A 56,515-nucleotide genomic window follows, 5' to 3' on the forward strand; every position below is an offset into this window, starting at 1 on the left:
CACCCTTCCGGGTCATCCACAGATCCCACCCGCACCTCCCGGACCCCGCGTCCCTCCGCTGGGCTCGGCGGCGTGCCTGCCCTCCGGTCCCTCCCCGCCCGCCCCCTCCTCGTCAGTGCCGACGAGGACCTCCTCGACGACCTGCTGCGGCTGCTGGCCGCCGCGGGCACCGAACCCGAGGTCGCCACCGGTGGCCCCGCACTGCGGCGGGCCCACCGCGAGGCCCCGCTGGTCGTCCTCGGCGCGGACGTCCTCGCGGCCGGCCCGGTGCGGGCCCTGCCCCGCCGGCCCGGGGTCGTGGTCGTGGCACCGGGCGAGCCGCCGGCCGCCGTCTGGGCCGCGGCGGTGGAGCTCGGCGCCGAGCGGGTGGCGGTGCTGCCGACCGACGAGAGCTGGCTGCTGTCCCGCGTGGCGGCGGCGCTGAGCCGGCCCGTCGACCGCGGGTACCTGGTGGCGGTCGGGGGCAGCTGCGGGGGAGCGGGCGCGAGCACGGTCGCCGCCGCGCTGGCGCTCACGGCGGCGCCGGACGCCGACGGCGCGCTGCTCGTGGACGCCGACGGGTGGGGCGGCGGGCTCGACCTCCTGCTGGGGGCCGAGCGGGGCGAGGGTCTGCGCTGGCCGGAGCTCGCCGGGCTCCGCGGCCGGGTGGCCGGCGACGCCCTCATGGCCGCCCTCCCCGAGGTCGACGGCGTCTCGGTGCTGGCCGCCTCGCGGGAGGCGCCGGGAGAGGTGCCGGCCGAGGCGCTCGGCGCGGTCGTGGAGGCCGCCCGTGCCGGTGGCTGGCCGGTGGTGGTCGACGTCGCGCGCAGCGCCGGTCCCGAGACGGCCGAGCTGCTGCTGGCCGAGGCCGATCTCACCGTGCTCGTCGTGCCCGCCCGGTTGCGGGCCGCCTCGGCAGCGCGGCTGCTGGTCGAGCACGGTCCCGGCGGCCGCCCGCCCGTCTGGTCGGCGGCCCGGCCGGTGGTGCGGCAGGTCGCGGGCGGGCTGTCGGCACGGGAGGTCGCCGACGTCGTGGGCCGGCCCGTCCTGGCCGAGCTGGGCTCCGACCGGAGCGCCGTGCCGCGCGGTGAGCGCGGGGAGCCACCCCTGGTGACGCCGCGCTCACCGCTCGGCGCACTCGCCCGCCGGGTGCTGGCCGAGCTCCCGCGGCCGGTGGGGGTGGCGGCGTGAGCGGGGGTGCACTCGTCGACCGGGTACGGGCACGACTGGCGCTCGAGCCGGAGGCCCCGACGCGGGCCGCGGTCGCCGCGCTCGTCCGGGAGGAGTCCGGCGGCCTGCTCGGCGACGACGACGTGCTGCGGGCGGTCCGCGAGGCGGTGGACGAGCTGTCGGGGGCGGGGCCGCTCGAGCCGCTGCTCCGGGCGCCCGGGGTCACCGACGTGCTGGTCAACGGCCCGGACGAGGTGTGGGTGGACCGCGGCGGCGGGTTGGAGCGTTCCCCGGTGCGGTTCCCCGACGAGGACGCCGTCCGGCGGCTGGCCGTCCGGCTCGCGGCCGCGGCGGGCCGCCGGCTGGACGACGCCGCCCCCTGGGTCGACGTCGGCCTGCCCGACGGCACGCGGCTGCACGCGGTGCTGCCGCCGGTGTCCGGCGGTGGCACCTGCCTGTCCCTGCGGGTGCTGCGGCGGGCCGCGCTCTCCTTCGCCGACCTGGCCGGCCGCGGCACGTTCCCCGGGGCGTCCGGCGGTCTGCTGCGCGCACTCGTCGCCCGGCGGCTGGCGTTCCTGGTCACCGGAGGCACCGGGTCGGGGAAGACCACCCTGCTCTCCGGGCTGCTCGGTCTCGTCCCGCCCGGCGAACGCCTGGTCCTCTGCGAGGACGCGCCCGAGCTGCGGCCGGCCCACCCGCACGTCGTCCGGCTGGCCACGCGGCCGCCGAACGTGGAGGCGGTCGGCGAGGTGACCCTGCGCGACCTCGTCCGGCAGGCGCTGCGGATGCGACCGGACCGGCTCGTCGTCGGAGAGGTGCGCGGCGCCGAGGTGACCGACCTGCTCGCCGCGCTCAACACCGGCCACGAGGGCGGGTGCGGCACCCTGCACGCGAACCGGCCCGCCGAGGTGCCGGCCCGGCTGGAGGCGCTCGGCGTCGCCGCGGGCCTCGACCGGCTCGCGGTGCACAGCCAGGCCGCCGCCGCCCTCGCCGCCGTGGTGCACCTGCGCCGGACGCCGTCCGGACGGCGGGTGGAGGAGGTCGGCGTGGTCCGCCGTGCCGGCGACCTCGTCGTCGTCGAGGCGGGCTGGCGTGCCGACGGCGGGTCGTGTCCCGGCGCCGCACGGCTGGCGGAGCTCCTCGGGGAGTCCGACGGGCGCCCGGCATGACCGCCGCCCTCGTGCTGCTCGGCGCCGCGCTGCTGTCGTGGCCGGGCAGCCCCGCGCTGCGCCGGACGAGGCGCCTGGCCGCGACCGGTGGCCGTGGGCGGATCCCGGTACCGGTGCCGCGGCTGCCCCGGCCGGTGCTGTGGGGCGCCGGGGCCGCGGCCGTCGCGGCGCTGCTGAGCACCCCGCTGGTCGCCGTCCTGGCGGGGGCCGCCGCCGTCCTCGCCGCACGCACCGGGGACCGCCGACGCGCCGGCGTCCGGGAGGAGGCGCGGCTGACCGCACTGGCCGAGGCGCTGGCCGCCCTGGCGGCCGAGCTGCGCAGCGGTCGTTCCCTGACGGAGGCCACGGCGGCGGCCGTGGCGGCCTGCGCGGACGAGGAGAGCGGACGGGCGCTGGCCGGGTCGGTGGTGGGCCCGCGGGCCGGCCCCGACCCGGGCGGCCGCACCGGTACGGAGGTCGAGCAGGCGTTGCAGCGGGTCTCCGCGGCCGCGGCACTGAGCCGGCGGACCGGGTGCTCGCTGGCGTCGGTCCTCGGCGCGGTCGAGGACGACCTGCGGGCCCGCTCCCGCCAGCGGCAGGACCTGCGATCGCTCACGGCGGGCCCCCGGGCCAGCGCGGCCCTGCTCGCCGGCCTGCCCCTGCTCGCCCTCGGCATGGGCAGCGGGATCGGTGCTGACCCGTGGCGCGTCCTCACGACCACCGCGACCGGTCAGGTGCTGCTCGTCCTGGGCGTGGCGCTGGAGGGGGCCGGGCTGGCGTGGTCGGCCCGGCTGGTGCGTCGGGCGGTGCGGTGACCGCGACCGTCGTGGCGCTCCTGGCGACCGCGCTGGTGCTCTGGTCGCCCGAGCGCACGGACGTGGCCGTCCGCGTGCGCGCGCTGGCCGCCCCGGGGGCCACGCCGTCGCCCCGCCCCGGCGGCGGTCCCCGCCGGAGCTGGGCGCTGGCCGGCGCTGCCGGTGTGGCCGCCGGCGTGCTCGTCGGCGGTCTGCTGGGTGTCGCCGCGTCGGTGGTGGTCGCCGTCCTGGCCGAGCGCGTGCTGCGTCGCGGGTCGGACCACGCCGAGAAGGAGGGGGCGGCGCTCACCGGGGACCTCCCCGTGGCCTGCGACCTCCTCGCCGTCTGCCTGGCGGCGGGGCTGCCCGTGGGCGCCGCGCTCGCCGCGGTGGCCGCCACGGTGCCCGCACCGCTGGGTCCCACACTGGCCGAGGTGGCGGCGCTCCACGGGCTCGGCGCGTCGCCGCGCAGGTCCTGGGCGGGCGTCCCCGGCGAGCTGGCCGGGCTCGGCCGGGTGCTGGTCCGGGCGGGGGAGTCGGGCTCGGCGGTGGTCCCCGCTCTGCGGTCCCTGGGGCCGACACCCGCGCCGAGGCGCGCAGCCACGCTGATGCCGCCGTACGCCGGGCGGGGGTGTGGGTCCTCGCGCCGCTGGGTGCCTGCTTCCTGCCGGCGTTCGTCTGTCTGGGCGTGGCGCCTCTCGTTCTCGGCATCGCCGCGGACGTCTTCGGGTGAGCAGCGGCCGTCGTCCACAGGCCGGACCCCGGTCCACAGATCGGCGTCGGCTGTGGGACCGATGCGCCGGCGCTGCGAGCGTCGGGGCAGCGGCCCGGTCGGCGGACCGCACGACGGAGGAGGTCCCGTGACCGACAGTCCTGCAGCACACCTCGACCCGGCGGAGCCGGAGGAGGCCGAACTCCCGGTCGGGGAGGGCGCTGCCGCCCCCACCGGCCGGTTGAGGGCCCGCTGGAGCCGGGTCCGCGCCACCGGCGAGGCCGGGATGAGCACCGCCGAGTACGCCGTCGGCACGGTCGCGGCCTGCGCCTTCGCCGCGGTCCTCTACCGGGTGGTCACCGGTGGCTCGGTGGTCGACGCGCTGGGTGAGCTGGTCTCCTCGGCGCTGGCCACGCTGTCCTGACCGTGTCGGCCGGGGGCGGGATCCGGCGCCGGGGCGCCCGGGTGCGTACGCCCGACCGCCGCGAGGCGGGCATGGTGACCGCCGAGACCGCCGTCGTCCTGCCCGTGTTGCTGCTGGTCCTCGCCGGCGCGGTGGCGGCGGTGACCGTCGTCGGCGCCCAGCTGCGCTGTGTCGACGCCGCCCGCGAGGGGGCGCGTGCGGCGGCCCGGGGCGAGGACGCCGCCGTCGTGGTCGCCCTCGCCGGCCGCGCCGCCCCCGCCGGAGCGCTCACCACGGTGGCCGCCGAGGGGCCGTCGGTCTCGGTGACCGTGGCGGCGGAGGTCGCCCCGCTGGGGCCCGTGCCGTTCCGCGTCCGGGTCTCGGCGACCGCCGTGGCCGAGCGCGAGCCGGACGGCCAGGCGCCGCCGGCGGCCTCGGGCGGCAGCGCGTGAGCGGCGGCAGCGGGTGGCCGGCGGCCCCGGGCGCGAGCGGATGAGCGGCGGACCGCCGTTGACCGGCGAGCGCGGATCGGCGACGGTCTGGGTGGTCGCGCTGGCGGGGGCGCTCGCGGCGATCGGCGTGGCGGCCGTGCTCGTCGGGTCGGCGGTGGTCGGCCGTCACCGGGCGACGGGAGCGGCGGACCTGGCCGCGCTGGCGGCGGCCGAGCACGCTGTCCGGGGTCGGGCGGACCCCTGCGCGGCGGCCGCCCGGGTGGCGGACGCCAACGGAGCCCGCCTCACCGGCTGCGGTGTGGACGGCGCGGCGGTGGTCGAGGTCGCCGTCGTGGTGCCGGTGCGCCTCGGGCCGCTCGGCGTCCGGGAGGCGGCCGCCCGGGCCCGGGCCGGGCCGGTGGCGCAGGTCCCGGTGGCGCCGCCGTGACGGTCACTACCCGTCCTCGGCCCGGAGGTTCAGAAGACCAGGTCGTTCCCGCCGGCGGCCCTGCTGGCGGGCGGTGTGTCCGCGTCGGTGGTCGCCGCCGGCGCCGGCTCCTCCGCGTCGACGGTCGGCTCCTGGTCCTGTGCTCTGCCGGCGGCCCGTGCCTGTGCCGCCTCGGCCGGCCCCGCCGGGGGTGCGCCGTCCGCGCGCCGCTCCTCCGGAGCGGACGACGACGGCACCCCGCTCGTCGGCGTCACCGCCTCGGCACCGCCGGGCGCGGGGTCGGCGGCGGGCTGCTGGCCCCGCTCCTCGGCGGCGGCCAGCTCGTCGAGGACGACGTCGAGCACGCGCACCGCGCCGCCCTTGTCCAGCGGGTCGTTGCCGTTGCCGCACTTGGGTGACTGGACGCAGGACGGGCAGCCGCTCTCGCACTCACAACTGGCGACCGTCGCCCGCGTGGCCTGCAGCCAGCGGCGCAGCACGGCGAAGCCGCGCTCGGCGAAACCCGCGCCACCGGGGTGGCCGTCGTAGACGACGATCGTGGCCGCCCCGGTGTCGGGGTGCAGCGCGGTGGAGACGCCGCCGAGGTCCCACCGGTCACAGGTGGCCAGCAGCGGCAGGATCCCGATCGCGGCGTGCTCGGCGGCGTGCAGGGACCCGGGCAGGGCGATCTCGTCGACCTCCGCGCGGGCCACCGCCTGCTCGTCGAGGGTCAGCCAGACCGCGCGGGTGCGCAGCTGACGGGGGGGCAGGTCGAGCGGGAACTCCGCGAGCACCTCGCCGGTCCCCAGCCGGCGACGCTGGTAGGCGACCACCTGGTTGGTCACGTCCACGACGCCGGTGTGCGCGGTCACCGTCCCCAGGCGCCACGAGCGGTCGGTGGAGACCACCGCGAGGTCGGTGACGTCGCGGGCCACCGTCGTCCACTCCGGGCTCTCGGGGTGCACCACCGCGGTGGCGTCCTCGACGCAGAACTCGTCCACGACGTAGGTCTCGCCCCGGTGCACGTACAGGGCGCCGGTGTGCACCGTGGCGTGCGCGGCGTCGCCGTCGACGGTGCCCAGGAGCCGGCCGGTCGCACCTTCGATGATCGTCACGGGCTCGAGGCCGCTGCCCCGGATGTCGACGTCGGGCCGCCCGCGGCCGGCCCAGTACCAGCCGGTGGGACGCCGCCGGAGCAGCCCCGTGGCGACCAGTTCCGCGACCTGCGCCTCGGCGGGCGGCCCGCCGAAGTCCGGGAGGTCGGCGGGCACCAGGGGGAGTTCCGCGGCGGCGCAGCACAGCTGGGGCCCGAGCACGTAGGGGTTGGTCGGGTCGGTGACGGTGGCCTCGACAGGACGTCCGAACACCGCCCGCGGGTGGTGGGCGAGGTAGTGGTCCAGCGGGTCGTCGCGGGCGACGAAGACCACGAGCGACTCCCGCTGGGCGCGTCCGGCCCGGCCGGCCTGTTGCCACAGCGAGGCCAGCGTCCCCGGGTACCCCGCCAGGACGACGGCGTCGAGCCCGGCGATGTCGATGCCCAGCTCGAGGGCGTTGGTCGTGGCGACGCCGAGCAGCTCTCCGCTGGACAGGGCCCGCTCCAGTTCGCGCCGCTCCTCGGGCAGGTAGCCGCCGCGGTACGAGTCCACGCGGCGGGCCAGTTCGGCGCGGCCGCGGTCGCGCAGGATGTGGCGGGCCTGGTCGGCCACGGACTCGGCGCTGCGGCGCGACCGCACGAACGCCAGCGTGCGTGCGTTGCGCTCGACCAGGTCGGCGAGGAGGGTCGCGGCGTCGGCGGCGGCCGACCGGCGCAGCGGGGCGCCGTGCTCACCGGTGCGCTCGGTGAGGGGTGGCTCCCAGAGGGCGAAGGTGGCGCCCGGCCGTGGCGAGCCGTCCTCGGTCACCGCGACGACAGGGGCGCCGACCAGCCGGGTGGCCGCCTCGGCGGGCTCGGCGACGGTGGCCGACGCGAGCAGGAACACCGGCTCGGCGCCGTAGCGCCGGCAGATCCGCCGGAGCCGCCGCAGGACGTGCCCGACGTGCGACCCGAAGACGCCGCGGTAGGCGTGGCACTCGTCCACGACGACGTAGGCCAGCCGACGCAGGGTGCTCGACCACTTCTGGTGGGCCGGCAGGACACCGCGGTGCAGCATGTCCGGGTTGGTGACGATCCAGCGCGAGTGCCGCCGGACCCACTCCCGCTCCTCCATGGGGGTGTCGCCGTCGTAGGCCGCGGGCCGCACCGACGGGTCGGCGAGGTCGGCGAGGGCGGCGAGCTGGTCGCGGGCCAGCGCCTTGGTGGGGGCCAGGTACAGGACGCAGGCGCGCGGGTCCTCCGCCAGCCGGGTCAGCGCCGGGACCTGGTAGGCCAGCGACTTCCCCGACGCGGTGCCGGTCGCGACGACGACGTGCCGGCCGTCGTGCGCCAGCTCCGCGGCCTCGACCTGGTGCCGGTAGGGCGCCTGGACGCCCTGCGTCTCCAGCCGCTCGCGCAGCTGCGCCCCCACCCATTCGGGCCACGGCTGCGTGCGGCTCTCGCGCACCGGCATCCGGTGGACGTGGGTGACCGGCTGCTCCTCCTCCGGCGTCCCGGCGAGGAGCGCCGCCAGCAGGTCCGCACCGGGCAGGACCGCACCCCCTGGACCGGGATCCGTGCCGGGAGGGGGAGCCGACCGGACCTGGTGGAGCGTGGCCACCTCCCCACTGTCACACCTGCGGGCAACCTGCGCCCCGCTCCGGACAGCGGATCGTCGAGCCCCCGACACGGCGTGTGATCTCCCTTACACTCGCGCGACGTCCAGGGCGTGCGGATCCCCGTACACCCCGGACCGCCCTCCGCCGACCGGAGCGCAGGTGAGCCCCGGGGGCAGCCGACCGCTTGGAGGAAACACATGCCGGACAGTGCACTCTCCGGCGGGGACGTCGTTCTCGTGACGATCGTCCTCGCCATCTCGATCGCCGCCCTCGCCTTCGCCGCCTACCTGGTGCGGGCCGTCATGGCCGCCGATCAGGGCACGACGACGATGCGCGAGATCGCGAAGGCGGTGCAGGAGGGTGCGGCCGCGTACCTGCGCAGACAGTTCCGCACCCTCGCCGTATTCGCCGTCATCGTCTTCTTGGTCCTGCTCGTACTCCCCGTCCACGAGGGTGGCTGGGGCACCCGCGTGGGCCGCGCGTTGTTCTTCCTCGTCGGCGCCCTGTTCTCCGCGATGGTCGGGTTCATCGGGATGACCCTGGCCACCCGCGGCAACGTCCGGGTGGCCGCCGCCGCCCGCACCGGCGGCTACCGGCCGGCCTTCCGCATCGCGTACCGCACCGGTGGCGTCTGCGGGATGATCACCGTCGGCCTCGGCCTCTTCGGGGCGGCACTGGCTCTGCTGCTGTTCGACGAGACCGCCCCCGTCGTCCTGGAGGGCTTCGGCTTCGGCGGCGCCCTGCTGGCGATGTTCATGCGCGTCGGCGGCGGGATCTTCACCAAGGCCGCCGACGTCGGCGCCGACCTGGTCGGCAAGGTGGAGGCCGGCATCCCCGAGGACGACCCCCGCAACGCGGCCACCATCGCCGACAACGTGGGCGACAACGTCGGTGACTGCGCGGGCATGGCCGCCGACCTCTTCGAGTCCTACGCGGTCACCCTGGTCGCCGCGCTCATCCTGGGTCAGGTCTTCTTCGGCTCCGTCGGCATGGTCTTCCCCCTGGTCGTCGCCGCCATCGGGGTCATCGCCTCGGTCGTCGGCATCCTCGCCAGCAACCCCGGCAAGGGCGACGCCAACGGCCTGGCGCCGATCAACCGGGGCTTCTTCACCTCCGCCGTCGTCTCGCTCGTGCTCGTCGCTGCGGCGTCGTTCACCGTGCTGCCCAGCGTGGCCGACGTGCCGGACAGCGCCATCAGCCCCCAGGTCATGGGCTTCGTGGCCGTGCTCATCGGCATCGTGCTCGCCGCAGCCATCCAGCTGCTGACCGGCTACTTCACCGAGACCAGCCGCAAGCCCGTGCAGGACGTCGGCCGCAGCTCGCTGACCGGCCCGGCCACGGTCATCCTCTCCGGCATCTCCCTGGGCCTGGAGTCGGCCGTCTACGCCGCGCTGCTCATCGGCGGCGCGGTCTACGGCGCCTTCCTCATCGGTGGCGGCGCCGCCCTCTACGCCGTCGCGCTGGCCGGCTGCGGCCTGCTGACCACCGCCGGCGTGATCGTCTCGATGGACACCTTCGGGCCGGTCAGTGACAACGCGCAGGGCATCGCCGAGATGTCCGGGGACATCGACGAGGAGGGCGGCCGCGTGCTCACCGACCTCGACGCGGTCGGCAACACCACCAAGGCCATCACCAAGGGCATCGCGATCGCCACAGCCGTCCTCGCCGCGACCGCGCTGTTCGGCTCCTACAACGCCCAGATCGGCGTCGCGCTGGAGGAGGCCGGCGACACCCTCGGGAACGCCTTCAGCCTGGTGAACCCGAACAACATCGTGGGCGCGCTGCTCGGTGCCGCCGTCGTGTTCTTCTTCTCCGGCCTGGCGATCAGCGCCGTGTCGCGGGCGGCGGGGCGCGTCGTGTTCGAGGTGCGGGAACAGTTCCGCACCAAGCCCGGGATCATGGACTTCACCGAGCGGCCGGACTACAGCCGCGTCGTCGACATCTGCACCAAGGACTCCCTGCGCGAGCTGGCCACCCCCGGGCTGCTCGCGGTCCTGGCGCCGGTGGCGGTCGGCTTCGGGCTCGGCTTCGGGCCGTTGGCGGCCTACCTGGTGGGCGCCATCGCGGCGGGCACGCTGATGGCGGTCTTCCTCGCCAACTCCGGCGGCGCCTGGGACAACGCCAAGAAGATGGTGGAGGACGGCGCCTACGGCGGGAAGGGCAGCGAGGCCCACGCGGCGACGGTCATCGGCGACACCGTCGGCGACCCGTTCAAGGACACCGCCGGGCCGGCGATCAACCCGCTGATCAAGGTCATGAACCTGGTGGCGCTGCTCATCGCGCCGGCCGTCGTCGGCATGTCGGTGGGGGTCGACCAGAACACGACGCTCCGGCTGACCATCGCCCTCGTCGCGACCGCGATCATCGTCGGTGCCGTCATCGTGTCCAAGCGTCGCTCGGTGGTCGTCGGCGGGGCGGCCAACGCCCCCGCCGACTCGCTCACCACCACCGCACCCTGATCGCACGCCGGGATCCTCCGGCCGGCGGATGCCGGTCGGAGGATCCCGGCGGCGTCCTGTGGACGACGGGACCGGCTGTGGACGGGACGCCCGGGTCCGCGGGAGGTCCGGCCTAGCGTCCGGCCGCGCCGATCCCACCGGGGACCGGCCCGACCGCCGGGAGGCCCCGTGTCCCTGACCATCGCCGCCGAGTTCGACGCCATCGAGGCGCTGGCCGCCGAGTTGGACGCGCTCGCCGCCGAGCTGGACGACGACGCCCGGTTGTGCCGGTCCACCGCGGTCTCCCTCGGGACCGCGGCCGGGCCCGACGTCGGCGAGCGCGCCGGCGCCGCCGGAGCGGGCTGGGGCGGGCTGCTCGACCTGGTCGCCCAGCACACCGGCGCCCTCGCCGGGACGCTGCGCTCGGCGGTCGCCTCCTATCGCCTGACCGACGCGGTGCTGGCCGACCGGGTGCTGGCTCGCCGCCAGGGCACGGCACCCCGGTGAGCGCTCCCGCCCTGACCGAGGTCGCCGGCTGGGACGTCCCGCTGCTGCGAGGCGCCGTGTTCACCCTCACCGCGGTGGCCGAACGGCTGCCGTCGTGGCGGGCCCGGACGGAGGCCGTCGGCCGGTCCCTGACCGACGCCGAGTGCTGGTACGGGCCGGCCGCGCAGTCCGCCGGTGCGGCGCTCATCGAGGTGTCCACCGTCGCGACGTCGGTGGCCATGGCCCTCGGCGAGTCGCTCGAGCACGCCGAGCGCCTGCTCGCCGAGGCGGCCACCGCGCAGGAGTGGGCCGAGCAGGCCCTGGCGGCCGCCGTCGCCGTCCCGGTCGTCCTGGACGCGGCCGGCCGGCTGGCGGGTCCGCTGCCGGTCGACCCCGTCACCGGCTCCGACTCCGGCCACGTCGCCGCCGCGCGGCGAGCGGAGGCCCTGGGGATCGACGCGGCGGAGGCCGCGCGACGGGCGGCCCTGGCAGCCGCCGACGCGGCGGATGCCCTCGCGGGGCTCGGGATCGGCGGCGTCCTCTCCCCGGCGACCTTCGAGGACCTGTCCTGGCTGGTGGCCGTCGAGACGTCGGCCGCGCCGGCTCCGCCGCCCCCGATGGACGGCGGTGCGACCGCGGTCGCCGCCTGGTGGGGGAGCCTGTCCACGGCGGCGCGGATCAGCGCGATCTCCGGCCACCCGGACCGGCTGGGCGACCTGGAGGGTCTCCCGGCTTGGGCCCGGGACCGCGCCAACCGGATCGTCCTCGGCCGGGTGCTCGCCGACCCGTCGGCGTCGGGCCACGCGGTGGCGGCCTCGGTCGGAGCGGAGATCGCCGACCGGGAGGAGACGGGAGAGACCGTGCAACTCCTCCGGTTCCGCCCGGCCGAGGAGCTGGTGGCGCTCGGCCTGGGCGACCTGGACACCGCCGACTCCGTCGCCCTCCTGGTGCCCGGCATGCTCAACACGCCGCGGGACGACCTCGACGAGCTGGCCGACGACGCCGACGCGGTCGCCGACGCCGCCCGGGCCGCCGCACCGGCGCTGGCGGTGGCCACGGTCGCCTGGTTCGGCTACCGACCACCGATGGGCCCGGGCGCCCTGGGGACGTCGACCAGCCGAGAGGGCGGCCGGGCGCTCGACGCGACGTTGGACGGTCTCGCCGCGGCCCGTGCCGCTGATCCGGCGCGCGTCGTCGTCAGCGCGCACAGCTACGGGACGCGGGTGGTCGACGCCGCCGCCGGCGCGCCGGGGGAGTTGGCGGCCGACGCGGTGGTCCTCAACGGCAGCCCGGGCATGGACCACGACGTCGAGGGACTGGAGGTCGCCGAGGTGTACGAGGCGTCGCCGGCCTTCGACCCGATCAGCTGGTGGGACTGGCACGGGGAGCACCCGACGTGGACCGATGCGTTCGGGGCCGTGGAACTGCCCGTCGAGGAGGGCATGCTGCACACGGAGTACTACGACGAGCAGTTCCCGACCCTCGCGGCGATCGGCGAGGTCGTCGCGGCCTCCCGGCCGGCGGACTGACGACGTGGGAACACGCGGCCGTCCCCGACCCTTGGAGCGGGTGACGGCACGCCCACGCTGGGTCGCCGCGCACCCGCTCGTCGGGGTCGTGGCCTACCGTGGCGTCGCCGAGGGCGTACGCGCAGCGATCGCGTCGTCCGGCGCCGGATGCACGGCGCCTGCACCGAGCAGCACCGACAGGAGCACCGTGGCCCCCACGAAGACCGCGAACAACGGCACCGAGACCGCCGGCCGGACGGCCGGCGGCACCAGCACCCCTGCCCGCCGCCGCACCACGGCGGCCGGTGGTGGGCGGCCGTTGGTCATCGTGGAGTCCCCGACCAAGGCCGGGAAGATCGCCGGCTACCTGGGCAACGGCTACGTCGTCGAGGCCAGCGTCGGGCACATCCGGGACCTCCCGCGCAACGCCGCCGACGTGCCCGCCGAGCACAAGGGCGCCTCGTGGGCCCGGCTCGGGGTGGACGTCGACAACGGGTTCGAGCCGCTCTACGTGGTCAGCCCCGACCGCAAGCAGCAGGTCGGCCGGCTCAAGCAGCTGGTCAAGGACGCCAGCGAGGTCTACCTCGCGACAGACGAGGACCGCGAGGGCGAGGCCATCGCCTGGCACCTGGTCGACACGCTCAAGCCGCGGGTGCCGGTGCGCCGCATGGTGTTCCACGAGATCACCCCCGAGGCGATCGCCCGCGCCGTGGCCAACCCGCGCGAGCTGGACACCGCGCTGGTCGACGCGCAGGAGACCCGCCGCATCCTCGACCGGCTCTACGGCTACGAGGTCAGCCCCGTGCTGTGGAAGAAGGTGCTGCCGAAGCTCTCGGCCGGCCGCGTGCAGTCGGTGGCCACCCGCATCGTGGTCGAGCGGGAGCGGGAGCGGATGGCGTTCCGGTCGGCCGACTACTGGTCACTGGAGGGCACCTTCGCCGTCGCCGAGCGCGCCGGCACCGACGAGGGGGAGCCGACGACCCTGCGGGCCCGCCTGGTCAGCGTCGACGACAGCCGCGTGGCCACCGGCCGCGACTTCGACCCCGCCACCGGTCGGGTGACCGGCGACGTCGTCCACCTCGACGAGGCCGGCGCCCGCGGGCTGGCGGCCCGGCTCGAGGGTCGGCAGGTCACCGTCAGCCGGGTGGACGAGAAGCCGTACCGGCGGCGCCCGTACGCGCCGTTCACCACCTCGACCCTGCAGATGGAGGCCGGCCGCAAGCTCGGCTGGTCCTCCGCGCAGGTCATGCGGGTCGCCCAGCGGCTGTACGAGAACGGCCACATCACCTACATGCGGACCGACTCGACCAACCTGTCCAACGAGGCGATCAACGCCGCCCGCACGCAGGCGCGGCAGCTCTACGGCGACGCGTTCGTCCCGGCCGAGGCGCGCCGCTACGCGAAGAAGGCCAAGGGCGCCCAGGAGGCGCACGAGGCGATCCGCCCCGCCGGCGACAGCTTCCGCACCCCCGGGCAGCTCGCGAGCCAGCTGGCCCGTGACGAGTTCCGGCTCTACGAGCTGATCTGGCAGCGCACCGTGGCCTCCCAGATGGCCGACGCCGTCGGTCAGACGGTGAGCATCCGGCTGGCCGGCCGCAGCAGCACCGACGAGGCGGTCGAGTTCACCGCGAGCGGCCGCACCATCACCTTCCCGGGCTTCCTGCGCGCCTACGTCGAGTCCCGCGACGAGGGCTCGGCCGGCGGCGAGGACGACCACGGCAGCGACGACGCCGAGCGGCGGCTGCCGCGGGTGGAGCGCGGCCAGCAGCTCGACACCCGCGAACTGGAGGCCAAGGGTCACTCGACCACGCCGCCGTCCCGGTACACCGAGCCCAGCCTGGTCGCCCGGCTCGAGGAACTCGGCATCGGCCGGCCGTCGACGTACGCGTCGATCATGCAGACCATCCAGGACCGCGGGTACGTGTGGAAGAAGGGCGCCGCGCTGGTGCCCTCCTTCGTCGCCTTCGCGGTGGTCAACCTGCTCGAGCAGCACTTCGCCCAGCTGGTCGACTACGACTTCACGGCCAGCCTGGAGGAGGAGCTCGACGAGATCGCCTCGGGCGACCTGCGCCGCGTCGACTGGCTCACCGAGTTCTACTTCGGCGGCGAGGGCCGGCACGCCGGTGCCATCGCGCAGGCCGGCGGCCTGAAGCAGGTCATCGGCCAGCGGCTGGAGGAGATCGACGCCCGCGGGATCAACTCCATCCCGCTGCGGGCCACCGGCCCCGGCGGCGAGCCGGTCCTCGTCCGCGTCGGCCGCTACGGCCCCTACCTGCAGGCCGGTGGCGAGGACGGTCCGCGGGTGAGCCTGCCCGAGGACCTCGCCCCCGACGAGCTCACCCAGGACAAGGTCGAGGAGCTGCTCGCCGCGCCGTCCAGCGACCGCGAGCTCGGCACCGATCCGGAGTCCGGGCTGCCGGTCGTGGTCAAGGCCGGCCGGTACGGCCCCTACGTCACAACGGTCGTCCCCGAGGGCAGCAAGGAGGCCCCCCGGACGGCGAGCCTCTTCTCGTCGATGTCGCCGGAGACGGTCACCCTCGACGACGCGCTGAAGCTGCTCACCCTGCCGCGCACGGTGGGGGCGGCGCCGGACGGCGAGGAGATCCAGGCGCTCAACGGTCGTTACGGGCCCTACCTCAAGAAGGGCACCGACTCCCGGTCGCTGGAGAGCGAGGACCGGCTGTTCACCGTCACCCTCGACGAGGCGCTGGCGATCTTCGCCCAGCCCAAGCAGCGGGGACGGCGAGCCGCCGCGGCGCCGCTCAAGGAGCTCGGCCCCGACCCGGTCACCGAGGGCGCGATCACCGTCCGCGAGGGCCGGTTCGGTCCGTACGTGACCGACGGCGAGACCAACGCCAGCCTGCGCAAGGGCGACGACGTCGAGACGATCACCCTGGAGCGCGCCGCCGAGCTGTTGGCCGACCGGCGGGCCCGGCCGACGACGAAGAAGGCGACCAAGAAGAAGGCCGCCGCGAAGAAGACCCCCGCCAAGACCGCCGCGAAGAACACCGCCACCAGGACGGCGGCCAAGAAGACCACGGCGAAGAAGACGGCGGCCGGCACCGACGCCGTTCCCGCCGGCTGAGGCCGCGGTGGCGACGGGGGACCTCGACCCGGCGGTCTGGCAGGAGCGGCGCCGTTCGTTCGGCTCCGTCGCCGCTGGGTACGCCGCGCTGCGGCCGAGCTACCCGGCCGACGCCGTGGCGTTCCTCGTGGGGGAGCGGCCCCGGCGCGTGCTCGACCTCGGCGCCGGCACCGGGCTGCTCACCGGCGTCCTGCTCGCGGCCGGCCACGAGGTGGTCGCCGTCGAGCCGGCCGAGGGCATGCTGGCCGAGCTGCGCGCCCGCCACCCCGGCATGACCGCCCTGGTCGGCGGGGCGGAGGCCGTCCCGCTTCCGGACGACGCCGTCGACGCCGTCGTCGCCGGCCAGGCCGCGCACTGGTTCCAGCCGGCGCCCGCGGCCGCGGAGATGCGGCGGCTGCTGCGTCCCCGTGGCGTCGTCGGGCTGGTCTGGAACACCCGCGACGAGGAGGTGCCCTGGGTCGGCGCGCTGGGCCGGGTGCTGGCCGCCGAGGCGCGCGATCACGAGGCCGACCAGCGCGTCGTCGACGACTTCGCCCGCGAGCTGGACGCGCGGGTCGAGCGGTTCCGCTCCGGTGTGGTCCAGCGGGTCACCCCGGAACAGGTGGTCGGCGGCATCGCCACCCGCAGCTACGTCGCGACGATGGACGAGGCGCGCCGGGAGGCGTTCCTCGCCGAGGTCCGGGAGCTGCTCGCCACCCACCCCGACACCCGGGGCCGGGAGCTGGTCGAGCTGCCGTACCGGACCGACGCCTACCGGCTCGTCCCCGGCTGAGCCGGGGGCACCGCCCCGTCGGCGATCGCCCGCAGCGCGGCCACGTGGGCGCCAAACGCCTCCCGGCCGCGCCGGCTCAGCCGCAGCCAGGTGCGCGGCCGCTTGCCCACGTAGCCCTTGCGCACCTCGACGTAGCCGGCCTTCTCCAGCGCGCTCACCGTCTTCGACAGCATCGAGTCGCTGACCTGGACCCCGTCGCGGACGAAACCGAACTCCGCCTCGTCGGCCGACGCGAGCGTCGCCATCACCGAGAAGCGCACCGGCGCGTGGATGAGCTCGTCCAGCTCGTGCCGCGGGTGCACTCCCCGCGGACCGCTCACCGGGGCAGCTCGCGCCACGCGCCGACCAGGCAGGGCGCGGCGACGAGGACCGCCAGCGGAGCCCAGAAGGCCCAGCCGCGGGCCGCGTCCGACGCCAGGCCCACGGCGAGCCCGACGGCGAACACCGCCGCCCACGCGCCCATCGCGAGCCCGAAGCGGCGGGCGAACCCGTGCCGGGTGGAGCGCCGGCCGGCCAGCAGGGCCAGCACCGCGCCCAGCACGGCGAAGACGAAGACCATCGCGGCGGCGAGGACGCCGCGGTCCCCGTCGGCGACCGGCTGGGCGAGGGAGAAGCCCGCGCTGGCGCAGCCCAGGGTGGCGAGGAACCCCGACGCGGCGGGGCCGGCCTCGCGGCGGACCCGGGCGTCGGCGGCGGCCGCCTCGGCCAGCAGTGCGGCGGCGGACTGGGGCGTGGGAGCGGTCATCGGCTTCCCTTTCTACGGGCGGGGAGCCGCACTCTGGCAACTACTTTCCTGTAGGACAAGTAGTTGCCGAGCGGCTGACCGATGCCCCGCGCTCAGCCCGACCGCACACCGACGGCGAACACCCGACGGAACGGCAGCAGCGTCGTGCCGTCCTCCCGGCGCGGGTAGGCGACCCGCAGCGCGGCGGCGTACTCCGCCTCCAGCTCGGCGGCGTCGTCCTCCTCCAGCAGCGCGAGCACCGGACGCAGCACCGTGCTGCGCACCCAGCCGAGCACCGCGTCCTGCCCGGTGAGGACGTGCAGGTACGTCGTCTCCCACGCGTCCACCGCGAGCCCGGCGCCGGACAGGACCTCGAGGTACCCGGCGGGGTCCAGCACCGCATCCGGTGCCGGGGCCGCCGGGGCCAGCGCCGCCGCCCACCGGGGCGAGCGGCACAGGTCGGCCAGCAGTGTGTGCGTCGGCGCCCGCCAGTTGCCGGGCACCTGCAGCGCCAGCCACCCGCCGGGTGCGAGGTGGCCGGCCCACCGGCGGAGCAGGCCGGCGTGCCCGGGCACCCAGTGCAGGGCGGCGTTGGTGACCAGGACGTCGACCGGACCGCCGGGCGCCCAGTCGCGCAGGTCCCCGAGCGCGAACCGCAGACGGTCGGGCACGGCGTGGGCGGCCGCCGCGGCCAGCATCTCCGGGGAGGAGTCGATCCCCGTCACCAGGGCGCCGGGCCACCGCGCGGCCAGCGAGGCGGTCAGGGCGCCGGTCCCGCAGCCCAGGTCGACGACGACCCGCGGCTCCCGCGCGCCGATCCGGCCCACCAGGTCGGCGAACGGCCGCGCGCGCTCGCCGGCGAAGCGCAGGTAGCCGCCCGGGTCCCACGCGCCGGTGCTCGTCACGGCCCGACCCTAGGGCCGCGCCGGCGCGGAGCGGTCGGTCGCGGCCGGTACCGTGGCGCCCGGTCCACCCGCCCCACCCACCTCCGGGAGCCCGCGATCCCCGTGTCCGACGCCGGCCCGCTCTCCCTGCCCGACGCGGCCGGCGGCGCGGCGACGCCCGGCCTGTTCGTCGCCTTCGAGGGCGGCGAGGGCGTCGGCAAGTCCACCCAGGTCCGGCTGCTGTGCGCGTGGCTGGCCGACGCGGGACGCCCGGCGCGGGCCACGTTCGAACCGGGCGGGACGCCGGCCGGTGCCGCCATCCGCGCGATCGTGCTCGACCGCGCGCACACCGGCCTGTCGCCGCGCGCGGAGGCACTGCTGTACGCCGCCGACCGCGCCCAGCACGCGCACGCCGTCCTGCACCCGGCGCTCGACGCCGGCGGGGTCGTGGTCACCGACCGGTACATCGACAGCTCGCTGGCCTACCAGGGCGCCGGGCGCACCATCCCGCTGGACGACGTCGCGGCCATCTCCCGCTGGGCCACCGGCGGCCTGCGCCCGCACCTCACCGTGCTGCTGGACCTGCCGCCGGAGGTGGGCCTGGCCCGGGCCCGCGGCCGGGCGGCCGCCGACCGGCTGGAGTCGGAGTCGCTGGACTTCCACGAGCGGGTCCGGGCGACCTTCCGGGCCCTCGCCGCGGCCGACCCCGCCCGCTACCTGGTCCTCGACGCGACCCGGGGCGTCGAGGCGCTCGCCGCCGACGTCCGGACGCGGGTCGGCGCGCTGCTGGGGGTGCCCGCGTGACCGGCGGCGTCTGGGAGGCCGTGATCGGCCAGCCCACGGTGGTCGCCGAGCTGCGCGCCGCGGTCACCGACCCGGCGGCCATGACCCACGCCTGGCTGTTCACCGGTCCGCCCGGCTCGGGCCGGTCGGTCGCCGCCCGCGCCTTCGCCGCCGCGCTGCAGTGCCCCCAGGGCGGGGACGGCACCTGCCACGACTGCCGGACCGTGCTCGCCGGCACCCACGCCGACGTCAACGTGATCGTCCCGGACGGCCTGTCGATCGGCGTCGCCGAGGCCCGTGAACTGGTCCGCGTGGCCGGGCGGGCGCCGTCCCAGGGGCGCTGGCAGGTGATCATCGTCGAGGACGCCGACCGCATGAGCGAGGCGGCGGCCAACGCGGTGCTCAAGATGATCGAGGAGCCGCCGCCGCGGACGGTGATCATGCTCTGCGCGCCGAGCCTGCACCCGGAGGACGTGTCGGTGACCATCCGCTCCCGGTGCCGGGTGATGGGTCTCCGGACGCCGTCGGTGGAGGCCATCTCCGACGTGCTGATCCGCCGGGACGGCGTGGACCCGGCGCTGGCCGCCTGGGCCGCCGGCGCCTCCGGGGGGCACATCGGCCGCGCCCGGCGTCTGGCCCGGGACGAGGACGCGCGGCTGACCCGCAAGGCGGTGCTGGACATCCCGCTGTCGCTCGTCTCGCTCGCCGCCTGCCTGAACGCCGCGGACGACCTCGTCGGCGCGGCCCAGGAGGAGACCGACGCGGCCACCGGCGCGCTGAACGGCGCGGAGACCGAGGCCCTGAAGGCCAGTCTGGGGGTCGGCGCCCGGGGGCCGGGCGTCGTCGCCGCCAGCCGGGGCAGCGCGGGGCAGCTCAAGGAACTGGAGAAGAGGCAGAAGTCGCGCGCCACCCGCATCGGCCGGGACTCCTTCGACCGGGCCCTGGTCGACCTCGCCGGGCTCTACCGGGACGCGCTGGTCGTCGGTTCCGCGCCGGGCGAGTCGCTGCCGCTGAACCACCCGGACCGCCGGGCCGACGCCGAGGAGCTGGCGCGGCGGATCGGCGCGGAGGGGGCGCTGCGGCGCATCGACGCCGTCCTGGCCTGCCGGGTCGCCCTGGAGCAGAACGTGAAGCCGCAGATCGCGCTGGAGGCGCTCGCCGTGGCGTTGCGCCTCCCGGCCTGACGCGCCCGGCCCTGCGCGGCTCGGCCGTGGCCGTGTCGTAGGCTGTGTGCCGCACGCCCGCCGCCTTAGCTCAGTCGGTAGAGCATCTCACTCGTAATGAGAAGGTCGTCGGTTCGATTCCGACAGGCGGCTCGGTTCTGACCAGCGGCTTCACCCCCCAGGGGTGGGGCCGCTGAGTCGTCTCCGGGGGCCTGTGGGCGCAATGTGGGCGCATCCGGGCCGGGTGAGCGCCGCGGGCCGGCACCAGCGACTCAGCAGCATCGGCGGCCTGCCGGCCACTCGACGTAGAGTCGGTACATGGCCGCGGTGGACGGACGCAGCCCATGGGCCTCGCGGTCGGCCATCCAGTCGGTCAGGTAGCCGGCCATGGTCTGCCGGCGTCGTGGCGATGCTCGCCGGTGGCGACCGCGGCCAGCACCTTGGCCAGCGCCGCGTCGGCCTCAGCTTTGGTGGCGAACCCGCCCGTGCGCTGCTCCCGGCGGCGTCCGTTCGTGTAACGGCCGACATCGGCGCGGTAGTACCAGGTGCCGTGACCCCGCTCCTTGCCCAGCCGAGGGCAGTCCGCGAGCAGCCTTCCGGCCTCGTCGCGGCAGCCGCAGCGGCGGAACGTCTAGCCCTTCACGCCTGGTCCTCCTCGTCAGCCCTCGTCCAGGTAGTCCTGGGCGATCTCAGCGGCCTTCTCGGCGGCCCACTGCTGCCTCGCCTCGGCGGCCTGCTGGACGTGCTGCAGGAACGCGCGCAGGGTCTGGGTCGCCTCCTCTAGCTGGGAGGTGGTGTGCTCGACGTCGTCCAGGCCGACGGTCAGGGCCTCCGGCCCGATCCCCACCACCTGGCCGGACTGCTGTGCCACCTCCTCGGACCACAGCCGCCGCAGGAAGCTCCGCGCGCCGCCGCCTCGACCAAGTACTGGGCCGGTCACCAGCTCGTCCCAGGGGACCGGGGCCGCCGCGGCTCGCCCCCCCCCGCCGCACGTCGCTCGTTGTCCTCGGACCGCGGCGGCAAGAAGAAGTAGCTGACCGGCACCTTGAAGGCCAAGGCGAGGGCCAGGACGTCGTCGGCCGAAAAGTGCCGGACACGGTCACTGTCGGCGGACCCCGGCGGCGGGCCGCCGTCGAGGCCCGCGCCGCCGAGGCGCTGGCCGCCCGCGAGCGCCGGCTGGCCGAGTTCGACGCCGCCGCCGTCGAGGTCATCGAGCGGCGCATGGCCAACCTGCGCGCCGAGGAGAACGAAGCCCGCGAGCAGCTGCAGGCCGCCGTCAAGGCCGACCCGGTGCTGGGCGCCTACATCCGGCAGCGGGCCGCCCGTCAGGCCCAGTACCACCTGCGCCACGAGCAGGCCAACATCGCCCGCCGGCTGGGCCAGCCCGAGCCCTTCGTGCCCGACACGCTCAGGACGACGAGCCTGGCCGACGAGGTGACGGCCGTCGTCGCCCGGGAGGCCAACGCCCAAGCCGCCGACGTCATCGTCGAGCACCTGGCCGGCCGCGAGGCCGTCGGCGCCGGCGCCGGCGAGGAGGGGACCCCGGCCCGGACACCACCGGCCTGGAGGTGTACGAGGTGACCACCCCCGAGGGCCGGCGGGTGCGGGTGACCAGGGACCTGCGCACCGGTGCGCAGAGCATGGTCGACGCCGAGACGGGCGTGCCCTACGTCGCGCCGGCGCGCGTGCGGCCGGTCGACGACGGCGTGGCCACCGGCGCCCAGCTCGACCGGAGCAGCCTGACCGTCGGCGACGGGTGGATGCACGGCCCGGTCGCCCTGTAGCCGCTGCCCCCTGTTCCCCGCCGCTGCCCGGTGCTCGATGCTGGGCAGCGGCGGGCCAGGTCAGCAGTGCCCCCCACACCGTCAAGACGGCGGCGATTCTGACCACCGCACCAAGGGAGGTGGAGCAGTTGCAGCAAGACGATGTGGCCACCCAGTTGGTGGCGCCGCTACTTGGACTGATCGGGGTCATCCTCACGGCGCTGGTCAGCTTCATCAGCACGTGGCGTTGGGGCGCCGTCCCGCGTCGCATGTCCGAGCTCGGAGCACTGATCAAGGACCTGCCACAGGAACGGAGCCGTCCACTTCAGCAGCTGCTTACCGACGAGATCGCCGACTATGTCGCCCAAGAGAACCAGCGGCGCGAGGACGTCGACAGTGAGCGGCTCGTCCTGGTCATCCGTTTGACATGGGTCATACGGGCCAGCTTGGTGGCGTGGCTCATCGCCGGCCTCACGCGGCTTGTCCTTCTGCCCTGGTTGGGAGTGCGACCCGGCGATGCTGCGGATGAATTGGCGGGCGTTGCTGCTGGCGCCTTCTTCGGGACTGCACTCGTTGCAGCCATCCTGCGCGTCCTGCGTCGCCGGTGGCGAAGGCAGAAGCTGGCAGCGGGTAGCCCCCCTTCCCGCCCGGGGCGTGCCCAGAGCTGACCGGCAACGAGCGCGCGGCTGAGCGCGCGCAGCAGCGCTAACGTGCTTCGACGCCGGATGCGCCCGGCCGGCCGCGCGTCAGCTGGGCCGTCGTTGGCCGGTGTCGAGCGCGCCGAGCGCGCAAGGTGCGGGGGTACCCCCTCCCCCTACCCTCGCCCCTGACCGTCCGTGAGGCGGCTGTTCGGTCGACGGAGTTCACAGATCGGGGTCGAGCGGGCCGAGCAGGCCCCGTAGCTGTCGCTGGAACAGCAGCGGCGCGCCGGCGCCGTGCCCGGCGACCAGGCCGAGCACAACGGCGACCAGCACCCAGCCGTGCAGGGTCGACAGCGCCACCACCGCGGCGGCCAGGCACAGCAGGCCCCAGGCCAGGTGCGCCATCACGCCTCCATCATCTCGCCGGCGTCGTACGCCGGCCACCGATCCGCCCGGCCGAGCTGCTGGCGGCCTGCGACGTGCGCCAGTGGACCGGCCCGAACAAGCCGGCGCCGGCAGCGGCCTAGGCGACGTTCGACGAGGCCGCCGACCCCGCAGGCGCCTGGCGTGTCTCTCGTGGCCGGGAGCGCCATGAGACGGCGTGCGTGGCGTGAACGGCGGCCACCGGGCTGCTGGCGCACCGGCCGGCGCCCGGCGAGAGGTGGGGGCGCTACCGGGCACGGATCGGCCCGCCGCCGCCGGGGTCGACCGCGACCATCAAGGCGCGGCTGGCGCTTTGACGTCAGGCGTACGCGAGCAGCATCGCGAAGAAGAGGACTGCACCGATAATCCCCAGCACGAGCCCGGCCATCGCCAAGCCGGTCGGAGCGCCTCGTTGTACACCCTGGGCACGTCCCACGGCGCTGAACACAATGCCCAGCACGGCCAGGATGAAGCCGACCAGCGGCACCCAGAACAACACCGTGCCAAGCAGTCCCAGCACGAAACCAGCGGTACCAAGACCGTTCGACGGCTGGGGCTGGAACTGGGGTGGCGGGTAGTAGTAGGGCGGCCCCGGCTGGGGGTACATCAGTTGTGCTCTCTTCCCGTGGGGGCGACCTGGCCCTCGCGCAGCACGCCAAACTCGCAGCACTACACGATCCGTAGGCAGGATGATCGATCCGCCGGACAGCCGTCAGCCCCTGCCACTCAAATGGGCTACGGCGCGATCTGCCCTGTGACGACGCCGCTGGCGACGTCGATCGCGGAGTCCCGGCCGGCAACCACGAAGCGGTCGAGGATGCGGCGGGCGCGGGTCGGCCCGCCGCCGGACTGCACCATGGCGGCAATGCGGGCGCGGCTGGCGCCTAGATTCGGGTAGGTGACGACTCGGGACGGCGATGCCGCTGCGCTCTACCGACAGCAGCTGACCACCGACCTGGTCCCCGTGTCCGGTGGCGGCACTGTGGGCTACAACATGGCAGGGTCGGACGGTCGGCCGCTGGTCACCACGCAGCTGACCGACAAGCAGGCCGTAGACCTAGCCGACCTCCGCAGCATGGCGCACGACCTTGAGCGGGTGCTGCGCTACTGCGACGAGCTTGACCGGTTCGACGAGAACGACGAACCAGTGGTGCGGGCCGCGCTACGGGCTGCCCCCTGGCGTCGCCGGTCCGGGGTCAACCTCCACGCCCTCGAGGAGCTGGCCGAGGTGCTGGCCCAGCGGGCGGGGGACGACGCCAGCACTCCGGTGGTCTGACGCAGCGAGGCAACCGGCCTCTCTCCCCGGCCTCGTCGGTGGGCGCAAGGTGGACGCGAACCGGCAGAGATGAGCCCAGATTGGCCGGCACGGGCCACCGCCACGCCAGGCTGTCGACCTGCGGAAATGGCACATGACGTCACTTCCAGAGATCCCTCGACACGTCCTCGGGCTCACGCGTAATGAGAAGGTCGTCGGTTCGATTCCGACAGGCGGCTCAGCACCCCCAGCGGGCCAGTCCACCAGGGCGGGCCCGCTGTGTCGTTCCCGGGTCCGGTCGCGCGCGGCGGCGGGAACGCCGACGGCGGTGCACCCGCGTGGGGTGCACCGCCGTCGGCGTCCGTCGTGCGCTCGGCGGCCGCTCGGAGAGAGGCCAGCGGCAGGCCCTCCTGCAGGATCCCGCCGCGAGCCTGCGAGCGGTGGGGGGCAGGAGGGTCCTTCTTCAGTGGTGGCCGTTGTCCTTGGCCCGCTGGATCGAGGCGTTGATCTCCTCCTCGGCCTCCGTGCGGCCGACCCACTCGGCGCCCTCGACCGACTTGCCGGGCTCCAGGTCCTTGTAGGTCTCGAAGAAGTGCTGGATCTCCAGGCGGTCGAACTCCGACACGTCGTGGATGTCCATGAGGTGGGCCATCCGCGGGTCGGTGGCCGGCACGCAGAGGACCTTGTCGTCCCCGCCCTTCTCGTCGGTCATCCGGAACATGCCGATGGCCCGGCAGGTGATGAGGCACCCGGGGAAGGTCGGTTCGTCGAGCAGCACCAGGGCGTCGAGCGGGTCGTCGTCCATGCCGAGGGTGTTCTCGATGTAGCCGTAGTCCGCCGGATAGCGGGTGGAGGTGAAGAGCATCCGGTCCAAGCGGATGCGTCCGGTGGCGTGGTCCAGCTCGTACTTGTTCCGCTGGCCCTTCGGGATCTCGATCGTCACGTCGAACTGCACGGGTCGTAGTGTGGCCCACCGGACCCCGGACGACCGCCGGAGGTCGTTCCGGGGGGTGGGCACCATCGCGTCGAGCGGGTCGGCGACCGTCACGCCGAAGTACTCACGGTTCCGCCGCCGGCTCCTCATCGGCCTCGTCGTGGTGCTGCTCGTGGTCGGTGGCGCCGTCTGGTTCCTGGTGGCTCCCCGCTCCGGCGATGACGGGACGGCGGTCGACCCCGGGGTGGCCGAGGCCCGCCTCCCCGACGTCGAGGCGGCCGCGCCCGTGCTGGCCGCGCTCACCTCGCAGGCGCCCCCGCCCGACGCCGACGTGCTGGCCGCCGGCCTCGAGCCGCTGCTCACCTCGCCCGCCCTCGGCGCCGGCGTCTCCGCCTCGGTCGTCGACGTCGCGACCGGCGAGGCGCTGCTGGACCGGGACGCCGACGCCCCGGTGGTCCCCGCGTCCACGGCGAAGCTGCTCACCGCCGTCGCGGCCCTGACCACCCTCGACCCCGAGACCACCTTCGAGACCACGGTGGTGGCGGGGGAGGCGCCGGGCGAGGTGGTGCTCGTCGGCGGCGGGGACCCGACGCTGTCGACCACCGTCCCCTCGCTGAGCTACCCCGGCGCACCGACCGTCGCCGACCTGGCCGCCCAGGTGCGCGCGTCGCTGCCCGAGGGCACCCAGGTCACCCGCGTCGTGGTCGACAGCTCCCTGTTCACCGGGCCGCTCACCGCCTCCGGCTGGGGCCCCGACGACGCGCCCTCCACCTACGCGGCCCCGGTCACCGCCATCGCGGTGGACGGCGCCCGTGTCCGCCCCGGAGAGGCCCCGCGCAGCGGCCAGCCCGGTCTCGACGCCGGGGCGGCCCTGGCCGACGACCTGGGCGTGCCCGGCGCCACGATCGTGCTCGACGAGGCGCCCGAAGCGGGCGAGACCCTCGGCGCGGTCCGCTCCGCGCCGGTCGCCCGGCTGGTGGAGCAGACCCTCTCCCAGTCCGACAACCTGCTCGCCGAGACCCTCGCCCGCCACGTCGCCCTGGCCCGCGACCTGCCGGCCACCTTCGAGGGGTCCGCGGAGGCGGTTCCCGCGGCGCTGACCGACGCCGGCCTCGACGTCACCGGGGTGGCGCTCTCCGACGGCAGCGGCCTGTCCCAGGAGGACCGCGTCCCCGTGGAGCTGCTGACCGACCTCCTCGCCGGCGCGGCCGACGGCACCGTCCCCGAGGCGTCGGCCGTGCTGTCCGGGCTGGCGGTCGCCGGCTACGACGGCACCCTGGCCGACCGCGGCGACGACGACCCCCGGACGGCGCCGGGCGCGGTGCGCGCCAAGACCGGCACCCTGCTGGGCGTCCACGGACTGGCCGGCACCGTGGTCACCGCCGACGGCCGGCTGCTGGCCTTCGCCGTCGTCGCCGACGGCGCGCCGGCCGACGGGCCGGCGGCCGAGGAGGCCCTCGACGTCGTCGCCTCGGCGCTGGCCGCCTGCGGCTGTCGTTGAACCGGCGGTGGCGACGTGCTGGAACGGCCCCCTTCAGGGACCCGCGCCGAGCGTGCGAGGCGCGGGGGGAAGGGGGTCCTCTTTCCGCGTACGGTGAGGCGATGAGCAGCGCCTCCTCGATGGTCGACTGGCAGCTCGCCGGACGCACCGCCCGCCGCCTGGTCGGTCCTGGTCCGGAGACGACGCGGGAGGAGGCCGCCGCCGTCGTCCGCGAGCTGCACGAGGCCGCCGCCACCGCGGTCGCCCACGTCGAGCGGCTGACCGGCCTGCAGGCCCTGCCGTCGGGCCCCGTGCCGGAGGTCGCCGTCGTCGACCGGCCCGGGTGGGTGGACGCCAACGCCGCCGGCATGGCCGCGCTGATGGACCCCCTGGTCGAGGCGCTGGTCGCCAAGCAGGACTCCCGCCCCGGCCCCCTGGCCACGGCCATCGGCTCGCGGGCCACGGGCGTGCAGGCCGGGGGGATCCTCGCGTTCCTGTCCTCCCGCGTGCTCGGCCAGTACGAGGTGTTCGGCACCGGCGGGCGGCTGCTGCTGGTCGCCCCGAACATCGTCGACGCCGAGCGTCGCCTGGGCGTGGACCCGAGCGACTTCCGGCTGTGGGTGTGCCTGCACGAGGTCACCCACCAGCTGCAGTTCACCGCGTTCCCGTGGCTGCGCGACCACCTCGAGGCGCAGGTCGCGGAGTTCGTCGCGGCCACCGACCTCGACGCCGACGTCCTCCGTGACCGGCTGCGCGACGTGCTGCGCAGCATCGGCGACGCCGTCCGCGGCGGCGAGGGCGGCGACGACGGCGGCCTGATGGCGCTGGTCCAGGACCCCCGCCAGCGCGCCGTCCTCGACCGGGTCACCGCCGTGATGAGCCTGGTGGAGGGGCACGCGGAGTACGTGATGGACGGCGTCGGGCCCGACGTCGTCCCGTCGGTGCGGACGCTGCGCAAGCGGTTCGCGCAGCGGCGCAAGGGCCGTGGCCCGCTCGACCGCGTGCTGCGCCGGCTGCTCGGGCTCGAGCAGAAGATGAAGCAGTACGCCGACGGCCGGCACTTCGTCGGCGGCGTCGTCGACCTCGTCGGCATGGAGGGCTTCAACCGCGTGTGGTCGGGCCCGGAGACGCTGCCCCGGATCGAGGAGCTCACCGACCCGGCCCGCTGGGTGGAGCGCGTGCACGGCCGCCCGGCCATCCCCGCCTGACCGGGTGGGCGGGGCCGAGGACATGGCCGGCCCCTCGCCGGCGGTGGCCCGCGTCCGCAGCGCGGTGCGCCCCGGCCTGACGGCGTCGCCGGCCCCGGTCCTCGTCGCGGTCAGCGGGGGAGCGGACTCCCTCGCCCTGGCCGCGGCCGTCGCGTTCGAGGCGCCGCGGGCCGGCGTCCCCGCCGGGGCGGTGACGGTCGACCACGGGCTCCAGCCGGGATCGGCCGCCCGCGCCGAGGCCACCGCCGTCCTGCTGCGCGGGCTGCCTCTGGACCCGGTGTCCGTCGTCCCCGTGCGGGTCGGCCGGGACGGCGGCCCCGAGGGCGCGGCCCGTGACGCCCGGTACGCCGCCCTCGCCGAGGCCGCCGCGGACGCCGGCGCCCGCGTGGCCCTCGGTCACACCCTGGACGACCAGGCCGAGACGGTGCTGCTCGGGCTCGGTCGCGGATCGGGTCCGCGCAGCGTGGCCGGGATGGTCGAGCACCGGCAGGCGGCGGACGGGCCGATGACGTGGTGGCGGCCGCTGCTCGGCGTCCGCCGGGAGACCACCCGCGCCGCCTGCGCCGACCAGGGGCTGCCGGTGTGGGAGGACCCGTGGAACGCCGACCCGGCCTACACGCGCGTCCGGTTGCGCACCGAGGTGCTGCCGCTGCTGGAGGAGGTCCTCGGCGGCGGTGTCGCGCCCGCCCTCGCCCGCACCGCGGCCATGCTGCGGGAGGACCTCGACGCGCTCGACGAGCTCGCCGCTGCGGAGCTGTCCCGGCTGTCGGGAGGCCAGTCGGCCCCCGCCCACCCCGTGCCCGCCCGCGACCTCGCCGCCCTGCCCGCCGCTCTCCGGCGCCGGGTGCTGCGCGGCTGGCTGCGCGGCGCGGGCGTGCCGGACCTGCAGGCGGTGCACCTCACCGCCGTCGACGCGTTGCTCACGCGCTGGCGCGGGCAGGGGCGGGTGGACCTACCCGGCGGTGCGGGGGTGGTCCGGTCGTCTGGCAGGCTCGTGGTCGTGCCCGCAGCTGTGCGGGGTCCCCGATCCGCACCACCTGAGGAGCGCGACACGTGAGTGAGCAGGCCAGCGGCACCGCAGAGCTGGGCAACCACCACGGCTACGGCCCCGACATCGACCACGTGCTCCTGAGCGAGGAGCAGATCCAGGCCAAGATCGGCGAGCTGGCCGCCCGCATCGGCGCAGACTACGCGGGCAAGGAGGTGCTGCTGGTCGGCGTCCTCAAGGGCGCGGTGCTCTTCATGAGCGACTTCGCCCGGGCGCTGCAGCTGCCCACCCAGATGGAGTTCATGGCCGTGTCCTCCTACGGCTCGGCCACCAGCTCCTCCGGCGTCGTCCGCATCCTCAAGGACCTCGACCGCGACATCAGCGACAGGCACGTGCTGGTGATCGAGGACATCATCGACTCCGGGCTGACGCTGTCCTGGCTGCTCAAGAACCTCGGCGGTCGCCGGCCGGCGTCGCTGGAGGTGTGCGCCCTGCTGCGCAAGCCCGACGCGGTGAAGGTCGACGTGCCGGTCCGCTACATCGGCTTCGACATCCCCAACGAGTTCGTCGTCGGCTACGGGCTTGACTACGCCGAGCGGTACCGTGACCTGCCGTACATCGCCACGCTCCGCCCGGAGGTCTACGCGAACTGAGGCGCAGCCGCGATCAGGGTCCCTGATCGTGGGCCGCCCTCCTCGACCGGTCGTCCTGCTCGGCGCCCACCCGCACGGGGTGGTGCAGCCGCTTCCCCGGTCGCGCACAGGGTTCGTACAGGGTGCCCGGTGTACCGTCGATCCATCGACGCTGCACGAGCGCCGGGGTGCCCGCCCGGGTCGCCGTAGCGTCCCCACGGACGATCAGGAGGGTGGACGGGCCAGGCCGGGATCCCGGCCGCCCGGCATCGGTGTATGGAACGCAAGAAGATCTTCCGCTCCGTGTGGTTCTGGGTCGTCCTCGTCGTCCTCCTGGCGCTGGCGTTCTCGTCGTTGTTCCGTGGCAACGGCGGCTACCAGGAGGTCAGCACCGCGACGGCGATCGAGCAGATCACCGGCGGCAACGTCGAGTCGGTCACGATCAACGACAAGGAACAGACGCTCGACCTCGACCTGACGAACCCGGTCGAGGGCAGTGACAAGATCACCGCGTTCTACCCGATCGGTGCCTCCGACGACGTCTTCGACCTGCTCTCGGGCCTGAACGGCGGCGGGGACGCCGTCGACTTCGACACCAACGTCACGCAGGACAACGTGCTGGTCAGCATCCTGATCAGCTTCCTGCCGTTCGTGATCCTCCTGCTGCTGCTGTTCTGGCTGTTCAACTCCATGCAGGGCGGCGGCCGTGGCGTCATGGCCTTCGGCAAGTCGAAGGCCAAGCAGATCACCAAGGACACCCCGAAGACGACGTTCGCCGACGTCGCCGGCGCCGACGAGGCGATCGAGGAACTGCAGGAGATCAAGGACTTCCTCGCCAACCCGGTCAAGTTCCAGGCCGTCGGCGCGAAGATCCCCAAGGGCGTGCTGCTGTTCGGCCCGCCCGGGACCGGCAAGACCCTGCTGGCTCGCGCCGTCGCCGGCGAGGCCGGGGTGCCGTTCTTCTCCATCTCCGGCTCGGACTTCGTCGAGATGTTCGTCGGTGTCGGTGCCAGCCGCGTCCGTGACCTCTTCGAGCAGGCCAAGCAGAACGCGCCGGCGATCATCTTCGTCGACGAGATCGACGCCGTCGGCCGCCACCGCGGTGCCGGCATGGGCGGCGGTCACGACGAGCGCGAGCAGACGCTCAACCAGATGCTCGTCGAGATGGACGGCTTCGACGTCAAGGGCGGCGTCATCATGATCGCCGCCACCAACCGGCCCGACATCCTCGACCCGGCACTGCTGCGCCCGGGCCGCTTCGACCGGCAGATCGCCGTCGACCGGCCCGACCTCCTGGGCCGCAAGCAGATCCTCGAGGTGCACGCCAAGGGCAAGCCGCTCGCCCCCGACGTCGACCTCGAGACCGTCGCCCGTCGCACCCCCGGCTTCACCGGCGCGGACCTCGCCAACGTGCTCAACGAGAGCGCGCTGCTCACCGCCCGCAACAACGGCACGGTGATCACCGACGCCACCCTCGAGGAGGCGATCGACCGCGTCATCGCCGGCCCCGAGCGCAAGACGCGGGCGATGAGCGAGAAGGAGAAGAAGGTCACCGCCTACCACGAGGGCGGGCACGCCCTCGTGGCGCACGCACTGCCCAACCTGGACCCGGTGCACAAGGTGACGATCCTGCCGCGCGGCCGCTCGCTGGGGCACACGCTGGTGCTGCCGACCGAGGACAAGTACACCCAGACCCGGTCGGAGATGATCGACACCCTCGCCTACGCCCTGGGCGGGCGGGCGGCCGAGGAACTGGTGTTCCACGAGCCGACCACCGGTGCGGGCAACGACATCGAGAAGGCGACGTCGCTGGCGCGGGCGATGGTCACCCAGTACGGCATGAGCGCCAAGCTGGGCGCGGTGAAGTACGGCTCCAACGAGGCCGAGCCGTTCCTCGGCCGGGACATGCGGACGCACCCTGACTACTCCGAGGCAGTCGCGGCGGACATCGATGCCGAGGTCCGGGCGCTCATCGAGGCCGCGCACGACGAGGCGTGGGAGATCCTGGTCGAGTACCGCGCCGTCCTGGACCAGCTCGTGCTGGAGCTGATGGAGAAGGAGACCCTCTCCAAGGAGGACATGGCGCGCATCTGCGAGCCGGTCACCAAGCGGCCGTCGCTGGCTCCGTACAACGGCTTCGGCAAGCGCACCCCGTCGGACCAGCCGCCGGTGCTCACCCCCGCCGAGCGGGCGGGCCAGAACGGCAACGGCCGGGTCGGGGAGGGGTCCACGGCGGTCGGTGACGTCGGCGCGCCGGTGCAGAGGTGAGCGAGCTCGCGAGCTCGCCCAGGGGCACGGCAGCGCCGCGCACGCCGACGACGAGCCGGGTGTACCTGCCGCTCGCGGGGGACAGCGAGGAGACGGCGTGAGTGAGGTGCCGGCGGAGCCGGACGACCTGTTGCTGCAGCGGCCGCCGGGCGCGGGCGTGGACCAGGAGCGGGCCGCGGCCGCCGTCCGTGAGCTGTTGCTCGCGGTGGGGGAGGACCCGGACCGGCCGGGGTTGAAGGAGACCCCTGGACGGGTCGCCCGGGCCTACGCGGAGACCTTCGCCGGGCTGTGGCAGGACCCGGCGGACGTCCTCGCCACGACCTTCGACGAGGACCACGACGAGATGGTCCTGGTCAAGGACATCCCGATGTACTCCACCTGCGAGCACCACCTGGTGCCCTTCCACGGGGTCGCGCACATCGGTTACATCCCCGGCGAGGACGGCAGGGTCACCGGGCTGTCCAAGCTGGCCCGGCTGGTGGAGGTCTACGCGCGCCGCCCGCAGGTGCAGGAGCGGATGACCAGCCAGATCGCCGACGCGCTGAGCGAGGTGCTCAAGCCGCGCGGCGTGCTCGTCGTGATCGAGGCCGAGCACCTGTGCATGGCGATGCGCGGCATCCGCAAGCCCGGCTCCACGACCGTCACCTCCGCCGTCCGCGGCATCTTCCGGGACAACCCGGCGACGCGCGCCGAGGCGATGAGCCTCGTGCTGGGCCGGTGACCCTGCGCCCGCTGCCGCGCCCCGGCCACTGCGTGGTCATGGGGGTCCTCAACGTCACGCCGGACTCGTTCTCCGACGGCGGCTGCTTCGCCGACGCTCCCTCGGCGATCGCGCACGGGCTGGCGATGCACGCCGCCGGCGCGGACTACGTCGACGTCGGCGGAGAGTCCACCCGCCCCGGCGCGGACCGGGTCGACGCCGACGAGGAGTGCCGGCGCGTGCTGCCGGTCATCCGGGAGCTCGCCGGCGCCGGGGTGCGGGTCAGCGTCGACACCACCCGCGCCGAGGTCGCCGAGGCCGCGCTCGGGGCCGGCGCCACGCTGGTCAACGACGTGAGCGGCGGACTGGCCGACGCCGGCATGGCCCGGCTGGTCGCTGACGCCGGCGTCCCCTGGGTGCTCATGCACTGGCGGGGGCACAGCCGCGAGATGTACGCCGCCGCCCGCTACGGCGACGTCGTCACCGAGGTCTGCGCCGAGCTCACCGCCCGCGTGGAGGACGTCGTCGCCGCGGGCGTGGCACCCGAGCAGCTGGTGCTCGACCCCGGGCTGGGCTTCGCCAAGCGCGGCGAGCACAACTGGCGGCTGCTCGCCGGGCTGGACCGGATCGTGGGGCTGGGTCTGCCGGTCCTCGTCGGCGCGTCCCGCAAGACCTTCCTCGGGCGGCTGCTGGCCGACGCCGAGGGCACCGTGCGTCCCGCCGAGCTGCGCGACGCCGCCACCCTGGCCACCACCGTGCTCGCGGCGGAGGCCGGCGCCTGGGGGGTGCGGGTGCACGACGCGGCCGCCTCCGCCGACGCCGTCCGCACCGTCTCGGCCGTGCAGGCCGCCCGCCGTGAGGGGAGCACCCGTGGGTGAGCACACACCCGACCGCATCGCCGTCCGCGGTCTGACCGCGCACGCCCACCACGGCGTCCACGCCGTCGAGCGGGAGCAGGGGCAGACCTTCCGGGTCGACGCCGTGCTCGAGCTCGACACCGCGCCCGCCGCGGCCGGGGACGAACTCGCGAGGACGGTGGACTACGCCGAGCTCGCGCAGCGACTGCACGGCGTCCTGACCGGCGACCCGGTGGACCTGCTGGAGACCCTCGCCCAGCGCCTGGCCGACGTCTGCCTGGCCGATCCGCTGGTCGACGCCGTCGACATCACCGTGCACAAGCCGCAGGCCGACCTCGGGGTGCCCTTCGACGACGTCACCGTCAGCATCCGGCGCGAGAAGCGGGCATGACCCGCGCCGTCCTCTCGCTGGGCGCCAACCTGGGCGACCGCGCCGCCGTCCTGCGCGCCGCGATCACCGCGCTCCACGACGACGGCGTCCTCGTCGCGCGGTCCACGCTCTACGAGACGCCGCCGTGGGGTCCGGTCGAGCAGCCGCCGTACCTCAACGCGATCGCCGTGGTGCGGGGCGACCGGGACGCCGCCGGGTGGCTGGCCCGCGCGCACGAGCTCGAGCAGGCCGCCGGGCGCACCCGGGAGGTCCGCTGGGGCGCGCGCACGCTCGACGTCGACGTCGTCACGGTCACCGGGGACGACGGCCGGCCGGTGCTCTCCGACGACCCACTGCTCACGCTGCCGCACCCCCGCGCGCACGAGCGGGCGTTCGTCCTCGTGCCATGGCTGGGCCTCGACCCGGCCGCGGAGCTCCCCGGCCACGGGCGGGTCGCCGACCTGCTGGCCGCCCTCCCGGCCGAGGACGTCGACGCCGTCGTCCGCTGGGACCAGCTCTGATGAGGCCCGTCTCCCGGCGGGACCTCGGCGTCCTCGCCACCGGCCTGGCCGTGGCGGTCTGGCTGGTCGTACGGGCCTCCTACGGCTCGCTGCCCGAGCTGCGTTGGTGGCTGCCGGTGCCGCTGGGGGTGCTGGCCGTGGCCGAGTGGATGGGGGCGCGCACCCTGCGGGCCCGGCTGGCCGCCCTGCGCGACCGGCGTCCCCCCGCCGAGCGGGGGAGCGCGCCGCCGGTGCGGCCCGTGGAGCCGATGCTCGTGGCGCGTGCGGCCGTGCTCGCGCAGGCCAGCGCCTACGTCGGTGCGGCGTTCGTCGGCATCTGGCTCGGGGTGCTCGCCCACGTGGCGCCGGCCGTCTCGCGCCTGCAGGCCGCGAGCGGCGACACCGTCACCGGCGTCGTGGGCGTCGTCTGCGCGGCGGCCCTGGTCGGGGCGGCGCTGTGGCTGGAGTCGGTCTGCCGCATCCCGCCGTCGGCCTCCGACGACGAACCGCCCGCCGCCGCGCGGGGGTGACCCTCAGGAGCCGTCGATCGAGCGGCGGAGGGCCGCGTGCAGTGAGCTCGGTGTGAGCACCCCCAGGTAGCGGTCGCCGTCGACCACCGCGACCCAGCCGGCGTCGGACTGCAACATCGTCGCCAGCGCCGCCTTCAGCGGGGCACCGACCGGCACCGTGTCCGCGCCCGAGGTCATCGCCGAGGCCACGGTCCCGGCCCCCGTGGCGCGCGACGCCAGCAGCGACCCGGCCGGCCGCGCCCCGTCCAGGACCACCCCCCAGGAGGCGCCGGCCCGGTCCAGGAGGGCACCGGCGTCGGCCAGCCCGGCACCGGCGGACAGGACCGGCGGCTGCTCGAGGTCGGCCGCGTCGACGGCGGTCACCGCCAGCCGCTTGAGCCCGCGGTCGGCGCCCACGAAGTCGGCCACCCGGTCGTTGGCCGGCCGGCCCAGCAGCTCGGCCGGCGGCGCGAACTGCTCCACCCGGCCCCCGCTGCTCATCACCGCGATGCGGTCGCCGAGCCGCACCGCCTCCTCGATGTCGTGGGTGACGAACACGATCGTCTTGCGCACCGTCTCCTGCAGCCGCAGGAACTCCGTCTGCAGTCGCTCGCGCACCACCGGGTCGACGGCGGAGAACGGCTCGTCCATCAGCAGGACGGTGGGGTCGGCGGCCAGCGCCCGCGCCACCCCGGCCCGTTGCCGCTGCCCGCCGGAGAGCTGGGCGGGGTAGCGGTCGCCGTGGACGGCGGGGTCCAGGCCCACGGTCGCGAGCAGCTCGTCCACCCGGTCGCGGATGCGCCTGCGGTCCCAGCCGAGCAGCCGGGGGACGGTGCCGACGTTGGTGCGCACCGTCTGGTGCGGGAACAGGCCGACGCTCTGGATGACGTACCCGATGCGGCGCCGAAGCTGGTCGACGTCGACGCGGGTGACGTCCTCGCCGCCGATCAGGATCCGGCCGGTCGAGGGCTCGATGATCCGGTTGATCATCTTCATCGTCGTCGTCTTGCCGCAGCCCGACGGACCCACCAGCACCGACAGCTCCCCGGCGGCGAAGGTGAGGTCGAGCTCGGCCACGCCGACCGTGCCGTCGGGGTAGACCTTGCTGACGCTCTCCAGGCGGATCTCCTGGGCGCTGCCGTCGCCGGCGGGGGCACGGCGCGCGTTGGCCGGTGCGGGCGGAGCGACAGTAGCGTCCACGACATGGCCTCCCTGGGTGTGCGCCCCCTGCTGGGCGCGGCGAGCGACCCGGGTGCGCAGGTGCTCGCGGCGGACGGGGCGCCGAACCCCTGGTTCGACCCGTCGTACGTGACCGACAACTGGCACACCATTGTGGGCCACCTCGGCCAGCACGTCAGGCTCACCGTCGGCGCGGTGCTGCTGGGGACCCTCCTCGCCCTGCCCCTGGCGCTGCTGGCCCGGCGCACGCGGCTGCTGTCGGGGCCGGTCCTGGGCCTGTCGTCGGTGGTCTACACGATCCCGTCGCTGGCGATGTTCGCGTTCCTCGCGCCGCTGACCGGGCCGCTGTCGGCCACCACCGTGCTGATCGGGCTGACGCTCTACACGCTGGTCATCCTGGTGCGGAACTTCCTCGCCGGGCTGCAGGCGGTGCCCGACGACGTCCGCGAGGCCGCCCGCGGCATGGGCTACGGCCCGGCGCGGCTGTTCCTCCGGGTCGACCTGCCGCTGGCCCTGCCGGCGTTCATGGCCGGGCTGCGGATCGCCACCGTCTCCACCGTCGCGCTGGTCACCGTGGGGGTCATCACCGGCAACGGCGGCCTGGGGCAGCTGATCGTCGGCGGCTTCAACGCCAACTTCTACCGGGCCGAGATCGTCACCGGCGCCGTCGGCTGCGTGCTCCTGGCGCTGCTCGCCGACGTGCTCCTGGCCGGCGTGGAGCGGGCGCTGACCCCGTGGACGAGGGCGCGGGCATGAGCGCCGTCGGCGACGCCGTCGTCTACCTCAACGACCCGCTCACCTGGACCCGCCGCGGTGGGGTCCTCGACCTGCTCGGGGAGCACCTCGCGATCTCGGCGGCCGCGGTGGTGGCGGCCGCCGCACTCGCGCTCCCGGCCGGCGTCCTGCTGGGCCGCAGCGGCCGCGGCGCCGGCGGGATCGTCGTCCTGTCCAACGTCAGCCGGGCCGTGCCGACCCTCGCCCTGCTCACCGTCTTCGCCGTCACCCCGATCGGCTTCAGCGACGCCGCGACGATCGTGGCGCTGGCGGTCTTCGCGGTGCCGCCGATGCTCACCAACACCTTCGTCGGCTTCCGCGAGGTCGACCGCGACGTCCGCGAGGCGGCCCGCGCGATGGGCATGAGCCGCGGCCAGCTGCTCCGCCGGGTCGAGTTCCCCCTGGCGCTGCCACTGGTCGCGACCGGCGTCCGGACGGCGGCGGTGCAGGTGGTCGCGACGGCGACCCTGGCGGCGCTGGTCGGCGGGGGAGGGCTGGGACGGATCATCAACCTGGGCTTCGGCCAGCAGGACCTCGGCCAGATCATCGCCGGCGCCGTCCTCGTCGCCGCGCTGGCGCTGCTCACCGAGCTGGTGCTGGTGCTGGTGTCCTGGGCGGTGACGCCCGGACCGCGCCGGCTGCCCCTGCTCGGCGTCCGCGGGGGGCCGGCCGGACAGCCGGAACCGACGGCCTCCGGCGTCCCGCTCTGAGCGGTCCGTGGGACCGGTTCGTAACAACCGGGCAACAGCTGTGCCCGGAGGTTGGCTCCCGGCCCCGGTGCGGAGTTGCATGTCGGGCGCGGGTCTCCTCCCGCCAGACACGCGTCGCGGCCGGTCGGCCGCACGGGACACAGAAGGCGGGCGACATGCGCAGGCGTACCCGGGTCCTCCCTCCCCTCGCCCTGGCGGCGGTGCTGCTCACCGCGACCGCCTGCGGTGAGTCCGGCTCGTCGGGCTCCGACGGTGGTGGCGCGACCGGCGGGACCGCCTCCGGTGAGGCGTGCGCCCCGGTCGCCGGGGAGCAGCTCGTCGTCCTCGAGGACGACCGCGACCTGCAGAACGCCGACAACGTCGTCCCGGCGGTCAACGCGGCGACCGCCCAGGCCAGCCCGGCGCTGCTCCCGGCGCTGAACGCGGTCTCCGCGGCCATGACCACCGAGGACCTCATCGAGCTCAACGCCGCGGTGGACGTCGACCGGCAGAGCGCCGAGGACGTCGCCGCGGGCTGGGTCGAGGACAGCGGCGTGACCGACGGCCTCGAGCAGGGCAGCGGCGCCGTCACCGTCGGCGGGGCCAACTTCACCGAGTCGACGGTGCTCGCCAACGTCTACGCCGAGGTCCTGACCGCCGCCGGGTTCGACGCCTCGGTGCGCGAGGTCGGCAACCGCGAGCTGTACCTGCCCGCGCTCATCTCCGGGTCGGAGATCCAGGTCTTCCCCGAGTACCTCTCGACGGCGACCGAGTTCCTCAACCGCCAGGTCAACGGACCCGACGCCGAGCCGGTGGCCAGCGGCGACGCCCAGGCGACGGCGACCGCGCTGCAGCCGCTGGCCGAGCAGGTCGGGCTGGTGTTCGGGGAGCCGTCGCAGGCCGCCGACCAGAACGCCTTCGCCGTCACCCAGGAGTTCGCCGACGGCCTCGGCGTCACCACGCTCTCGGAGCTGGCCGACGCCTGCGGCGACGGCTCGCTGGTCCTCGGCGGCCCGGCGGAGTGCCCCGACCGGCCCTTCTGCCGGCCGGGCCTGGAGGAGACCTACGGGCTGCAGTTCGCCGAGTTCCGCGAGTTGGACGCCGGTGGCCCGCTGACCAAGGCCGCGCTGCAGCAGGGCGAGGTCTCCATCGGGCTGGTCTTCAGCTCCGACGGGGCGCTGGCCCAGGGCTGACCGGCGGACGGTCCGTGTCCGCCACGTGATCAGGGGTTCTCGCACCGTTACCCTGGGCCCCATGCGGGACGACGCGCGCACCGGCCGTTCCCGCACCCTCCGGACGGGGTCCCCGGCGCTGCGCGGGCTGGGCCTGGCCACCGGTTTCGTGCTCGCCGTCGTCGCCACGGTGGTCGTCTTCCTCACCGACGACCCGCAGGTCCTGCGGCTGGCGGTGGTGGGCGCCGCCTGGGCGTTCGTGCTCGCCGCGCTGTCGGCGCCCCGTCGCGGTGGGGGTGAGGTCGCCGACCGGGGCGAGCTGGCCGCGGTCGAGCGCGAGGCCGCCGAGCGCGAGGCCGAGCTGCGGCTGGCCTACGAGCTGGAGCTGGAGCGCGAGGTCGCCGCGAGACGGGAGGTCGAGCTGCGGGTCGAGAACGACGTGCGCCGGGAGACCGAGCAGGCGATGCGCACCGAGCTGGACGCGCTGCGCGGCGCGCTGGCCCGGGTCGCCGAGCTGCGCCGGGACATGGCTCAGGTGGCCGAGCTCCGCCGTGACATCGCCGCCCTGGGGGAGCTGCGCGCGGGGCTGTCCCGGCTCGGCGACCTCCGGGGCGACCTGGCCCAGCTGGCCGAGCTGCGGGCCGACGTCGGCCAGCTGCGCACCGAGCTCTCCGAGCAGCTCTCCGGCGAGATGCTCGTGGAGCGGATCATGCTGCGCACGCAGTCGATCCGCTCCGTCCCCGGGACGACGGAGTCGCCGGCCACCCGCACCATCGACGCCGTCGGCTGGTCCCAGCCGGCCGCGACCGCCGCCTTCGCCACGGTCACGCCCCCGCCGCCGCCGCTGGACTGGCTGGCCGAGCGGGAGCTGGTCGCGCCGGAGGAGATCGACTCCGCCCGGCGGTCCCGGCACGCCGCGGCCGCGGACTCCCCGCAGGTGCCCGCCCACCCACCGGTGGCGGCTGGGGACCCCGAGCAGCGCCGGCGGCGGACCGACCAGCCCCACCGCCGGCCGCCGGTGCCCGCGGAGCAACCGACCGAGCTGCGACCGGCCGTCCGCCCGGACCAGCCGGCCGGCTCCGCGTGGTCGCCGGCGCCCGCCGCACCGGAGGAGCCGGTGCAGGGGACCACCCGGCTGGCGGAGATCCTCGCCGAGAGCGGTACCGCCCCGTCGTCCGGCGGACGCCGCCGGCGCCGTCACCGGGAGGACGACGACAGCGACGACGTCCTCTCCCGCGTGCTGCGCCGCGACACCTGAGGGAGGGCCCGTGCTCCCTCACCGTTCGCAGGCTCACGGCGGGCCCTGCCCGGGGGGCCTTCAGGCCGGGCCGCGGGACAGCGCGCCGCCGTCGAGCACCAGGGTCTGGCCGGTGACCCAGCCCGCGCCGTCGCCGAGCAGGTAGGCCGCGGCCTCCCCGACGTCGGCCGGCTCGCCGAGGCGGCCCACCGGGTACTGGGCGGCCGCCTCGGCCTCGCGACCCTCGTAGAGGGCGGTGGCGAAGCGGGTCCTGACCACCGCCGGTGCGACGGCGTTGACCCGCACCTTCGGGCCGAGCTCCACGGCCAGCTGGGTGACCAGGTTGACCAGCGCGGCCTTGCTCACCCCGTAGGCGCCGATCATCGGTGAGGCCTTGAGCCCGGCCACGGACGCCACCACGAGCACCGAGCCGCCGTGCTCGGCCATCCACGCCCGCCATGCCTCCTGCACCAGGCCGAGGGTGGAGACGACGTTGGTGTCGAGGATCTTGCGGAACCCGTCCAGCGGGAGGTCGACCAGCGGGCCGTACAGCGGGTTGATCCCGACGTTGCCGACCAGCATGTCCAGGCTGCCGAAGGTGTCGATCGCGGTGCGCACCGCCGCGGCGCGGTGCTCGGCGTCCGCGGCGTTGCCGGCGACCGCGACGGCCACGTCGGCGCCGCCGAGCTCGCGCACCGCCTCCTCCAGCGCCTCGGGCTTGCGCGCGGTGACCACGACGCGCGCACCCCGCTCGACCAGGCTCTGCGCGATCGCCAGCCCGATGCCCCGGCTGGCCCCGGTCACCAGTGCGGTCCGTCCCTCGAGGGTGCCCACGCGTCTCCTCCTGTCGTCGACGAGGTGCCGGCGCACACCGTAGGGCGCTCCCCGAGTGACCCACCGCACAGGGCCCAGGCGTTGCACCGGCCGCGCACCGGTCCCACACTCGCCTTCGGCGTCCACCCGCGTGACACACCCGGTCGCAGCGGGGACGGCGCCGGCCCGCACCACCGCACGACCCCATGGCCTCCAAGGGAGGGGGCCGCGACCTGCCAGTCCGGTACCCGCGAGGGACTGGAACGAGAGGTGCACCGATGCCTGCTGCCCGCAGGAGCCCCCGCGCTGCCGGCCTCGTCCCGGCCGACGCCGCCCCCGCCCGTCTCCGTGTCGGCGTCGTCGGCGCCGGACGTGTCGGCGCCGTCCTGGGCGCCGCGCTCACCGCCGCCGGCCACGACGTGGTCGCCGCCGCCGGCCTCTCCGCCGCCTCCGCCGAGCGCGCCGCCCGGCTGCTGCCCGGCGTGCCGCTGCTGCCCACCGACGAGGTGGTCACCGCCGCCGACCTCGTGGTCCTGGCCGTCCCGGACGACACCCTCGCCGGGCTCGTCGCCGGCCTGGCCGAGACCGGCGTCTGGCGGGCCGGCCAGCTGGCCTTCCACACCTCCGGGGCGCACGGGCTGGCGGTGCTCACCCCGGCGGCCCGGGCCGGCGTCCTGCCGCTGGCCCTGCACCCCGCGATGACCTTCAGCGGCGCCGACGAGGACGCCGACCGGCTGGTCGGTGCCCCCTTCGGCGTCACCAGTGCCCCGGAGCACCGCCCGGTGGCCGAGACGCTGGCCCTCGAGATGGGGGGCGAGCCGTTCTTCGTCGCCGAGGACGACCGGCGGCTCTACCACGCCGCGCTGGTCACCGGCGCCAACCACCTGGTCACCCTCGTCGCCGAGGCCGCCGACCTGCTGCGCACCGCCGGGGTCGTCGAGCCCGCCCGCGTGCTCACCCCGCTGCTCACCGCTGCCCTGGACAACGGGCTGCGCCGCGGCGACCGCGGGCTGACCGGACCGGTCAGCCGTGGCGACGTCGGCACCGTCCGCGACCACCTGGAGACCCTCACCGAGCGGGCGCCGGGCTCGGTGGCGGCCTACGTCGCCATGGCCCAGCGCACCACCGAGCGGGCCCTGGCCGCGGGGCGGCTCAAGCGGCACGAGGGGGCGCCGCTGCTGGACCTCCTGGCCGACGCCCGCGACGGCGACCCGGCGGGCTCCCGGTGACCACCCCGCACGTCGTGACCACCCCGCACGTCGTGACCACCCCGTACGTCGCGGAGACCACGGCCGAGCTGGCCCGGGTCCGGGCGCGGCTGCCCGGGCCCGTCGCGCTCGTCCCGACCATGGGGGCGCTGCACGAGGGCCACCGGACGCTGGTGCGCGCCGCCCGCGAGCGCGCCGGCAGCGTCGTCGTCTCCGTCTTCGTCAACCCGACCCAGTTCGGCCCCGGCGAGGACTTCGACCGCTATCCCCGCACCTGGGACGCCGACCTCGCCGCGCTGGCCGAGGAGGGCGCCGACGTCGTCTTCCACCCGCCGGTCGAGGAGGTCTACCCGACCGGTGCCCTGGGGGTGACGGTCGACCCGGGGCCGCTCGGTGGGGTGCTGGAGGGTGCGGTCCGGCCCGGCCACTTCGCCGGCGTCCTGACCGTCGTCGCCAAGCTGTTCGGGCTCACCCGGCCCGACCTGGCGTTCTTCGGCGAGAAGGACTACCAGCAGCTGACCCTCATCCGGGCCATGGCGCGGGAGCTGGCGCTGGGTCTGGAGGTCGTCGGCGTCCCGACCGTCCGGGAGGACGACGGCATGGCGCTGTCCTCCCGGAACCGCTACCTGAGCCCGGAACAGCGGGCCACCGCCGCCGCGTTGTCCCGGGCGCTGCGCGCCGGTGCCGCGGCCGGTCCGGAGGGTGCCGACGCCGTCCTCGGCGCCGCCCGCGCGGTGCTGGCCACCGCCCCGGAGCTCGTCCCGGACTACCTCGAGCTCACCGATCCCGACCTCGGCCCGGCGCCCGCCGCCGGTCCGGCCCGCCTGCTGGTCGCCGCCCGCGCCGGCACCACCCGACTCCTCGACAACACCGCTGTCCGACTGGGGGACCCGTCATGATGCGCACGATGCTCAAGTCCAAGATCCACCGCGCGACGGTCACCCAGGCCGATCTGCACTACGTGGGCTCGGTGACGATCGACGAGGACCTGCTCGACGCCGCCGACCTGCTGCCGGGTGAGCAGGTCGCGATCGTCGACATCACCAACGGCGCGCGGCTGGAGACCTACGTCATCCCCGGTGAGCGGGGCAGCGGTGTGATCGGAATCAACGGCGCGGCCGCGCACCTGGTCCACCCCGGCGACCTGGTCATCATGATCAGCTACGGGATGATGGACGAGACCGAGGCCAAGAGCCACATCCCGAGGGTCGTGCACGTCGACGGCGCCAACCGCATCGTCGAGCTCGGCGGCGATCCGTCGGCGCCGGTGCCCGGCGCGGCCGAGCAGAGGCGCAGCGACCTCGGCGTCCCGGTTCGGTGACGTCCCTGGCGGCCGACTCGATCACCGGGCTGCCGGTTCGCCTGGCGGCGCCGGCGCCGGGCTGGGAACTCGCCGCCGACGTCTGTGTCGTGGGCTCGGGGATCGCCGGGCTGTGCGTCGCGCTGCACGCGCGAGCCGCCGGGCTGTCGGTCGCCGTCGTCACCAAGGTGCGGGTGGACGCCGGGTCCACCCGCTGGGCGCAGGGCGGGATCGCCGCCGTGCTCGACCCCGCCGACAGCCCCGAGGCGCATGCCCGGGACACCGAGGTCGCCGGCGTCGGGCTGTGCGAGCCGGCCGCGGTCGACGCCCTCGTGCACGAGGGGCCCGACCGGCTGCGCCAGCTGATGGACTGGGGCGCGGCCTTCGACCGGGACGCCTCCGGGCGGCTGCTGCTCACGCGCGAGGGCGGGCACTCCGCGAACCGGATCGTGCACGCCGGCGGCGACGCCACGGGCTCGGAGGTCCAGCGCGCGCTGCAGGACGCCGTCCGGGCCGACCCCGGGGTCACGCTGGTGGAGCACGCGATGGTGCTCGACCTGCTGACCGACGCCGGCGGCCGCGCGGCCGGGGTGACCCTGCACGTGCTCGGCGAGGGCTCGACGGACGGCGTCGGCGCGGTCCGTGCCCGCGCCGTCGTGCTGGCCACCGGCGGCATGGGGCAGGTCTACGCCGCCACCACCAACCCGTCGGTCTCCACCGGCGACGGCGTGGCGCTCGGCCTGCGCGCCGGCGCGGTCGCCACCGACCTGGAGTTCGTCCAGTTCCACCCGACGTCGCTGTACCTGGGCCCCGGCGCGCGCGGTCAGCAGCCGCTGGTCAGCGAGGCCCTGCGCGGCGAGGGGGCGGTGCTCCGCGACGGCGCGGGGGAGCGGTTCATGGTCGGCGTCCACCCGCTGGCCGAGCTCGCCCCGCGCGACGTCGTCGCCAAGGCCATCACCGGCGTCCAGGCGCGCGACGGCGTCCCGCACGTCTGGCTCGACGCCCGCTCCGTGCCCGACGTCGCCCGCCGGTTCCCCACGATCACCGCCAGCTGCTCGGCGGCGGGGATCGACCCGGCCACCGACCTCATCCCGGTCACCCCGGCCGCGCACTACGCCTCCGGGGGGTTGGTCACCGACCTGACCGGGCGGACGACGGTGCCCGGGCTGTACGCCTGCGGCGAGGTCGCCTGCACCGGCGTCCACGGGGCGAACCGGCTGGCGTCGAACTCGCTGCTGGAGGGGCTGGTGTTCGCGGCCCGGATCGGCGCGGAGCTCGCCACCCGGCTGCCGGGGTGGACCGAGGCGCGGAACCCCGAGGCGGTGCCGTCCGGGCTGCTGGACCCGGCCGGTCGCCGGCAGGTCAGCGACACGATGTCCGCCCGCGTCGGCGCGCTGCGCAGCGGCGCCGGCCTGGCCGGGGCGACCGAGCGGCTGGCCGCGCTCGCCGCCGGCCTGGGTGGGGTGAGACCCAACGTGGACAGCTGGGAGGCGACCGACCTGCTCACCGTCGCCAGCGCGGTGACCGCCGCGGCGTCCGCCCGCGAGGAGACCCGCGGCTGCCACTGGCGCGAGGACCACCCCGACACCGAGGAGGCGTGGCGCGTGCACCTGGACATCCGGCTCGACCCGAGGGGGCACCTGACGGTGACCCGGCGCTCCGTGGGCGCCCCCGTGGTGCAGCCGTGGTGAGCTCGCCCGGGGGTGTGGGGACCCCGCCTGCCGTGCCCGCCGACCCCCGGGACCTCACCGGCACGGGCCTGTCCGAGGCGTGGGTCGTCGAGCTGGTCGAGCGCACGCTGGCCGAGGACCTCACCGGTGGGGCGCCCCTGCCCGGGGCGCCCGACCTCGCCGTCGCCCACGACGTCACCAGCGCCGCCACCGTGCCGGCCGCCCGGTTCGGCACCGCCGACCTGGTCGCCCGCGCCGACGGCGTGGTCGCGGGCCTCCCGGTGGCCGCGCGGGTGTTCACCCGGCTGGCCCCGGGCGCCACGCTCACCGCGGGCGCCACCGACGGCGACCGGGTCCGGCGCGGGGACGTGCTCCTGACCGTCCGCGGCCCGGTGCGCGCCCTCCTGGCCGCGGAGCGCAGCGCGCTGAACATCGCCAGCCGCGCCAGCGGCATCGCGACGCTCACCCGTCGCTGGGTGGACGAGGTCGAGGGCACCGGTGCGGTCGTCCTCGACACCCGCAAGACCACGCCCGGGCTGCGCCCCCTGGAGAAGTACGCCGTCCGCTGCGGCGGCGGGTCGAACAAGCGCATGGGCCTCTACGACGTCGCAATGGTGAAGGACAACCACGTCGCCGCCGCCGGGTCGGTGGCCGCCGCCGTCGCCGCCGTCCGCGAACGGGCGCCGGGGGTCACCGTGCAGGTGGAGGTCGACGTCCCGGCGCAGGCGGTGGAGGCGGTCGAGGCCGGCGCGGACTTCCTCCTGTGCGACAACATGCCGCCCGCGGCGCTGCGCGAGGTCGTGGCCCTGGTGGCTGGGCGGGCGGAGCTGGAGGCCACCGGCGGGCTGACGCTGGAGGTGGCGCGCGAGGTGGCCGGGACCGGCGTCGACTACCTGTCGGTGGGGGGGCTGACGCACTCCGCGCCGATCCTCGACCTCGCCCTGGACCTGCGGGCCTGAGCCGTGCTGCTCACCGTCGACGTCGGCAACAGCCAGACCGTCCTCGCCACCTTCGACGGCGCCCGGCGGGTGGGCTGCTGGCGGGTGACCACCGCGCCGCGGGCCACCGCCGACGAGCTGGGGATGCTCTGGCGGGGCCTGCTGCGCGACGCCGTCGTCACCGGCGTCTGCGCCTGCTCCACGGTCCCGGCACTCCTGCCGGCGCTGCGCCAGCTGCTGGACTCCCTCGACGTGCCGGTCGTCCTCATCGGCCCCGGCGTCCGGACCGGGGTCCCGCTGCACGTGGACAACCCCCGCGAGGTCGGGGCCGACCGGGTGGTCACCGCCCTGGCCGCGCACGAGCTGTTCGGTCGCGACCCGGGGGGTGGCTCCCGGCCGGTCGTGGTCGTGGACTTCGGCACCTCCACCAACGTCGACGCCGTCGGTCCCGACGGGCAGTTCCTCGGCGGGGCGCTGGCGCCGGGCGTGGAGGTCAGCCTCGAGGCACTGGCCACCCGGGCCGCCCAGCTGCGCTCGGTCGAGCTCACCGTGCCGGCGCACGCCATCGGCAAGAACACCGTGGCGGCGCTGCAGTCCGGGCTGGTGCTGGGCTTCGCCGGCCTGGTCGACGGGCTGGTGTCCCGCATCGCCGCCGAGCTCGTCGCGCAGTTCGGGGCTGCTCCGGTCGTCGTCGCCACCGGTGGGCTGGCCCCGCTGGTGGCCGGCAGCTGCCGCACGATCGGCGAGCGGGAGCCCGACCTGACCGTCCAGGGGTTGCGGCTGGCCTTCGAACGGCAGCAGGGGGCCGGACGGCGTCCGGCGTCCCCGTAGGCTCGCTCCCCGTGAGTGAGGCACCCCCCGTGGCCGACGACGTCGACGAACTCCCCGAGCAGCTCCGGGTCCGCCGGGCCAAGCTCGACCGGCTGCGGGACGGCGGCGTGGACCCCTACCCGGTGGCCGTCGCCCGGACGACCACGCTGGCCGACGTCCGTGCCGCCCACCCGGACCTCCCACCGGACACGATGACCGGGGAGACGGTCGGCATCACCGGCCGGGTCATCTTCTCCCGCAACACCGGCAAGCTCTGCTTCGCGACGCTGCGCGAGGGGGACGCCGAGCTGCAGGTCATGCTCTCCCGCGACCGGGTGGGTGAGGAGTCCCTCGCCGCCTGGAAGTCCGACCTCGACCTCGGCGACCACGTGCTGGTCACCGGCGAGGTCGGGACGTCGCGGCGCGGCGAGCTGTCGGTGTTCGCCGACTCCTGGCAGCTGACCGCCAAGGCGCTGCGCCCGCTGCCCGTGGCGCACAAGCCGATGAGCGAGGAGCTGCGGGTCCGCCGCCGCTACGTCGACCTCATCGTGCGCGACGAGGCCCGCCGGACGGTGCGCCAGCGGGCCACGGTGATGTCCACGCTGCGCACCGGGCTCACCTCCCGCGGCTACCTCGAGGTCGAGACGCCGATGCTGCAGACGGTGCACGGCGGTGCGGCCGCGCGGCCGTTCCGGACGCACATGAACGCCTTCGACCTCGACCTGTACCTGCGCATCGCACCCGAGTTGTTCCTCAAACGCTGCATCGTCGGCGGCCTGGACCGGGTGTTCGAGATCAACCGCAACTTCCGCAACGAGGGTGCCGACAGCACCCACTCGCCGGAGTTCGCGATGCTCGAGGCATATCAGGCCTACGCCGACTACCAGGTGATGGCGACGCTCACGCGGGAACTCACCCAGGAATGCTGCGCCGCGTTGTTCGGGGACCACGTGGCGCGGCACAACGACGGCACGGAGATCGACCTGTCCGGGGAGTGGCCGCAGATCCCGCTCTACACCGCGGTGTCCGACGCCGTCGGGGAGGAGATCACCCCCGACACGCCGGTCGGGCACCTGCGGGCGATCGCCGAGCGGCACGACGTCGGCGTGGACCCGGCGTGGGTGCCCGGCAAGGTCGTCGAGGAGCTCTTCGAGGCGCTGGTGCAGGACACCCTGCAGTCGCCGACGTTCGTCATCGACTACCCCCTCGACACCTCACCGCTGACCCGGGCGCACCGGACGGCGCCCGGCCTGGCCGAGAAGTGGGACCTGTACATCGCCGGGGTGGAACGCGCCACGGCCTACTCCGAGTTGGTGGACCCTGTCGCGCAGCGGGAACGCTTCACCGCGCAGGCGGCACTGGCGGCGGCCGGCGACCCCGAGGCGATGGCTCTCGACGAGGACTTCCTCGAGGCGCTCGAGTACGGCATGCCCCCCACGGGCGGCATGGGCATGGGCATGGACCGGCTGATGATGACGCTCACCGGTCTGGGAATCCGCGAGACCATCCTGTTCCCCCTCGTGCGGCCGATTCACAGCTGAACCCGCGTGACCCGTTTCACCCCATTGTGTGCGGTGTACCGCAATTCGCGTCGAATGCACTATGGTCCTGGGCGTCGGATCCGCGCCGCCCTCTGGGGCGACAAACCGCCCCGGGAATCCGGGCGCACAGGGAGTGTGGAACAGGAATGGCTCGCAAGGTCCAGGTGATCCTCAGTGACGACCTCGACGAGAATGTTCCGGCCGACGAGACCGTGAGCTTCTCCCTCGACGGCACCAGCTACGAGATCGACCTGTCGGAGAAGAACGCCGAGGAGATGCGCGAGGCGTTCTCGCGCTACGTGCAGGCCGCCCGGAAGGTGGGCCGCGGGAGCGGGCGCGCCTCCGGTGGCGGGCGCTCCCGGGCGACGGGCGGCGGTCGGATGGACCGGGAGCAGGCCGGTGCGATCCGCGACTGGGCCCGCAAGAACGGCCACGCGGTGAGCGACCGCGGCCGCATCCCGGCCAGCGTCGTCGAGGCCTACGAGGCCGCGCACTGAAGGAGGCCCCGTGCAGGGCCCCGGCACTCGCAGGCTCGTGCCGGGGCCCTGCACGGGGGCCGCTCCAGCACGTCACCAGGCCCGGTTCCCCGCCTCGGGGAGCCGGGCCGTCGTCGTGTCGCCGGGTGCGAGCCGGTCCCCGCGTGAGCAGGGCCGAAGGTCCCTGGGGCGAGGCAAACGGAACTGTCACGATTCGGATGTGGACCACGGTTCGGCGCCGGCGACGCCCATGGGCGACCGGGAGCCGGCACTCCCCTGGGCGGGCGCCCTCCCGCAGGCACCCTCCTTCACCGCGACCGTGGACCAGCGCACGGGTGTCATCCGCACCCGCGGCCACCTGGACGCGCTCGCCGCCGACCTCCTGGTCGGCAGCGTCGTCGCCCTGCAGCGGCTGGGGCACCGGCGGATCACCGTCCGGATCGGCCCACAGGCGACGATCGACGACGATGCGCGGGGTGTGCTCGCCGACCTCGACGGCCGGCTCTCGGCGGACGGCGTCCGGCTCGCCGTCGAGTGAACCCGCGCGTCTCCGTGGGCGTCCGCTCAGGGCGTAACGGGACCGGAACACCGCCCGGGCACCATCGGTTGGACCGTGCAGTCCCTCTCCACCGCCCCGGCCGCGTGCCGACGGAGGAGCGGGGTCCGCGACTACAGTGGAAAGACCGGTGCCCCCGCGCGCCGACGGACGTCGGGTGCTCCTCTCCATCACGGGGAGGGCAGTGCCGGACCAGCCGGTCAGAGGAGAAGCAGCAGATGTTCGAACGGTTCACCGACCGAGCCCGCCGCGTGGTCGTCCTGGCCCAGGAAGAGGCCCGGATGCTCAACCACAACTACATCGGCACCGAGCACATCCTCCTGGGCCTGATCCACGAGGGTGAGGGCGTCGCTGCCAAGGCTCTCGAGTCCCTGGGCATCTCGCTGGAGGGTGTCCGCCAGCAGGTGGAGGAGATCATCGGGCAGGGTCAGCAGGCCCCGTCCGGGCACATCCCCTTCACCCCGCGGGCCAAGAAGGTGCTCGAGCTGTCCCTGCGCGAGGCGCTGCAGCTCGGCCACAACTACATCGGCACCGAGCACATCCTGCTCGGCCTGATCCGCGAGGGCGAGGGCGTCGCCGCCCAGGTCCTCGTGAAGCTGGGCGCCGACCTCAACCGCGTCCGCCAGCAGGTCATCCAGCTGCTCTCCGGCTACCAGGGCAAGGAGCCGGCCGCGGCCGGTGGCCCGGCCGAGGGCACCCCGTCGACCTCGCTGGTGCTCGACCAGTTCGGCCGCAACCTGACCCAGGCCGCGCGCGACTCCAAGCTCGACCCGGTCATCGGGCGGGCCAAGGAGATCGAGCGGGTCATGCAGGTCCTCTCGCGCCGGACCAAGAACAACCCCGTCCTCATCGGTGAGCCCGGCGTCGGCAAGACCGCCGTCGTCGAGGGTCTGGCCCAGGCCATCGTCAAGGGCGAGGTGCCCGAGACGCTGAAGGACAAGCAGCTCTACACGCTGGACCTCGGCGCGCTCGTCGCCGGTTCCCGCTACCGCGGTGACTTCGAGGAGCGGCTGAAGAAGGTCCTCAAGGAGATCCGCACCCGCGGCGACATCATCCTGTTCATCGACGAGATCCACACCCTCGTCGGGGCCGGTGCCGCGGAGGGCGCGATCGACGCCGCCAGCATCCTCAAGCCGATGCTGGCCCGCGGTGAGCTGCAGACCATCGGCGCCACCACGCTGGACGAGTACCGCAAGCACCTGGAGAAGGACGCCGCGCTCGAGCGCCGCTTCCAGCCGATCCAGGTGGGCGAGCCCACGCTCACCCACACGATCGAGATCCTCAAGGGCCTGCGCGACCGCTACGAGGCGCACCACCGGATCAGCATCACCGACGGCGCCCTGGTCGCTGCCGCGACGCTGGCCGACCGGTACATCTCCGACCGCTTCCTGCCGGACAAGGCGATCGACCTGATCGACGAGGCCGGTGCCCGGATGCGGATCAAGCGGATGACCGCCCCGCCGGACCTGCGCGAGTTCGACGACCGGATCGCGGCCATCCGCCGCGAGAAGGAGTCGGCGATCGACGCCCAGGACTTCGAGAAGGCCGCGTCGCTGCGCGACAAGGAGAAGACCCTCCTGGCCGAGAAGTCCGAGCGCGAGAAGCAGTGGAAGGCCGGTGACATGGACGTCGTCGCCGAGGTCGACGACGAGCAGATCGCCGAGGTCCTCGCCAACTGGACCGGGATCCCCGTCTTCAAGCTGACGGAGGAGGAGACCACCCGACTCCTGCGCATGGAGGAGGAGCTCCACAAGCGGATCATCGGCCAGGAAGAGGCCATCAAGAGCGTCAGCCAGGCCATCCGGCGCACGCGGGCGGGCCTCAAGGACCCCCGCCGTCCCGGTGGTTCCTTCATCTTCGCCGGCCCGTCGGGTGTCGGTAAGACGGAGCTGGCGAAGGCGCTGGCGCAGTTCCTGTTCGGTGAGGACGACGCGCTCATCCAGATCGACATGGGTGAGTTCCACGACCGCTTCACCGTCTCGCGTCTCGTCGGTGCCCCTCCCGGCTACGTCGGGTACGACGAGGGTGGCCAGCTGACCGAGAAGGTGCGGCGCAAGCCGTTCTCGGTGGTCCTCTTCGACGAGATCGAGAAGGCGCACGCGGACGTGTTCAACACGCTCCTGCAGGTGCTGGAGGACGGCCGGCTCACCGATGGTCAGGGCCGGATCGTGGACTTCAAGAACACGATCCTGATCCTCACGACCAACCTCGGTACGCGGGACATCTCCAAGGCCGTGGGGCTGGGCTTCCAGGTCGGCAACGACACCCAGTCCAACTACGAGCGCATGAAGCTGAAGGTCAACGAGGAGCTCAAGCAGCACTTCCGGCCGGAGTTCCTCAACCGGATCGACGACATCGTCGTGTTCCACCAGCTGACCGAGGACGAGATCATCGAGATCGTCGACCTCATGGCCTCCCGCGTGGAGAGCCAGCTGGCGAACAAGGACATGGCGCTCGAGATCACCCCGGCGGCCAAGAAGCTGCTGGCGCACCGTGGCTTCGACCCGGTGCTGGGTGCCCGGCCGCTGCGCCGGACCATCCAGCGCGAGATCGAGGACGCGTTGTCGGAGAAGATCCTCTACGGGGAGCTGACCGCCGGTCAGATCATCGTGGTGGACGTCGAGGGCGAGGGCGCTGACGCGAAGTTCACCTTCCGCGGCGAGACCAAGCCGATCGACCTCCCCGACACCCCGCCGGTCGCGCTGTCCGGTGGCGACGAGGAGGGTCCCGCGGCCGCCAAGGCCGAGTGATCCTCCGGTGAGCCGCACGAAGGGGCCGCCTCCCCGACAGGGAGGCGGCCCCTTCGTCGTCCAGGCGATGACCAGGGACCCTGGTCGTGGCTGCGGCCGCGCGGCCTGGGCTCAGGCGGGGAGGCGGAAGCGGCCGTCCGGCGTCTGCTCGACCAGACCGTCGACCAGCAGCGAGTCCAGGCACCGGGACCGTTGCACCGCATCGGCCCATGCCTCGTCGAGCAGAGGTGCCGGCACCGGCCCCTCAGCGGCCCGCAGGACGTCGAGCAGGCGGCCGCGCACCTGACGATCCGTCCCGGCGAACTTCTGCACCCTCCGCGCCGGTCCGTCCGGCGCCGGACAGCCGGCCAGCCGCCACGCGCAGACCTCACGGACCGGGCAGGCCGCACACCGCGGCGTGCGGGCGACGCAGACCAGTGCCCCCAGCTCCATGACTGCCACCGAGAAGCGCACCGCCCGTTCCGGTTCCGCGGGCGCGAGCGCCGCGACGTCGGCGAGGTCGGAGGTCCGGGCGGTCCCGGCCTCGGCGCGGCCGTGCACCAGCCGGGCCACCACCCGGCGCACGTTGGTGTCGACCACCGGCTGGGGCTGTCCGTGCCCGAAGCAGGCGACGGCACGGGCGGTGTACGTGCCGATGCCCGGGAGCGCCTCCAGGGCCGCCACATCGGCCGGGACCGCCCCCTGGTGCCGCTCGACGAGGGCGACGGCCGTCTCCCGCAGCCGCAGCGCCCGCCGCGGGTAACCGAGCTTCCCCCACGCACGGATGACCTCCGCCGGGGAGACGGCGGCCAGGGCGGCGGGGGACGGCCAGCGGGCCATCCACTCCCGCCAGACCGGCTCGACCCGCGCCACCGGCGTCTGCTGGAGCATCACCTCGCTGACGAGGACCGCCCACGGGTCGACGTCCGGACCGCGCCAGGGCAGGTCGCGGGCGGCGGTCTCGGACCAGTCGAGGAGGACCTCGCCGACGTCGTCGCCCGACACCGGGGAGGGGCTGGGCGAGCTGTCCACGGGGACCCAGTGTGCCGCCTGCCAGGGACGGCGTGCCGACCCTGGTCGGTCCACGCGGGCGCACTACCGTTCTCGGCGTGTTGCACCCGGTCGGCCCCCTGTCCTCGGCGGTCTACTGGCGGCGCCGCCTGCTGGTCCTGGCGCTGGTCGTCGCCGTGCTCGGCGGCGGCGGGTGGCTGGTCGCGGCGGCGGTCAGCGGCGGTTCGGGCAGCGCGTCGGCCGCCGCGCCGCGGACCGGGACGGCGGCGGATCCCACCGACCCGCCGGCCCTCGAGCAGGTGGTGCCGTCCCTGGCCAGCGTGCGGACGCCGACGCCGCCCGCACCCGCTCCGGAGAGCCCGGCGCCGGAGCAGGCCGAGCCCGCACCGGCCGACGTGCCTGCGGCGCCCACCCCGGGCGGGCCGTGCGGCGACGACATGATCGCCCTGGAGGTGCGCAGCCCCGGTAGCGCAGCGGCAGGCGGGCAGCCCACCTTCGACCTGGTGGTCACCAACGTGTCCGCCGTCCCGTGCGTACGCACGCTGGACAAGGAACTGCAGGAGATCGTGCTGTTCGACGGGGCGGGCACCCGGCTGTGGGGGAGCAACGACTGCTTCCCGGAGGCGAGCGACGACACCCGCACGCTCGCGCCGGGGGAGTCGGTGGCGTTCCCGCTGGTGTGGGGCGGCCGCACCAGCGAGCCGGGTTGCGCCGCCGAGCGCACCGTCCTGGGGGCGGGCCAGTACGTGCTGCGCGGCCGGCTGGACACCAAGGCCAGCGGCGACGCCCCGTTCGCCGTCGTCTGAACGCGTCGCCGGTCGTCAGCGAGCCAGCGACGAGGACGGTGGCCCCTTGCAGGGGCCCGTCGCGGGCGTGCGAGCGGCGGGGGGAGGGGCCGCTCTCAGCTGTAGCGGTCGAGGATCGAGGTCTCGGCCAGACGCGACAGCCCCTCGCGGATGCCCCGGGCGCGAGCCTCGCCGACGCCCTCGACGGCCAGGAGGTCCTCTATCGTGGCCGCCAGCAGCTTCTGCAGGCCGCCGAAGTGGTCCACGAGGCGATCGATGATGCCGGCGGGCAGCCGCGGCACGCGGGCCAGCAGCCGAAAACCACGGGGGCTGACGGGGGAGTCGAGTGCCTCCGCCGACGTGGGCAGGCCGTAGCACCGGGCGACGGCGGAGAGGTCGAGCAGCTCCGTCGCCGACAGAGCCCGCAGGTCGGTGAGCACCTGCTCGATCGTCCGCGGCCGCCGGGCGTCGCCGGGCAGGTAGTCGCGCACCAGGAGGCCGCGGTCCTCCTCGACGCCGGCGAGCATCTCGTCCAGCTGCAGCGCCAGCAGCCGCCCGTCGGTGCCGAGCTCGACGACGAAGCCCTCGATCTCGTCGGCGATCCGGCGGACCATCTCCAGCCGCTGGCTGACGCTCATCGCGTCCCGGACGGTGACGAGGTCCTCGATCTCGAGGGCGGACAGCGTGCTGGCCACCTCGTCGAGCCGCAGCTTGTACCGCTCGAGCGCGGCCAGGGCCTGGTTGGCGCGGGCCAGGATCGTCGTCGGGTGCTCGAGGGTGTAGCGCCGGCCGGCCACGTAGACGCTGATGATGTGCATCGACTGGCTGACCGAGATCACCGGGAAACCGGTCTGGATGGCGACCCGCTCGGCGGTGCGGTGCCGGGTGCCGGACTCCTCGGTGGGCACGGTGGGGTCGGGCATCAGGTGCACCCCGGCGCGGACGATCCGCGAGCCGTCGTAGGAGACGATCACCGCGCCGTCCATCTTGGCCAGCTCCCGCAGCCGGGTGGCGGAGAGGGCGACGTCGAGGGCGAACCCGCCGGTGCAGATCGACTCCACCACGCGGTCGTAGCCGAGCACGATGAGCGCACCGGTCCGCCCGGCCAGGATCCGCTCCAGGCCGTCACGCAGTGCGGTGCCGGGAGCGATGCGACCGAGCAGTTCCCGGAGCGCGACCTCGGGATCCACAGCGGCGGGCACGAGCGCTCCTGACGTTCGGTGTAGTGGCGGCTGAGTCTACGTGGCACGACCGTATCGGCCGAAGATGGTGACCTTCATCACCGGTTCCGGGGACGGCCGTCCCCGGCTGGGTGCGGTCAGAAGAAGCGGGTGAACGCGGCCCCCAGGTCGGGGACCTCCACCAGCCGCATACCGCGGGGGGCCGGGCCGGCGTCCTCGGGCACCAGCGCCACCCGGTAGCCCTGGCGCGCTGCCTCGGCCAGCCGGCGTGAGGTGCCGCCCACCCGTCGGATCTCGCCGGAGAGCCCAACCTCCCCGACGGCGACCAGGCCCTGCGGCAGGGGGGTGTCCTTGGCGGCCGAGGCGATCGCCAGCGCCAGCGCGAGGTCGGCGGCCGGCTCGGCGATGCGCACACCGCCGACGGAGGCGGCGAAGACGTCGGCGTCGGCGAGCCTCACCCCCCCGCGGCGCTCCACCACGGCGTTGACCATCGCCACCCGCTGGCTGTCCAGGCCGCTGACCGCGCGCCGCGGTGAGCCGCCGCCCCCGGAGCCGGCGACGAGGGCCTGCACCTCGGCCAGCAGCGGGCGGCTGCCCTCCATGGTGACCGTGACGCAGCTGCCCGGTACCGGGGCGGCCCGCCGGGAGACGAACAGGTGGGACGGGTCGGGGACGCCGATCACCCCGCCGTCGCCGATCTCGAAGCAGCCGATCTCGTCGGCCGGGCCGAACCGGTTCTTGGCGGCCCGGATCAGCCGCAGGGTGGAGTGCCGTTCGCCGTCGAAGGAGATGACGACGTCGACGAGGTGCTCGAGGGCGCGGGGACCGGCGATCGCACCGTCCTTGGTGACGTGGCCGACCAGGATCGTCGTCATCCCGCGGCTCTTGGCGACGCCGGTGAGCGCGCTGGCGACCGCGCGGACCTGGGTGGCGCCGCCGTCGGTGCCGTCGACGGCGGGGGAGCGCACCGTCTGGACGCTGTCGAGGACCAGCAGCGACGGCGCGACCTGCTCCACGTGTGCGAGGACCGCGGACAGCTCCGTCTCGGCGGCGAGGTAGAGGCGGTCGTGCAGGGCGCCGATGCGCTCGGCGCGCAACCGGACCTGCGCCGCGGACTCCTCGCCCGAGACGACCAGTGCGGGCCCGTTCGAGGCGGCCACCCGGTGGGCGACCTCCAGCAGCAGCGTGGACTTGCCCACTCCCGGCTCGCCGGCGACGAGCAGCACCGCGCCCGGCACCAGCCCGCCGCCGAGGACGCGGTCGAACTCCTCGATGCCGGTCGGGACGGCGCGCGCCCCGCCCGGCTCGACCTGGGCGATCGGGACGGCCGGCGCGGTCACCGGCCCGGCCGACACGGCGCGCAGCGGCGAGGCCGGGACGCCGACCTCCTGCAGGGAGCCCCAGGCCTGGCACTCGGGGCAGCGGCCGACCCACTTGGCCGAGGCGTAGCCGCACTCGGTGCAGCGGTGGGCGGGCCGGGCGGACTTCACTCCTGCAGGCACACGGCGACGCTAGCCGCCGGGTGCGACAGTTCCCGGCAGCCCGGGGAGGGAGTCGGACTCAGCCGCCGGACTCGGGGTTGCCCCCGCCGGCGACCTCGGTGTCCTGCTCCTCGGACCCCTCCTCGGTGTGGAAGTCGAAGCCCTCCTCGCGCGGCAGCACCCGGCCGGGGTTGGCCACCAGCGCGCGGGCGGTGATCTCGCCGGCCTCCTCGAAGGTGAGGGTCAGCTCGATGCTCTGGCCGGCCGTCAGCTCCTCGGTCAGGTCGGCGAGTTCGACGGTGAGGTCGCTGTTGCCGCCGACGAAGACGGTGGTGCCGGCCGCGACGGGGATGTCGACCTGCGAGCCGGCCGTCGGTGTCGCGGGGGTGGCCGTGGCGGGGGCGTCGACCTGCGAGCCGGCCGTCGGTGTCGCGGGGGTGGCCGTGGCGGGGGCGTCGGTGCCCGGCGCCGCCGAGGGGGAGCTCGGCACCGCGGGTGACGGGGTGGCCTGGCCGCTGACGAGCACGCCGTCGAAGCCCTCGCCCTCGATGCCGACCAGGGTGTCGTCCACGTTCCCGGTGTTGACGATCGCCATCGACAGCCCGGCGTCGTCACCGGCCTCGTAGCGACCGTCGTCGGGGTGCTCGACGGTGATCGCGCGCAGGGTGATGGGGCCGAGCTCGGCCTCGGCGCCGACCTTGTCCCGGTTCTGCGTGGCGGTCTGGCTCACCTGACCGGCGCCGCACGCGGTCAGCGCGATCGGGCTGAGGAGCAGGGCACCCATCGTGGCGGCGCGCAGTGCGCGGTTCACAGCCGTCGACCTCCAGGGACGTGCCGGC

General features: G+C 75.2%; 58 protein-coding genes and 1 tRNA gene. 43 read left to right on the top strand and 16 right to left on the bottom strand.

The window, feature by feature from the left end:
* The first annotated feature begins 72 nt into the window (after positions 1-72).
* Genes ssd through CRP39_RS13130 form a run of 6 tightly spaced genes read left to right on the top strand, consistent with a single transcriptional unit; the run spans position 73 to position 5,085 of the window.
* A complete protein-coding gene (ssd, locus tag CRP39_RS13100) occupies positions 73-1,170 on the top strand; it encodes a septum site-determining protein Ssd (RefSeq protein ID WP_097206822.1) in 1,098 nt (365 codons plus the stop codon).
* Positions 1,167-2,318, top strand: a complete 1,152-nt coding sequence (locus tag CRP39_RS13105) for a TadA family conjugal transfer-associated ATPase (RefSeq protein WP_097206823.1) — start codon at positions 1,167-1,169, stop codon at positions 2,316-2,318. Before ssd ends, CRP39_RS13105 begins: the two co-directional genes overlap by 4 nt.
* Entirely contained in the window at positions 2,315-3,112 is a 798-nt protein-coding gene (locus tag CRP39_RS13110) for a type II secretion system F family protein (protein ID WP_097206824.1), read from the top strand. Before CRP39_RS13105 ends, CRP39_RS13110 begins: the two co-directional genes overlap by 4 nt.
* Complete coding sequence (locus CRP39_RS27570; protein WP_245853831.1) at positions 3,109-4,227, top strand: DUF4244 domain-containing protein; 1,119 nt, start codon at positions 3,109-3,111, stop codon at positions 4,225-4,227. Before CRP39_RS13110 ends, CRP39_RS27570 begins: the two co-directional genes overlap by 4 nt.
* A 41-nt stretch (positions 4,228-4,268) precedes the next feature.
* A complete protein-coding gene (locus CRP39_RS13125; RefSeq protein WP_245853833.1) occupies positions 4,269-4,658 on the top strand; it encodes a TadE family type IV pilus minor pilin in 390 nt (129 codons plus the stop codon).
* A gap of 40 nt (positions 4,659-4,698) precedes the next feature.
* Positions 4,699-5,085, top strand: coding sequence for an Rv3654c family TadE-like protein (locus CRP39_RS13130; RefSeq protein WP_097207021.1), 387 nt, complete (start codon positions 4,699-4,701; stop codon positions 5,083-5,085).
* Between the two features lie 29 nt (positions 5,086-5,114).
* Here CRP39_RS13130 and CRP39_RS13135 read toward each other — a convergent pair whose 3' ends face one another.
* Complete coding sequence (locus CRP39_RS13135; RefSeq protein ID WP_245853835.1) at positions 5,115-7,757, bottom strand: DEAD/DEAH box helicase; 2,643 nt, start codon at positions 7,755-7,757, stop codon at positions 5,115-5,117.
* A gap of 195 nt (positions 7,758-7,952) precedes the next feature.
* Between CRP39_RS13135 and CRP39_RS13140 the strand changes: the two genes are divergently transcribed.
* From CRP39_RS13140 to CRP39_RS13160, 5 genes are all read left to right on the top strand, one after another.
* Complete coding sequence (locus tag CRP39_RS13140) at positions 7,953-10,214, top strand: sodium-translocating pyrophosphatase (protein WP_097206826.1); 2,262 nt, start codon at positions 7,953-7,955, stop codon at positions 10,212-10,214.
* 168 nt (positions 10,215-10,382) lie between these two features.
* Positions 10,383-10,700: a hypothetical protein gene (locus CRP39_RS13145; RefSeq protein WP_097206827.1), complete on the top strand. Its 318-nt coding sequence runs from the start codon at positions 10,383-10,385 to the stop codon at positions 10,698-10,700.
* The gene (locus CRP39_RS13150) at positions 10,697-12,208 is read left to right on the top strand and encodes an alpha/beta hydrolase (RefSeq protein WP_097206828.1); all 1,512 of its coding nucleotides are present in this window, start codon (positions 10,697-10,699) and stop codon (positions 12,206-12,208) included. Before CRP39_RS13145 ends, CRP39_RS13150 begins: the two co-directional genes overlap by 4 nt.
* Before the next feature lie 187 nt (positions 12,209-12,395).
* Positions 12,396-15,272 carry a type I DNA topoisomerase gene (gene topA, locus CRP39_RS13155; RefSeq protein ID WP_097207022.1) on the top strand — a complete coding sequence of 959 codons (2,877 nt, stop codon included), beginning with the start codon at positions 12,396-12,398 and terminating at the stop codon, positions 15,270-15,272.
* 7 nt (positions 15,273-15,279) lie between these two features.
* Entirely contained in the window at positions 15,280-16,044 is a 765-nt protein-coding gene (locus CRP39_RS13160; RefSeq protein WP_097206829.1) for a class I SAM-dependent methyltransferase, read from the top strand.
* Here the strand turns inward: CRP39_RS13160 and CRP39_RS13165 are convergent.
* The 3 genes from CRP39_RS13165 to CRP39_RS13175 all read right to left on the bottom strand — a co-directional run bounded on the left by CRP39_RS13165 (position 16,023) and on the right by CRP39_RS13175 (position 17,673).
* On the bottom strand, positions 16,023-16,364 hold the full coding sequence (locus CRP39_RS13165; protein ID WP_245853837.1) for a winged helix-turn-helix domain-containing protein: 342 nt from the start codon (positions 16,362-16,364) through the stop codon (positions 16,023-16,025). The genes CRP39_RS13160 and CRP39_RS13165 overlap by 22 nt on opposite strands.
* Positions 16,361-16,789 carry a hypothetical protein gene (locus CRP39_RS13170; RefSeq protein WP_097206830.1) on the bottom strand — a complete coding sequence of 143 codons (429 nt, stop codon included), beginning with the start codon at positions 16,787-16,789 and terminating at the stop codon, positions 16,361-16,363. The genes CRP39_RS13165 and CRP39_RS13170 overlap by 4 nt, the downstream gene beginning before the upstream one ends.
* Before the next feature lie 92 nt (positions 16,790-16,881).
* Entirely contained in the window at positions 16,882-17,673 is a 792-nt protein-coding gene (locus CRP39_RS13175) for a trans-aconitate 2-methyltransferase (protein WP_097206831.1), read from the bottom strand.
* Between the two features lie 102 nt (positions 17,674-17,775).
* On the opposite strand from CRP39_RS13175, the gene tmk reads away from it, so the two are divergent.
* The 3 genes from tmk to CRP39_RS13190 all read left to right on the top strand — a co-directional run bounded on the left by tmk (position 17,776) and on the right by CRP39_RS13190 (position 19,751).
* A complete protein-coding gene (gene tmk, locus CRP39_RS13180; protein WP_245853838.1) occupies positions 17,776-18,456 on the top strand; it encodes a dTMP kinase in 681 nt (226 codons plus the stop codon).
* Complete coding sequence (locus CRP39_RS13185) at positions 18,453-19,619, top strand: DNA polymerase III subunit delta' (RefSeq protein WP_097206832.1); 1,167 nt, start codon at positions 18,453-18,455, stop codon at positions 19,617-19,619. The genes tmk and CRP39_RS13185 overlap by 4 nt, the downstream gene beginning before the upstream one ends.
* A 59-nt stretch (positions 19,620-19,678) precedes the next feature.
* Positions 19,679-19,751 (top strand) — tRNA-Thr (locus CRP39_RS13190).
* Positions 19,752-19,971: 220 nt separating this feature from the next.
* Here CRP39_RS13190 and CRP39_RS28340 read toward each other — a convergent pair.
* Both CRP39_RS28340 and CRP39_RS13200 read right to left on the bottom strand, forming a co-directional pair.
* Positions 19,972-20,190 (bottom strand): Arm DNA-binding domain-containing protein, encoded by a 219-nt coding sequence (locus CRP39_RS28340; RefSeq protein ID WP_097207025.1) that lies wholly within the window; start codon positions 20,188-20,190, stop codon positions 19,972-19,974.
* Positions 20,191-20,256: 66 nt separating this feature from the next.
* On the bottom strand, positions 20,257-20,469 hold the full coding sequence (locus CRP39_RS13200) for a hypothetical protein (protein ID WP_097206833.1): 213 nt from the start codon (positions 20,467-20,469) through the stop codon (positions 20,257-20,259).
* 215 nt (positions 20,470-20,684) lie between these two features.
* On the opposite strand from CRP39_RS13200, the gene CRP39_RS13205 reads away from it, so the two are divergent.
* The 3 genes from CRP39_RS13205 (at position 20,685) to CRP39_RS13215 (ending at position 22,029) form a co-directional block, all read left to right on the top strand.
* Complete coding sequence (locus CRP39_RS13205; RefSeq protein WP_097206834.1) at positions 20,685-21,179, top strand: hypothetical protein; 495 nt, start codon at positions 20,685-20,687, stop codon at positions 21,177-21,179.
* Positions 21,176-21,382, top strand: a complete 207-nt coding sequence (locus CRP39_RS13210; RefSeq protein WP_143426632.1) for a hypothetical protein — start codon at positions 21,176-21,178, stop codon at positions 21,380-21,382. The genes CRP39_RS13205 and CRP39_RS13210 overlap by 4 nt, the downstream gene beginning before the upstream one ends.
* A gap of 119 nt (positions 21,383-21,501) precedes the next feature.
* Complete coding sequence (locus CRP39_RS13215; RefSeq protein WP_097206836.1) at positions 21,502-22,029, top strand: hypothetical protein; 528 nt, start codon at positions 21,502-21,504, stop codon at positions 22,027-22,029.
* 195 nt (positions 22,030-22,224) lie between these two features.
* On the opposite strand, the gene CRP39_RS13220 is transcribed toward CRP39_RS13215, so the two are convergent.
* The 3 genes from CRP39_RS13220 to CRP39_RS28045 all read right to left on the bottom strand — a co-directional run bounded on the left by CRP39_RS13220 (position 22,225) and on the right by CRP39_RS28045 (position 23,283).
* Positions 22,225-22,407, bottom strand: coding sequence for a hypothetical protein (locus CRP39_RS13220; protein WP_143426633.1), 183 nt, complete (start codon positions 22,405-22,407; stop codon positions 22,225-22,227).
* A gap of 337 nt (positions 22,408-22,744) precedes the next feature.
* Positions 22,745-23,032, bottom strand: a complete 288-nt coding sequence (locus CRP39_RS13225) for a hypothetical protein (protein ID WP_097206838.1) — start codon at positions 23,030-23,032, stop codon at positions 22,745-22,747.
* A gap of 128 nt (positions 23,033-23,160) precedes the next feature.
* Positions 23,161-23,283, bottom strand: coding sequence for a hypothetical protein (locus CRP39_RS28045; RefSeq protein WP_260179611.1), 123 nt, complete (start codon positions 23,281-23,283; stop codon positions 23,161-23,163).
* A gap of 40 nt (positions 23,284-23,323) precedes the next feature.
* On the opposite strand from CRP39_RS28045, the gene CRP39_RS13230 reads away from it, so the two are divergent.
* Positions 23,324-23,701 carry a hypothetical protein gene (locus CRP39_RS13230; RefSeq protein ID WP_097206839.1) on the top strand — a complete coding sequence of 126 codons (378 nt, stop codon included), beginning with the start codon at positions 23,324-23,326 and terminating at the stop codon, positions 23,699-23,701.
* Between the two features lie 442 nt (positions 23,702-24,143).
* Here CRP39_RS13230 and CRP39_RS13235 read toward each other — a convergent pair whose 3' ends face one another.
* Positions 24,144-24,635, bottom strand: coding sequence for an inorganic diphosphatase (locus CRP39_RS13235; protein ID WP_172442429.1), 492 nt, complete (start codon positions 24,633-24,635; stop codon positions 24,144-24,146).
* A gap of 55 nt (positions 24,636-24,690) precedes the next feature.
* Between CRP39_RS13235 and dacB the strand changes: the two genes are divergently transcribed.
* The 10 genes from dacB to CRP39_RS13285 all read left to right on the top strand — a co-directional run bounded on the left by dacB (position 24,691) and on the right by CRP39_RS13285 (position 34,147).
* Complete coding sequence (gene dacB, locus CRP39_RS13240) at positions 24,691-26,115, top strand: D-alanyl-D-alanine carboxypeptidase/D-alanyl-D-alanine endopeptidase (protein ID WP_245853839.1); 1,425 nt, start codon at positions 24,691-24,693, stop codon at positions 26,113-26,115.
* Between the two features lie 101 nt (positions 26,116-26,216).
* A complete protein-coding gene (locus CRP39_RS13245; RefSeq protein WP_097206840.1) occupies positions 26,217-27,302 on the top strand; it encodes a zinc-dependent metalloprotease in 1,086 nt (361 codons plus the stop codon).
* A 22-nt stretch (positions 27,303-27,324) separates the two neighbouring features.
* Positions 27,325-28,359, top strand: a complete 1,035-nt coding sequence (gene tilS / locus CRP39_RS13250; RefSeq protein ID WP_097206841.1) for a tRNA lysidine(34) synthetase TilS — start codon at positions 27,325-27,327, stop codon at positions 28,357-28,359.
* A complete protein-coding gene (gene hpt / locus CRP39_RS13255; RefSeq protein WP_172442430.1) occupies positions 28,356-28,943 on the top strand; it encodes a hypoxanthine phosphoribosyltransferase in 588 nt (195 codons plus the stop codon). Before tilS ends, hpt begins: the two co-directional genes overlap by 4 nt.
* 255 nt (positions 28,944-29,198) lie before the next feature.
* A complete protein-coding gene (gene ftsH / locus CRP39_RS13260; protein WP_097206842.1) occupies positions 29,199-31,190 on the top strand; it encodes an ATP-dependent zinc metalloprotease FtsH in 1,992 nt (663 codons plus the stop codon).
* A 97-nt stretch (positions 31,191-31,287) separates the two neighbouring features.
* On the top strand, positions 31,288-31,911 hold the full coding sequence (gene folE, locus CRP39_RS13265; RefSeq protein ID WP_097206843.1) for a GTP cyclohydrolase I FolE: 624 nt from the start codon (positions 31,288-31,290) through the stop codon (positions 31,909-31,911).
* The gene (gene folP / locus CRP39_RS13270) at positions 31,908-32,768 is read left to right on the top strand and encodes a dihydropteroate synthase (RefSeq protein WP_097206844.1); all 861 of its coding nucleotides are present in this window, start codon (positions 31,908-31,910) and stop codon (positions 32,766-32,768) included. The genes folE and folP overlap by 4 nt, the downstream gene beginning before the upstream one ends.
* Positions 32,761-33,138 (top strand): dihydroneopterin aldolase, encoded by a 378-nt coding sequence (gene folB, locus CRP39_RS13275; RefSeq protein ID WP_097206845.1) that lies wholly within the window; start codon positions 32,761-32,763, stop codon positions 33,136-33,138. Before folP ends, folB begins: the two co-directional genes overlap by 8 nt.
* Positions 33,135-33,638 (top strand): 2-amino-4-hydroxy-6-hydroxymethyldihydropteridine diphosphokinase, encoded by a 504-nt coding sequence (folK, locus tag CRP39_RS13280; protein ID WP_097206846.1) that lies wholly within the window; start codon positions 33,135-33,137, stop codon positions 33,636-33,638. Before folB ends, folK begins: the two co-directional genes overlap by 4 nt.
* Positions 33,638-34,147, top strand: coding sequence for a DUF3180 domain-containing protein (locus CRP39_RS13285; RefSeq protein WP_097206847.1), 510 nt, complete (start codon positions 33,638-33,640; stop codon positions 34,145-34,147). The genes folK and CRP39_RS13285 overlap by 1 nt, the downstream gene beginning before the upstream one ends.
* A gap of 3 nt (positions 34,148-34,150) precedes the next feature.
* Here the strand turns inward: CRP39_RS13285 and CRP39_RS13290 are convergent, their stop codons facing one another.
* Entirely contained in the window at positions 34,151-35,326 is a 1,176-nt protein-coding gene (locus tag CRP39_RS13290; protein WP_216359726.1) for an ABC transporter ATP-binding protein, read from the bottom strand.
* 3 nt (positions 35,327-35,329) lie between these two features.
* Here CRP39_RS13290 and CRP39_RS13295 point away from each other — a divergent pair, with 3 nt between their 5' ends.
* From CRP39_RS13295 to CRP39_RS13310, 4 genes are all read left to right on the top strand, one after another.
* A complete protein-coding gene (locus tag CRP39_RS13295) occupies positions 35,330-36,061 on the top strand; it encodes an ABC transporter permease (protein WP_097206848.1) in 732 nt (243 codons plus the stop codon).
* On the top strand, positions 36,058-36,789 hold the full coding sequence (locus CRP39_RS13300; protein ID WP_097207030.1) for an ABC transporter permease: 732 nt from the start codon (positions 36,058-36,060) through the stop codon (positions 36,787-36,789). Before CRP39_RS13295 ends, CRP39_RS13300 begins: the two co-directional genes overlap by 4 nt.
* Positions 36,790-36,944: 155 nt before the next feature.
* Complete coding sequence (locus tag CRP39_RS13305; protein WP_097206849.1) at positions 36,945-37,961, top strand: glycine betaine ABC transporter substrate-binding protein; 1,017 nt, start codon at positions 36,945-36,947, stop codon at positions 37,959-37,961.
* A gap of 61 nt (positions 37,962-38,022) precedes the next feature.
* A complete protein-coding gene (locus tag CRP39_RS13310; protein ID WP_097206850.1) occupies positions 38,023-39,198 on the top strand; it encodes a DUF6779 domain-containing protein in 1,176 nt (391 codons plus the stop codon).
* 60 nt (positions 39,199-39,258) lie between these two features.
* On the opposite strand, the gene CRP39_RS13315 is transcribed toward CRP39_RS13310, so the two are convergent.
* Positions 39,259-40,011, bottom strand: a complete 753-nt coding sequence (locus tag CRP39_RS13315; RefSeq protein ID WP_097206851.1) for an SDR family oxidoreductase — start codon at positions 40,009-40,011, stop codon at positions 39,259-39,261.
* 257 nt (positions 40,012-40,268) lie between these two features.
* Here CRP39_RS13315 and CRP39_RS13320 point away from each other — a divergent pair, with 257 nt between their 5' ends.
* From CRP39_RS13320 to CRP39_RS13365, 10 genes are all read left to right on the top strand, one after another.
* Positions 40,269-41,219 (top strand): Rossmann-like and DUF2520 domain-containing protein, encoded by a 951-nt coding sequence (locus CRP39_RS13320; protein WP_097206852.1) that lies wholly within the window; start codon positions 40,269-40,271, stop codon positions 41,217-41,219.
* Between the two features lie 14 nt (positions 41,220-41,233).
* On the top strand, positions 41,234-42,097 hold the full coding sequence (panC, locus tag CRP39_RS13325; RefSeq protein ID WP_245853840.1) for a pantoate--beta-alanine ligase: 864 nt from the start codon (positions 41,234-41,236) through the stop codon (positions 42,095-42,097).
* 8 nt (positions 42,098-42,105) lie between these two features.
* Positions 42,106-42,519 (top strand): aspartate 1-decarboxylase, encoded by a 414-nt coding sequence (gene panD, locus CRP39_RS13330; RefSeq protein WP_281253772.1) that lies wholly within the window; start codon positions 42,106-42,108, stop codon positions 42,517-42,519.
* Positions 42,516-44,189, top strand: coding sequence for an L-aspartate oxidase (locus CRP39_RS13335; RefSeq protein ID WP_097206854.1), 1,674 nt, complete (start codon positions 42,516-42,518; stop codon positions 44,187-44,189). Before panD ends, CRP39_RS13335 begins: the two co-directional genes overlap by 4 nt.
* Before the next feature lie 32 nt (positions 44,190-44,221).
* A complete protein-coding gene (gene nadC / locus CRP39_RS13340; protein ID WP_245853841.1) occupies positions 44,222-45,127 on the top strand; it encodes a carboxylating nicotinate-nucleotide diphosphorylase in 906 nt (301 codons plus the stop codon).
* 3 nt (positions 45,128-45,130) lie between these two features.
* Entirely contained in the window at positions 45,131-45,937 is an 807-nt protein-coding gene (locus tag CRP39_RS13345; RefSeq protein ID WP_097206855.1) for a type III pantothenate kinase, read from the top strand.
* An 11-nt stretch (positions 45,938-45,948) separates the two neighbouring features.
* Entirely contained in the window at positions 45,949-47,457 is a 1,509-nt protein-coding gene (gene lysS, locus CRP39_RS13350) for a lysine--tRNA ligase (RefSeq protein ID WP_097206856.1), read from the top strand.
* Between the two features lie 146 nt (positions 47,458-47,603).
* On the top strand, positions 47,604-47,954 hold the full coding sequence (locus tag CRP39_RS13355; protein WP_097206857.1) for a histone-like nucleoid-structuring protein Lsr2: 351 nt from the start codon (positions 47,604-47,606) through the stop codon (positions 47,952-47,954).
* 199 nt (positions 47,955-48,153) lie between these two features.
* Positions 48,154-48,471 carry a hypothetical protein gene (locus tag CRP39_RS13360; protein ID WP_097206858.1) on the top strand — a complete coding sequence of 106 codons (318 nt, stop codon included), beginning with the start codon at positions 48,154-48,156 and terminating at the stop codon, positions 48,469-48,471.
* 236 nt (positions 48,472-48,707) lie between these two features.
* Entirely contained in the window at positions 48,708-51,239 is a 2,532-nt protein-coding gene (locus CRP39_RS13365; RefSeq protein WP_097206859.1) for an ATP-dependent Clp protease ATP-binding subunit, read from the top strand.
* Positions 51,240-51,350: 111 nt separating this feature from the next.
* Here the strand turns inward: CRP39_RS13365 and CRP39_RS13370 are convergent, their stop codons facing one another.
* Positions 51,351-52,250 carry an HhH-GPD family protein gene (locus tag CRP39_RS13370; RefSeq protein ID WP_097206860.1) on the bottom strand — a complete coding sequence of 300 codons (900 nt, stop codon included), beginning with the start codon at positions 52,248-52,250 and terminating at the stop codon, positions 51,351-51,353.
* A 77-nt stretch (positions 52,251-52,327) separates the two neighbouring features.
* Here CRP39_RS13370 and CRP39_RS13375 point away from each other — a divergent pair, with 77 nt between their 5' ends.
* Positions 52,328-53,035, top strand: a complete 708-nt coding sequence (locus CRP39_RS13375; RefSeq protein ID WP_097206861.1) for a MucR family transcriptional regulator — start codon at positions 52,328-52,330, stop codon at positions 53,033-53,035.
* 95 nt (positions 53,036-53,130) lie between these two features.
* Here the strand turns inward: CRP39_RS13375 and disA are convergent, their stop codons facing one another.
* The 3 genes from disA to CRP39_RS13390 all read right to left on the bottom strand — a co-directional run bounded on the left by disA (position 53,131) and on the right by CRP39_RS13390 (position 56,487).
* Entirely contained in the window at positions 53,131-54,216 is a 1,086-nt protein-coding gene (gene disA, locus CRP39_RS13380) for a DNA integrity scanning diadenylate cyclase DisA (protein ID WP_097206862.1), read from the bottom strand.
* Positions 54,217-54,332: 116 nt separating this feature from the next.
* On the bottom strand, positions 54,333-55,697 hold the full coding sequence (gene radA / locus CRP39_RS13385) for a DNA repair protein RadA (RefSeq protein WP_097206863.1): 1,365 nt from the start codon (positions 55,695-55,697) through the stop codon (positions 54,333-54,335).
* Positions 55,698-55,755: 58 nt separating this feature from the next.
* Positions 55,756-56,487 (bottom strand): copper chaperone PCu(A)C domain-containing protein, encoded by a 732-nt coding sequence (locus CRP39_RS13390; protein ID WP_097206864.1) that lies wholly within the window; start codon positions 56,485-56,487, stop codon positions 55,756-55,758.
* Positions 56,488-56,515: the final 28 nt, after the last annotated feature.

Source organism: Geodermatophilus sabuli (assembly GCF_900215145.1).
Taxonomy (GTDB): domain Bacteria; phylum Actinomycetota; class Actinomycetes; order Mycobacteriales; family Geodermatophilaceae; genus Geodermatophilus; species Geodermatophilus sabuli.

Excerpts from the sequence above, each read along its gene's own strand:
- CRP39_RS13110 (WP_097206824.1), top strand. The coding sequence starts at position 2,315 with ATGACCGCCGCCCTCGTGCTGCTCGGCGCCGCGCTGCTGTCGTGGCCG.
- CRP39_RS13130 (WP_097207021.1), top strand. The coding sequence starts at position 4,699 with ATGAGCGGCGGACCGCCGTTGACCGGCGAGCGCGGATCGGCGACGGTC.
- CRP39_RS13140 (WP_097206826.1), top strand. The coding sequence starts at position 7,953 with ATGCCGGACAGTGCACTCTCCGGCGGGGACGTCGTTCTCGTGACGATC.
- CRP39_RS13170 (WP_097206830.1), bottom strand. The coding sequence starts at position 16,789 with ATGACCGCTCCCACGCCCCAGTCCGCCGCCGCACTGCTGGCCGAGGCG.
- CRP39_RS13220 (WP_143426633.1), bottom strand. The coding sequence starts at position 22,407 with ATGGCGCACCTGGCCTGGGGCCTGCTGTGCCTGGCCGCCGCGGTGGTG.
- CRP39_RS13225 (WP_097206838.1), bottom strand. The coding sequence starts at position 23,032 with ATGTACCCCCAGCCGGGGCCGCCCTACTACTACCCGCCACCCCAGTTC.
- CRP39_RS28045 (WP_260179611.1), bottom strand. The coding sequence starts at position 23,283 with ATGGTGCAGTCCGGCGGCGGGCCGACCCGCGCCCGCCGCATCCTCGAC.
- CRP39_RS13245 (WP_097206840.1), top strand. The coding sequence starts at position 26,217 with ATGAGCAGCGCCTCCTCGATGGTCGACTGGCAGCTCGCCGGACGCACC.
- tilS (WP_097206841.1), top strand. The coding sequence starts at position 27,325 with ATGGCCGGCCCCTCGCCGGCGGTGGCCCGCGTCCGCAGCGCGGTGCGC.
- ftsH (WP_097206842.1), top strand. The coding sequence starts at position 29,199 with ATGGAACGCAAGAAGATCTTCCGCTCCGTGTGGTTCTGGGTCGTCCTC.
- folK (WP_097206846.1), top strand. The coding sequence starts at position 33,135 with ATGACCCGCGCCGTCCTCTCGCTGGGCGCCAACCTGGGCGACCGCGCC.
- CRP39_RS13285 (WP_097206847.1), top strand. The coding sequence starts at position 33,638 with ATGAGGCCCGTCTCCCGGCGGGACCTCGGCGTCCTCGCCACCGGCCTG.
- CRP39_RS13295 (WP_097206848.1), top strand. The coding sequence starts at position 35,330 with ATGGCCTCCCTGGGTGTGCGCCCCCTGCTGGGCGCGGCGAGCGACCCG.
- CRP39_RS13300 (WP_097207030.1), top strand. The coding sequence starts at position 36,058 with ATGAGCGCCGTCGGCGACGCCGTCGTCTACCTCAACGACCCGCTCACC.
- CRP39_RS13305 (WP_097206849.1), top strand. The coding sequence starts at position 36,945 with ATGCGCAGGCGTACCCGGGTCCTCCCTCCCCTCGCCCTGGCGGCGGTG.
- CRP39_RS13310 (WP_097206850.1), top strand. The coding sequence starts at position 38,023 with ATGCGGGACGACGCGCGCACCGGCCGTTCCCGCACCCTCCGGACGGGG.
- CRP39_RS13320 (WP_097206852.1), top strand. The coding sequence starts at position 40,269 with ATGCCTGCTGCCCGCAGGAGCCCCCGCGCTGCCGGCCTCGTCCCGGCC.
- panD (WP_281253772.1), top strand. The coding sequence starts at position 42,106 with ATGCTCAAGTCCAAGATCCACCGCGCGACGGTCACCCAGGCCGATCTG.
- CRP39_RS13355 (WP_097206857.1), top strand. The coding sequence starts at position 47,604 with ATGGCTCGCAAGGTCCAGGTGATCCTCAGTGACGACCTCGACGAGAAT.
- CRP39_RS13365 (WP_097206859.1), top strand. The coding sequence starts at position 48,708 with ATGTTCGAACGGTTCACCGACCGAGCCCGCCGCGTGGTCGTCCTGGCC.